This window comes from Klebsiella sp. A-Nf5 (genome assembly GCF_002810545.1).
In the GTDB taxonomy this organism is placed as follows: Bacteria; Pseudomonadota; Gammaproteobacteria; order Enterobacterales; family Enterobacteriaceae; genus Klebsiella; species Klebsiella variicola.
This window is the reverse complement of sequence record NZ_PIOG01000048.1, coordinates 1-57,365: the sequence shown is the minus strand read 5'-3', so window position 1 is coordinate 57,365 and position 57,365 is coordinate 1. Positions and strand designations below refer to the sequence as shown.

Here is a 57,365-nt window from a genome sequence, read left to right as displayed (position 1 = left end):
TGCGCGACGCCATCGCTGACGCGCGCAAAGATACCTCGCTGAAGTGCCGCCTGGGCGCGGAAAACCGCCGCAGCTCACAACGGGTTCGCGATCGCATGCGCGCCAGCTGGTAAGACGTTCGTACGTAAGTAGTAGAAGAAAACCTGCCGGAAGTCGTCCCCCGGAGCGCGGAACAAGCGCTCCGGGAAGGGACGGCTTTTAGAAAAAATAACAATCGCGCCAGTACTCTATTTTATTTACAGGTGATTTATGACTTATGTGATTATTCATGCTCTCGCGCCCATTTTCGTTATCATGCTGCTGGGTTTCTGGGCCGGAAAGGCCGGGATGGTAGATAACAAAAACGTCTCGCTGCTTAATATTTTTGTAATGGATTTTGCCTTACCCGCCACGCTGTTTAGCGCGACGGTACAAACGCCGTGGGCCGGTATCGTCGCCCAGTCGCCGTTGGTGCTGGTACTGACCGGCGCGATGTGGATCACCTATGCCGCGATCTACTTTCTCGCCACCAGCGTGTTCAAACGCACGCCGCAGGATGCCGCGGTGCTGACCCTCACCGTCGCCCTGCCGAACTATGCCGCGTTAGGTCTGCCGATCCTCGGCAGCGTGCTGGGTGAAGGCGCGTCAACCTCGCTGTCGGTGGCGGTCTCTATCGCCTGCGGTTCGGTGCTGATGACCCCGTTCTGCCTGCTGATTCTGGAACGTGAAAAAGCCCGCGCCGCGGGTGAAAACAGCGGTTCTACGCTGGCGATGCTGCCAGTGCTGATGTGGCGCTCGGTGAAAAAACCGATCGTCTGGGGCCCGCTGCTTGGGGTGGTGCTTTCCGCTATCGGCATCAAAATGCCGGAAATGCTGCTGGCCTCCATCAAACCGCTGGGCCTGGCCGCCACCGCTGCCGCGCTGTTCCTCACCGGGGTGATCCTGTCGGCACGTAAACTGCAGCTCAATGCGCTGATCGCCACCTCCACCATCGTGAAACTGCTGGTGCAGCCGTTTATTGCCTGGGGTCTGGTGATGCTGCTGGGTCTGCACGGATCCATCGCCATTACCGCGATCCTGATGATTGCCCTGGCCGCCGGCTTCTTCGGCGTGGTCTTCGGCAACCGTTTCGGCGTCCAGTCACCGGATGCTGAAGCCGTGCTGCTGTTGAGCTCGGTTCTGTGTATCCTGTCGCTACCGCTGTTTATCTCTTTGACTTCAGGACTGTAAACCATGTCATCAACGCCGCGTCCCCACGATTTAATCTGGTTAAACCACGCCAGCGCCCTGGAGGCTATTGCCGAGCCGTGGGTGGCTCAGCAGTGGCGGGCCGCGCTGCCGGTGGTGGTGAGACGCGACGTTGATGACCACTCCCGCATCCCGGTTGGGGTACGAGGCATGAAGCGCGAGCAGCGCGCCGCCGGTTGGGTACAGGCGCACAATATCGTGCGCAGCGTCACCCCGGAGATGCTTGTTGATCGTGAGGTCTTACTCCATTCGCCTTTTGTTTCGCAGCCGCCGGTCCAGGCGGCTATCGCCCTTACCTTGCACAACTGGCCCTGGCGCTGGGGCGTCACCGGCAGTACCGGCTACGCGCTGGCAACCGAAATCCCGGTACTGCATGGGGCAAGCGATCTGGATCTGCTGATCCGCGCGCCGCAGCTGCTGGACCGCGAGGCATTGCTGGAATGGCAGGCCCGCGTGGCCCAACTACCGTGCCGCGCCGATACCCAGATAGAAACACCGTATGGCGCCTTCGCCCTTAATGAGTGGCTGCGCGATGGCCGTGCGCTGCTGAAAACATCCCATGGCGCACGCTTAACCGCGACGCCGTGGCACAGGGAGGAATGATGAAAATTTTGTTTACTTTTCCCGGTCAGGGCGGCCAGCGGCCAGCCATGCTGGCGGCCATCCCCGACCGCGAAAATATCTTCGCGCAGGCGCGCGAAGTGCTGGGAGATGAAGTCGATAGCCTCGATAGCGCCGCAGCGCTAAAACACACCCGTGCGGTACAGCTCTGTCTGCTGATCGCCGGCGTGGCCTGGGCGCGCGAGCTACAGCGCCAGGGCGTTAATCCGCAAATGGTCAGCGGCTTGTCAATCGGCGCCTTTCCCGCCGCGGTGATCGCCGGCGCGCTCGATTTCGCCAGCGCGCTGCGCCTGGTGGCGCTGCGCGGTGATTTAATGGAGCAGGCGTATCCTGAAGGTTACGGACTGACGGCGATTATGGGCCTGACCCGCCCGCGGGTTGAGGCGCTGATGCAGGGCCACGAGGTTTATCTCGCCAACCTCAACGCCGAAACGCAGATCGTGATCGCCGGGCGCGATGAGGCGATGGCCGAGGTGGCGCAGCTGGCGCTGCGGGCTGGCGCCAGTAAAGCCCAGCGGCTGGCGGTCAGCGTGCCCTCGCACTGCGCACTGCTGGATAAACCCGCCGCAGCGCTGGCAAAAGCCTTTGCCGATGTCACACTGACGCGGCCTAAGTGCGCCTATTTAAGCGGCTCGACGGCGCGCGTGCTGTGGGATCCGCAGCGGATCGCCGACGATCTGGCGATGAACATGGCGCGCACCGTACACTGGCAGGAGGCGATGATCGCCGCCGATGAACGCGACGCCAGGCTGGCAATCGAGATGCCGCCCGGCGGGGTGCTCACCTGCCTGACTCGCCAGGCGGGCTGGCGCGGCGAGACCATTTCGCTGGAGCGCAGCGGCGTAGACGTCGCTCGCCATCTGGCCGAGCGGCTTAGCGATTAATACTGCGGGCGTACATCCGCCCTTCCGCCGCCAGCGCCAGCAGGTCGGCATCGCGCTCGCGGTGGTGCGAATAGACGATAGAGATCAGCTGGCGCATCTGATAGGGTTCCGCCAGCTTTAACAGCTGCACATCGTTTTCGTAAACCTTCTTCATGCGCCCCGGCAACAGTGCAAACCCGACGCCTGCCTGCACCAGGCTTATCATCGAAAAGATATCATTCACCCGGGTCACAATTTCCGGTTCAAAACCGGCCACCTGAAAGGCCTCCTGAAATCCGGCATAAGTCGCAAACCCTTCCGCCAGCGAGACAAATTTACGATCGGCGTAATCGCGCAGGTCGGCGAGCTGAGTGGTATCCAGCTGTTCCGTCGCCGGCGCGGCGAGGAAGATATCATCTTCAAACAGCGGCACTACGTCGAAAGCCGAATTATTGTATTCGCCTTCATTGGTGGCGATTAAGATAGCGTCAAGGGCATCGTCCTCCAGCATATCCAGCAGCATCTGGTTGGAGCCCATGGTCAGATCCAGCTCCAGCTCCGGGCGACGCAGCTTCATCCCCATAATGATGCGCGGAACAGTTTCCAGCGTCAGCGAATAGAGGGTACCGATGCGCAACCGTCCCTGACCGACGCCGGCGACTTTACGCGTCGCCTCAAGCCCACGGCTCATCAGACTCATCACATCCTGGCAGTATTCGAGCAGCGTCCAGGCCGCCTGCAGCGGCAGCAGGTTGCGCCCTTTGTGGACAAACAGCGGGCAGCCGACCCCCTCTTCGAGCGTATGCAGCGCGCGGTGAACGCTAACGCTGCTGAGCTTCATGGCTTCGGCGGTTCTGGCGATATTGCCCTTCGCCATAAACATCATAAAGACCGACAGTTTGCGGAAGGTGATCTCCTGGTTGATATCGTCTTTCATAGCCCTTCCACACTCCTGGTTATCGTTTTTCTGCAGTAATTCAAGGCAGTATAACAATAACCCTCACGTCCGTTTTGACCGCAACCGCTAATTATCGTCAATATCCCCCGCGTTGTCGGTTCGCTTACTCGCCAGCCGGGAAATCGACTTGTCTCTATGAGCTCAATTCATTAATCGACGCGCCGATGGAGCCACGCCAAAAGCAGGCTGGCGAGCGTAAAAGCGGCCATGATCCACGCCATCGTCCACGGCGTACCGTCGTGGAGCCATGCCAGCAACAGCGAAGAGATAATGCCGCTGCCATACTGCAGCGAGCCGATCAGCGCCGAAGCGGAACCGGCATATTCACCGGCCTCATCCAGCGCCGCGGCGGTTGAGGTGGCGGCAATCACCCCATTCATTGAGAAGAACAGGAAAATACTCACCACAATCAGCGCCACGCCGCCGATATGCAGACGCACGCCGGCTGCCAGCACGACGACGGCAATCGCCGATACCGCCAGCGCCGCCTTCAACAGCGAACCTAACGCATGGCGCTGCACAAGACGACGATTGACCACGCTCATCAGCATAACCCCAACGATATTGACCGCGAACAGCCAGCCGTAGTGCTGCGGCGCAACGCCGTAATAGCGAATATAGACATCCGGCGAACCGGTGATAAAAGCGTAAGCCGCGACGTAAAAGAAAGTCAGACTGAGGGTATAACGCATAAACGTCCGGTTTTTTACCAACGCGGCGTAATTGCGAAACGCGCTAAGCGGCGATCCTTTCTGCCGACGCTCTGGCGGCAGAGTTTCCGGCAGCCAGCACAAGGCGATAAACATCAGAGCGCCAATCACCACCAGCAGCCAGAAAATAGTGTGCCAGCTGGTGAATTTAATCATCTGCCCGCCGATCAGCGGCCCGGCAATCGGCGCAATCGCCATCACGATAGTCAGCGTCGAGAGCATCTGCGCGGCGCGGGTACGAGCAAACAGATCGCGAACCATCGCCCGCGCCAGCATCGGCCCAGTGCAGGCGCCAAGCGCCTGAAACACGCGCCAAAAGACAATCTGATCGATGGTGGTCGACAGTGCGCAGCCGGCGGAGCCGATAATAAATAGCACCATGCCGATGAACAGCGGCGTGCGACGCCCCAGCCGGTCGCTTATTGGCCCCCACACCAGCTGCGCCAGCGCAAAGCCAATCAGAAATCCGGTGATCGTCAGTTCGGCATCGCCGTGCAGTTGCGCGGCCATCATCGGCATGGCCGGCAGATAGATATCGGTGGAGAGCGAAGTAAAGGCCATCAGGCCGCTTAAAATCAAAATAAAAAGCGCCCCGCTGGTGGCGCGCTGATGCGATGAAGTCATTATGGTATCCGTTAAGGAGAGGAAAGCGGTGAAGTGCCTGGCTATTTTAGCCGTTTCGGGGTAACGGATAATCCCCGGAAATCATAACAGGGTTATGAGCATCATTCATAAATAGCGGCAGGGAAATGTGGATGTAAAAAAGGGAAGACCGTGGTCTTCCCTTTTGTTCACTGCACGAATGTGCTTTTACAGCGCCATATCGTGCTGCGGCGAGGCGTCGCGCTGCGGTTCAGCCGGTTTGGCGGTCGCGGTTGGCGCAGCCGCTGGCATCTGGATCACCGGCGGCTTAGTCAGCTGCAGCGCCGCGGCGGTGTCATCCCATACCTGCTGGGTCAGCGCCACGTTACCGTTCAGCTTCTGACCGTAGCTCGGCACGATAGCGTGAATACGGCTCTGCCACTCCGGCGAGTTAAACTGCTGCGGGAACATCTGCTTGAGTACGTTCAGGGTGATCGGCGCGGCGGTGGAAGCCCCCGGCGACGCGCCGAGCAGCGCAGAAATCGTTTTCTGCTGATCGACCACCACTTCGGTACCCAGCTTCAGAACGCCGCCCTTCTCTGCGTCTTTCTTAATGATCTGCACGCGCTGGCCGGCCTGGATCAGCTTCCAGTCTTCTTTACGCGCGTCCGGGTAGTACTCTTTCAGCGCAGCGAAACGGTCATCATCACTGAGCATCACCTGGCTGACGAGATATTTCACCAGATCGAAGTTGTCGAGACCGACGTGGGTCATCGGCAGCACGTTATCGGTGGTGGTGGTGCTGAGCAGGTCAAAGAACGAACCATTTTTCAGGAACTTGGTCGAGAAGGTGGCGAATGGCCCGAACAGCACCACGCGCTTACCGTCGAGGTAACGAGCGTCAAGGTGCGGCACCGACATCGGCGGCGCGCCGACCGAAGCCTGACCGTAGACTTTCTCCAGATGCTGCGCGGTGACCGCCGGGTTCTCGGTCATCAGGAACGAGCCGCCCACCGGGAAACCGGCATAGTTATCCGCTTCCGGAATACCGGTTTTCTGCAGCAGCTTCAGCGCGCCGCCGCCGGCGCCGATAAAGACGTATTTGGCGTCAATAGTCTGCGCTTCCCCGCTCTGCACGTTCTTGATCGTCACATGCCAGGAGTTGTCGGCATTGCGTTTGAAATCGGTCACCTCGGAGGAGGTTTGCAGGGTGAAGTGGTTATTTTTCTTCAGGCTGCCGATCAGCTGGCGGGTAATTTCGCCGTAGTTGACATCGGTACCCACCGGCGTCCAGGTGGCGGCCACTTTCTGCTGCGGATCGCGACCTTCCATCACCAGCGGCGCCCACTGTTTAATTTGCGCGTGATCGGTGGAGAATTTCATTCCCTGGAATAAGGTGGTCTGCTGCAGCGCGTTATAACGTTTTTGCAGGTAATCGACATTATCGCCCCACACGAAACTCATATGCGGTGTGGAGTTAATAAAGGAGTGCGGGTCGTGCAAAATACCGCGTTTCACCTGTGCCGACCAGAACTGACGGGAAATCATAAACTGTTCGTTAATATCCAGCGCTTTGCTGACGTCAATCGACCCGTCCGCCCGCTCCGGGGTATAGTTCAGCTCCATATTCGCTGAGTGGCCGGTACCAGCGTTATTCCAGCCATTGGAAGATTCCAGGGCCACGCCGTCCAGTTTCTCCACCATGGTCAGGTTCCAGTCCGGCTGCAGCGCCTGCAGCCAGGTGCCGAGCGAGGCGCTCATGATCCCGCCGCCAATCAGCAGGAAGTCGGTTTTTTTAGAGGTATCCGCTTCAGCATGCGTCGCCGCGCTGACGAACATTGCTAATGCGGTAAAGGAAATAATCGTTTTTTTCATTGCAGGCATAATAGAATTATCACGTAGCACACGGTAATAAGAGGCAGCATATTAACGCACTTTTACTTTATTTTAAAATATCATTTACACTCTGGCATTTTTAATCAAATAATTATTTAACTTAAAAAAGCAAAGCGAGCCATCAAAATGACACCTGGTGAAAAATAAGATCGAAAATTCAGCCTGATTGCTGAGAAAAATAAAAAAGAGAGTTTTTTTTAGTTAATAAAGTCCAGGCGCGTACGACAATCGCGCGCGCCTGGCAGAGGGGTTAATGGGCGGGAGTGGCCGTGCTGCTGCGCTGTGCTTCGCGCAGGGCGAGACGCAGATGATCGTGATGTTCCCTCAGCAGCTCGCGCGCGTGCCAGGCATCCAGCCCGCTGAGCAGCATCAGGATCGCGGTGCGGCAGTGCTGATGGCAGCTGGCCAGTGCCGCTTTTGCTTCACTGCGCGTGCAGTCGGTGGCCGCCATGACAATCGCTATCTGCCGCTCCGCCCAGTGCGAATTGTCAGCCTGCACGTCCACCCGCAGATTGCTGTACACCCGACCGTCACGGATGGCGAGCCCGGTCGTCAGCATGTTGACGATCTGCCGCTGGGCCAGTTGAGCCTTCGGATTGGCTAAGCCCGACACTGCCTCCGGCCCGGTCTGTGGGGCAATGATGATATCCGCCAGTTGCGCCGCCTCGCTGGCCGCCTGCTGAGTGACGACAGCGATAGGGGCCCCCAGCGACCAGGCGTGGCGCATCGCGCCCCACACCCATGGCGTCTTGCCGCTGACGGTCAACGCCAGCAGCATATCGTGGTTGGAAAAGTCCAGCGACTGCAGTTCAAAGGCGCCCAGGTCATAATTATTTGCTGCGGTTTCCCGCTCGGCCATCGCCGCCGTCTGCCCACCGGCAATCAGTCCCACCAGCGCGTGTTTGCCTTCCGGCGAATAGTCACTGATCGCCTCGATGGCCGTCCGGCCTGACGCCCCGGCGCCGATAATGACCAGGCGCCCTCCCCGGCCCATCGTCGCGGTGGCGACATCAATCAGCCGGGCGATGTCCGGCAGGCAGGCGCCGACCGCCTCCGATATCTGCTTATCATCCTGATGCAGCATCGCCAGCATGTCGGCCGTGGCGAGACGATCGATGTGAGTGGTATCCGGGTGACGGCGGGCCTGCATTGCAGCGGTTAGCGAACTGTTCATAACAACCTCCATTTACAACAGAAAAAGCGCATCTCGGCGTAATCAGCGGCCTGATGCATATCCTTATATTCATCATGCCTATTTAATCTCTGTCGCCACTATACGGGCATTCTTCCGCACTTTACCGCCGTCGGGGTCACAGTTTACCGTCCCAACTGCCCCGTCAGGGGGCGATTGCCGGTTATCTGAGCAATCCTGTCTTACGCCTCATCTTCACCGCCCGCCGGCATGGCCAGCCAGAAGGATTGCTGACCGGGCATGTGAAACGGTTTACGCATCGGCTAAACCGCCTCGATTTGCTTTGATTACACGGCTTTATGAAAACCGTCCTATCGGCGATAATATGCCTTCACTGAATCAATCCGGGATCGTCATGAAGGCATCAGAGCAGCAGCCTCGCGTTCGTCAACGCACCTTACCGTTAAAGCTGAGCACCGCCGTATCCTTGATGATTGGCAGCGTCATCGGCGCCGTGCTCCTGCTGGTCTATGCCCTGTGGTATATGCAGATAAGCAATGCCACCCGCGACGGTTTGAAAGAGACCGCGCTGGCGGTGGCGCGCACCATGGCTGATATGCCGCAGGTGAAGCGCGGACTGGAGGCGCCCCCGCAGCAGCAGATCATTCAGCCGCTGGCGCAGGCCATCACCCGGCGCAATGACCTGCTGTACGCTATCGTCACCGATATGCACGGTATTCGCTATTCGCATCCGGATACCTCCATCATCGGTAAGCGGTTTATCGGCCGGGATATCCTGCCCACGCTGCAGGGAAAAGAGAACGTTGCCATTAACCACGGCGTGCTGGCCCCGGCGCTGCGGGTGTTCACCCCGGTGTTCAACGACCAGCGCCAGCAAATTGGCGTGGTGGTGGTCGGCATTTCGCTGAGTAAAGTGGACGAACAGATCGCCAACAGCCGCTGGGACGTGCTGCTGACCATCCTGTTCAGCGCGCTGGTCTGCGCGCTGGGCACCTGGAGCCTGGTGCGGGGCCTGAAGCGCGTCCTGCTGGGGCTGGAGCCGCAGGAGATTTCCACCCAGTTTCAACAGCGTCAGGCCATGCTTCACGCCCTGAAGGAGGGCGTCGTTGCCGTCGATGCCCACGGCGAAGTTAATTTGATCAACCCGGCGGCGCAGGAGATCCTCTTTTCCGGGCCAGACAAAACCCTGGCCCACACGCCGCTGCTCGCCGACCTGCAGACCGTCTTGCAGAGCGGCGAGCCGATGTACGACCGCGAGCTGGGGTGCAATGGCCTGTTGCTGATCGGCAATACGGTGCCCATTCGCAGCCAGGAAGCGGTAGTCGGGGCCATCTGTACCTTCCGCGATAAGACCGAGGTGAGCCAGCTGCTGCAGCGGCTGGACGGCATGATGAGCTATGTGGATGCCCTGCGCACCACCTCCCATGAATTTATGAATAAACTGCACGTGATCCTCGGCCTGCTGAATATGAAAAGCTATGGCAAACTCGAGGAATACGTGCTGCAGACCGCCCACCGCTATCAGGCGGACATCGGCGACATTCAGCACCGCATTAAATCCCCGGTGGTGGCCGGCTTCCTGATAAGTAAAATTCAGCGCGCCACCGAGTGCGGCTTTACGCTAACGCTGGCGGAAGAGAGCCTGGTGCCGGATTGCCCGAATGAGAAGCAGGTCACGGTGCTGGTAACGGTGCTGGGCAATCTTATCGAGAACGCGCTGGACGCCATGAGCGGCCAGGCGGAGGGTGAGATCGGCCTGCTGCTGCACTACCAGGACGGCTGGCTAAGCGGTGAAGTGAGCGATGACGGACCGGGGATCCCGGAAAATAATATCGACGCTATCTTTAACAAAGGCTTCTCCACCAAAGGCGAGAATCGCGGCGTCGGGCTGTTTCTCGCCAACCAGCAGCTGCGCGAACTGGGCGGCACCCTCGCCGTCGAGTCGGAACCCGGCGTATTTACCCAATTTTTTGTTCATCTCCCCTGGGATAGTAAAAGGAAACGTGCGTGATAAATGTGTTGATTGTTGACGATGATGCGATGGTGGCCGAACTGAATCGCCTGTACGTGGCAAGAGTTCCCGGCTTTCGTTGCAGCGGGAGCGCTTCGACGCTCAGTCAGGCCCAGGAGATGATTAACGATAAGCAGCGGGAGATCGATCTGGTGCTGCTGGATGTCTACATGCAACAGGACAGCGGGCTGGATCTACTGCCGACGATCCGCGAGTCGGGGCGCGCCATCGACGTCATCATGATCACCTCGGCGGCAGACGCCGCCACGGTGCAGACTGCGATGCATTACGGGGTGGTTGACTACCTGATCAAACCTTTCCAGTTTCCGCGCTTTGAAGAGGCGCTCACCACCTGGCGGGAGAAGCGTAAACTGATGACCGGCCAGCCGTATTACGAACAGGCCGACGTCGACCGTCTGCTGCACGGCGGCGCGCCGGAGGCCAGCGACGCGCGCAAGCTGCCCAAGGGGCTAACCGCGCAAACGCTGCGTACACTCTGCCAGTGGATTGACGCCCATCCGGACGTCGAATTCTCTACCGATGAGCTGGCGGCGGCAGTGAATATCTCCCGAGTCTCGTGCCGCAAGTATCTGATTTGGCTGGCGCAGATCAATATCCTCTACACCACTATCCACTACGGCGCTACCGGGCGACCGGTCTATCGCTACCGCCTGGTCGCCGAACAGTACAGTTTGCTTAAGCAGTACAGTCAATAACCTGATAGCCGCTGTCCAGCGGCGCAAAACGCAGCCGCTGCGGCGATGAGAGAATGATGTCGCGATTTTTGGTGACGAAAATCGCGTCGATATCCTCACGCTGACGCAGTGCTGCGCAGCCCTTCTCTACGCCGAGGCCAAACAGCAGCGTAGTCCAGATATCGCCGTCTAAAGAATCCGTGGAAATCACCGTCACGCTGTCGAGTTCGTTATCCAGCGGATAACCGCTGCGCGGGTCGAGAATATGGTGCCAGCGTTTGCCGTCCTGCTCAAAGTAACGTTCATAGGTTCCGGAAGTGACCACCGACTGCCCGTTGATCGTCAGGGAGCCGATCAGCGCCTGCGCGTCGGCAAACGGTTTTTTCAGGCCAATGGTCCATTCGCCGAGGGTATGCACATTGCCGCCGAGATTGATCAGCGCCTTCTCCACCTGCTGCTGACGGAGATAATCGCGCACGCGGTCAGCGATATAGCCTTTGGCGATCGCCCCGAGATCCAACTCCATCCCCGGTTGCTGGAGAAACACGCTACAGGTTGCCTCATCAAGGACCACCTCCTGCGGGCGGGTCAGCGCCAGTCGGGCCCTGATATCAGCCGCGTCAGGCACGCTGTGCCCGTGAAAGCCAATTCGCCACAGCTTCACCAGCGGGCCGATGGCAAGGTTAAAGGCGCTGTCGCGCACCATGCTGGCAGCTTTGGCGCACTGAATCAGCTGAAAGACCGGGCGACTGACCGTGACCGGATGGCGCCCGGCGGCATGGTTGATATCCATCACCTGCGACTCGGCACGGTTAACGGTAAGCAGATCTTCGTAGCGTTTAATTAACTGAAATACGCGGGAGGCCAGCGCCTCATCGTGGGAATAAAGTTTGAGCAGGATGGGCGAGCCCATCAACACGGCGGAGTAGCTATAGACGCGGTTATCGGACATCGGGCTCTCCTTAGAAGGGATAAGAACCTATCCCAGTAGGCGTAATTGGCGCAGCCAGTTTGAACACGGACAGCGCGCAGAAACCGGAGCGTACACGTAGTACGTGAGGATTTCGAGCACTGCCCAGGTTCAACATGGCAAGCAAAATAGCCCTAATGAGATAGGCTCTAAGCCGGGCGGCAAAAGCACCAGCCCGGCATCAGCAATTACCTGTTATCCTCTGGCACGTTTCGCCGCCTGGTGGCCCGCGAGGGTACCGAAGATGATGATATCCGCGACCGCGTTACCGCCGATGCGGTTGCCGCCGTGGATCCCGCCCACCACTTCACCGGCGGCGTAGGCGCCGCGGATCGGCTGCTGGTCAACGTTCAGCACTTCGCCATCGGTATTAATGGTCACGCCCCCCATGGTGTGGTGCACCCCAGGGGCAATACGAATGGCGTGGAACGGGCCTTCGTTAATCGGCGCGCGCAGCGCGGTGGTCCGGCCAAACTGTTCATCATGCTGTTTTTCCACTGCCCCGTTGTAGCACTCGAGGGTGGCGAGGAAGGCATGGTAATCCATCCCCAGTTTCTCCGCCAGTTCCCGCGGCGAGCTGGCGCTGGTGACGAAGCCTTTGGCGATGTACTCATCGGCAGCTTTGTTTTTCGCCCGCACATGTTCGTCAAAGACAATGTACGCATAGTGTTCCGGCAGGGCGATAATCGCCGCCGAGACTTTATCGCGGGTCTCCATTTCGTTAAAGAAGCGGTTCCCCTGCTGGTTAACAAGAATAGCGCCGCCGCCGCGAATCGATTCGGAAATCAGGTACGAGGTCTGCTGTTCGACGGTAGGGTGAATCTGAATTTCGCCCATATCCACGGTGCCGGCGCCGATGCGTTCCAGCAGCGCGATACCGCTCCCGGTCGCCCCTTTGTGGTTGGTGGTCACGAAACCGTCGAGGTCCGGACGATACTTCACCACCATCGCGCTGTTGGCACTGAAGCCGCCGGTGGCCACTACGATGCTTTTGGTCTGCACTTCGATGACTTCTTTCTCGTCGTTGACCAGACGTACACCGCTCACCTCATCCCCGCGCATCAGGATCTCTTCCACCGAGGTATCCAGCAGGACGTCGATGCCGCGTTTGGTGATGTTGCGCACCAGGCCGCTAATCAGATAGCCGCCGACCGCTGACCCGTCGCGCGGACGGTGGGTACGGTCAATGCTCATCCCGCCGGTGGTGGTGATGTCGTTGAGCATAATGCCGCGGTCCGCCAGCCACTCAATGGCTTGCGGCGCATTCTCCACGAAGCGACGCAGCAGCTGCGGGTTGTTTTTGTTGTGGCCGCCCTTCAGGGTTTCCTGATAGAACAACTCTTTACTGTCCTGAATACCTTTGACCCGCTGGAAGCGAGTTTCCGCGGCGTTCATCCCGGCGGAAGCCTTGATGGTGTTGCCGCCAATGGTCGGCATTTTTTCGACGATCAGCACGCTGGCGCCTTCGTCGTGAGCCTGAATAGCTGCCGCCAGGCCGGCGCCGCCGCTGCCGACCACCACCACGTCATAACTTTTCGGCGCGGCGTCATTGCCGCCCTCTTCCGCTGCCAGCGCTTTGCTGGATTTCAGCATCGCTTTGGCGACCGCTTTTTTCACCGCTTCGCTCTGGCTGGTGGCACCGGAAATGGCGTCCACGTGCGGGGTATTGGCGGTCAGAATACGTTCGCGGATCTCTTCGAAGCTGGTGGTGAACTCGACGGTCTGCACCGGGCTCGCCGCCAGTTCGATATCGGCAATATGATCATTTTCGAGGCTGACGTTGATCACCAGTTCATTGGTGTCATCCTGAACGGTTTCAACAAACATCCCCGGCTTAAATTTGGCGTCGCCCATGCTCATGTCGCGGATCATCGCTTCCACCAGCGAGAAGCGCCACAGCGGTTCCGGAATATGCAGCGCTTCACGCTGGGTGCTGTCGATAAACAGCTCCAGCTCTTCACCGGCGGCGATACGTGCCGCCCAGTCCGGATAGGCGATGCAGGCGCGACCCACGGCGATCAGGTCATAACCATGATCGAGGCCCAGCTCGGCATCAGCAACGTTAACCACACCGCCGACGCCCATTACCGGCACCTGGGCGAGGGTTTCAGAGCGCATCGCACAGTATTTCTCGATCAGCGGTGTCGGATCGCAGGTATCGACGATAGACGGACGCAGCGTCGCGCCCACCGAGAAGTGCAGATAATCGACACCGCGGGCGGCCAGCTTTTCCAGCAGATACATGGTGTCGTCGAAGCGGATCCCCGGGACCTCCATCTCTTCCGGCGAGAAGCGATAGCCGATGATAAAGGCATCGTCAGCGTACTGGCGGGCCATTTTGTGGGTGATGTCGAGGACCGCCAGCGGGAAACGAGCGCGATTGTCGCGGCTACCGCCCCACTCGTCGTCGCGCTGGTTGGAGTTCGGCGAATAGAACTGCTGGATAAGATAGGTGTTGGCCCCATGGATTTCAACGCCGTCGAAACCGGCGAGAATGGCGCGACGGACGCCGTCGCCAAACTTGGCGATCATCCCTTCCACTTCTTCTCCGCTCAGCGCCCGCGGCATCGCGGCGCCCTCACGCGGCGCGGCAATAGCGCTTGGCGCCACCGGCTGACGCCCCCCGATCAGTTGCGGGTCGACCATGCGTCCGCCGTGATAGATCTGCAGAATCGCTTTTGAACCTTGCGCTTTGATCGCCTCGGCGATTTTCGCCAGGCCGGCAATTTTTTCATCATTATCGATGCCGATCGCGCCCGGGAAGGCCAGGCCGTAGTCATCAATAAAGCAGCACTCGACAATAATGGTACCGATGCTGCCGGCGCGAGCGCGATAGTACTCCACCAGCTCGCTGGTGACAGTCCCATCGAAATAACCGGTGCAGGTGGTCATCGGCGCCATGAGCAAACGGTTTTTCAGCTCCGTACCATTTGGTAAAGTAAATGGCTGCAGAATTCGTTCGTTACTGGTCATAAGTTACGCTCCAGATTTTAAAATATTAAAAACTCAGAATGGGGTGACGGAATCATTAATGGTTTTGGTTTTTTAATTCCTGTTGTCATGCCAATAATATAGCGTGTTTTTTAGTTACTAAATCAATTACGTTAGTTATAAAACTATTTAACCCCAACAATAACATCGCTACCTCTATTGTATTATTAAAATAATAAATAGCATTTACATAATACAAATGCACGATAACATTTTAGATACTTATGTTAACATTCAAAACGATTGCAACGACCAATAAAACCATTTACTTTCATATAGTTGTGCGAGAAATGAATAAATTAAGCATTAATTGTTCATTTTTATTTTAACATTTATCGATATTTTAGCCAAATTAACACCTCATCACATAGGGTTATACTGATAATAAAAAAATAGTGAAATCACCTGCTTTACTTGATCTCGATCAATTGCAATGGCCATTGAAAGCGCAATATATAAATAACCAACAAATTTAATTTAACGCCCAGACAAACGCGTTAAATAATCGCCCTGACGATACTCAGAAACGAAAAATAAAAACTAAAGTAACTTTTGTAATTAAATAAATCACTGAGCATGTCGCTGGCGTAAACGCTATTTTCAACAACTTGCAGATACTCATTATGAAAGAGAAAAAGACAACCATACCGCCTGCCGGTGCAGTCAACCCAACGACTGCGACTAAAAAACGTCTCCTGATGATGGCGCTGCCGATAATCGTCGCTGTGCTGTTACTGTTTGTTCCCGTCCCCGATGGCCTGCCGCCGTATGCCTGGCACTACTTCGCCATCTTCGTCGGGGTGATCGTCGGGTTAATTTTTGAACCGCTGCCTGGCGCCGTTATCGGCATCACCGGCGTGGTGGTGATCGCCCTCTGTAGCCAGTGGCTGTTGTTCAGCCCGGAACAGATGGCCGCCCCGAGCTTCAAGCTGGCCGGCGCCTCCTTTAAATGGGCGGTGAGCGGCTTCGGCAACTCCACGGTCTGGCTTATCTTCGGCGCCTTTATGTTCGCTGCCGGCTACGATAAAACCCAGTTTGGCCGCCGCCTGGCTCTCATCCTGGTGAAATATCTTGGCCGTCGCAGCCTGACGCTGGGCTACGCCATCACCTTCGCTGACCTGTTACTGGCGCCGTTTACGCCGTCTAACACCGCGCGCAGCGGCGGTACCATCTACCCGATCATTGCCAACCTGCCGCCGCTGTACGGTTCAAAACCAAACGACCCGAGCGCGCGTAAAATCGGTTCCTATCTGATGTGGGTGGCGATCACCGCCGCCTGTATCACCAGCTCGATGTTCCTGTCGGCGCTGGCACCGAACCTGCTGGCCCTGGCGCTGGTAAAAAGCATCGTCGGCATCAACATCTCGTGGGGGACCTGGTTCATCGCCTTCCTGCCGCTCGGTGTTCTGCTGATCCTGACCATGCCGCTGCTGGCGTACTGGTTCTATCCGCCGGAAGTGAAAATCAATAATGAAGTGCCGCTGTGGGCCGCGCGTGAGCTGGAAAAACTGGGCAAACTGTCGCGCAATGAAATTCTGCTGCTGGTGTTCGTCTGCTTCGCGCTGATGATGTGGATCTTCGCCGCCGACTGGATTGAACCGGCGCTGGCCGCCCTGCTGGTTATCGTGCTGATGCTGTGGACCGGCGTGCTCTCCTGGAGCGACATCACCAACAACAAAGCGGCGTGGAACACCTTTGTCTGGTTTGCCACCCTGGTGGCACTGGCCGACGGCCTCTCCTCCACCGGGTTCATCGCCTGGCTGGGTAAAGAGGGCGGCGCGCTGATGGGCGGTATCTCCCCAGGCGTGGCGACCATCGTCCTGCTGCTGGCGTTCTACCTGCTGCACTACCTGTTTGCCAGCACCACCGCACACACCACTGCCCTGCTGCCGGCCATGCTGACTATTGCGGCCACCATTCCGGGTATGAATATGGAAGTGTTCGTCCTGCTGATGGTCACCTCGCTGGGCGTGATGGGGATTATCACCCCGTACGGTACTGGCCCAAGCCCAATTTACTACGGCAGCGGCTACCTGCCGACCAAAGACTACTGGCGCCTCGGCACCATCTTTGGCGCCATCTTCCTGGCCGCCCTGCTGCTGATTGGCTATCCGTGGATGTCCATGATGTTCTGATTCATAACCGCCGGGACCACCCCGGCGGTTTTTATCTTTATGGAGTAAGTGACTATGTCGACTAAACCGTTTGTTTATCAGGATCCGTTCCCGCTGGCGCACGACGATACCGAATACTATCTGCTCAGCAAAGAGCACGTCTCTGTCGCCGAATTTGAAGGCCAGCCGGTTCTGAAAGTAGAACCGCAGGCGCTGACCCTGCTCGCCCAGCAGGCCTTCCACGACGCCGCCTTTATGCTGCGTGTCTCTCATCAGCAGCAGGTCGCGGCCATTCTGCTCGACCCGGAAGCCAGCGAAAACGACAAATACGTGGCGCTGCAGTTCCTGCGCAACTCCGAAATCGCCGCCAAAGGTATTCTGCCGACCTGTCAGGATACCGGCACCGCCATCATCATGGGTAAAAAAGGCCAGCGCGTCTGGACCGGCGGCGGTGACGAAGCCGCCCTGGCTCAGGGTGTATACAACACCTATACCGAAGATAACCTGCGTTACTCGCAGAACGCGCCGCTGGATATGTATAAAGAGGTCAACACCGGCACCAACCTGCCGGCGCAGATCGATCTCTACAGCGTCGACGGTGAAGAGTATAAGTTCCTGTGTATGGCGAAAGGCGGCGGTTCCGCCAACAAAACCTATCTCTATCAGGAAACCAAAGCGCTGATCACCCCGGCGAAGCTGAAAAACTATCTGGTTGAGAAAATGCGCACCCTCGGTACGGCCGCCTGCCCGCCATACCACATCGCGTTTGTGATCGGCGGTACCTCGGCAGAAGCGACGCTGAAGACCGTGAAGCTGGCGTCCACCCGCTACTACGACGGCCTGCCGACCGAAGGCAACGAGCACGGTCAGGCGTTCCGCGATGTGCAGCTGGAGCAGGAATTGCTGCTGGAAGCGCAGAACCTCGGCCTCGGCGCGCAGTTCGGCGGGAAATACTTCGCTCACGATATCCGGGTGATCCGTCTGCCGCGCCACGGCGCCTCCTGTCCGATCGGCATGGGCGTCTCCTGCTCCGCCGACCGCAACATCAAAGCGAAAATCAACCGCGACGGCATATGGATCGAGAAGCTGGAGAGCAATCCGGGGAAATATATCCCTGAGCATCTGCGTCAGCAGGGTGAAGGCAATGTCGTCAGCATCAACCTGAATCAGCCGATGAGCGAAATCCTGGCGCAACTGTCGGCGCACCCGGTCTCCACCCGCCTGAGCCTCAACGGCACCATCATCGTGGCCCGCGACATCGCCCACGCTAAGCTGAAGGAACTTATCGATAACGGCGAGGCGCTGCCGCAGTACGTCAAAGATCACCCGATCTACTACGCGGGCCCGGCGAAGACGCCGACCGGTTATGCCTCCGGCTCCCTCGGTCCGACAACCGCAGGCCGCATGGACTCTTATGTCGGTCTGCTGCAGTCGCACGGCGCGAGCATGGTAATGCTGGCGAAAGGCAACCGCAGCCAGCAGGTGACCGATGCCTGCCATAAACACGGCGGCTTCTACCTCGGCAGCATCGGCGGCCCGGCAGCCGTGCTTGCCCAGCAAAGCATTAAGAGCCTCGAGTGCGTGGCCTATCCGGAACTGGGGATGGAAGCCATCTGGAAGATCGAAGTGGAAGATTTCCCGGCGTTTATTCTGGTCGATGATAAAGGTAACGACTTCTTCCAGCAGATCCAGAATAAGCAGTGCGCCGGCTGTAAACAGCACGGCTAACGCTCACTTCTGACGCTGATAGCAGGCCGTCGCCGTTTGGGCGACGGCTTTTTTTATGCCCACCCCGCGCCAACTTGAATTCATTTCGCGCCAGGCTATGCTCAACTACAAGCCGTCCGTTGTTTGCTGAAAAATAACAATAATTCTCTTTCTCAGGTGCCTCTATGAACAGGATGAGCGTGGTGATCGTCTGGGCGCTGGCGCTGCTGGTGCTAAAGCCGGCGCTGGCTGCCGAACCGCGGCAGCAGCCAACCGCGCGCGAGCAGGCACGCACGGTCACCGTTTTCCACCAACCTGTCGTCATGTTGCAGGCTACTTTCGGCCAGACTACGCCCGAAGAGCGCGTCCTGCGTACCCGCAGCGCCCTGCGCGCCTTTACTGAAGACGATATTCGCCAGCCGCTGCGGGTCGTTGCGGTCAACCGCTATGGTCAGCCAGGCCGGCTGTTCCTGATGAACGGCAAACCGGTGCTGCTGCTGAGCCAGGCGGATCTCGACGAGGGCGATGATTTAACGCTCGACCAGGCGGCCCAGCGGGTGCTGGCGCGAATGGAGGCCCAGCGCACCAGCCTGCAGGAACAGTTCAACCACCGCTATCTGCTGCTCTCCGCCGGCAAAGCGCTGGCCGGGGGGCTGCTGCTGGCACTGTTTTATTATGGCGCCTTCCGCGCCTGGCGGCGGGTGCGGCGCTTTTTCCTGCTGCGGATCCTTGAAAAACGCAGCGCCATCCCGCAGCACTGGCGGCGCTATCTCGGCAATATTGAAGTTCGACTCTATGCTGTGCTGGTCATTCTCGTCGGCATGCTGGCCAGTTATCTCTGGCTGAACTGGGCTTTCAGCCTGTTTCCCTGGACACGGGTGTGGAGTGAATCGCTGGGCGACTGGTCGCTGGGCGTGATCCGCGATCTCTCCCTGTCGATTGTCGCCTCCCTGCCGGGGCTGATGATTGTGGTACTGATTTTCCTGATCACCTGGCTCATCATTCGCCTGGTGAAAGTCGCTCTCGACCAGGTCGCCGCCGGCCGCATTCAGGTGCCGGGCATCCATCCGGAAACTGTCAGCGCCACCCGCCGGTTGATCTCGGTGGTCATCTGGCTGTTTGCCCTGTCCGCCGCCTACCCGTTCCTCCCCGGCGCCAACTCCCTCGCCTTCAAAGGCATTAGCGTGTTCTTCGGCCTGATGCTGACTCTCGGGTCGACCGGGGTGATGACCCATGCGATGAGCGGCCTGGTGCTGATCTACTCCCGGGCGCTGCGCAAAGGCGACTGGATCCGCCTCGCCGACAATGAGGGACAGGTCAGCGAGATTGGCGTGCTGGCGACCAAGATCCTCACCCGTGAGAATTACATTGTCACCGTCCCGAACGCCGTGGTGGTGAGCGGGAAAATTATTAATCTCAGCGCCGAGAGCACCGACGGCGGGTTCAACCTCACCACCAGCGTCACCATCGGTTACGATACGCCATGGCGTCAGGTTCATGCGCTGCTGGAGCTGGCGGCAAGACGCACCCCCGGCGTGGATCAGCAAATCGCCCCGATAGTTCGCAAGCTGGGGTTGCTTGACTGGTACACCGCGTATGAGCTGCAGGTGCGCTTGCTCCCCGCGACGTTGTTGCCGGAGGGCCGCAACGCGTTGCATAGCAGTATTATTGATGTGTTTAACGAATTCGGCGTGCAGATTATGTCGCCGAATTTTGTGATGCAGCCCAAGGCGGCGGTGGTGGTGCCGCAGGAAGCCTGGTACGCCGCCCCAGCCGTCGCGCCGCAGGAGCCTGAGAAATAAGGGATATCGTACCGGCATGTCCGCCGGGTGGCGGCTGCGCCGCTGAGCAAAAACAGCCAGCGCAGAGCCGCGTTTGTGCCGGGCGGTGGCTAACGCCTTGCCCGGCCTACGGATCGTGCGACCTGTCACTCATTTACCCACTTGCGCGACTGAAACTGCCGGTGCTGTGCGCTCCCTGCGCCATAAGAGACATAGCGCAGAAGATCAACCGGGAGCGCAATCTGCCCGGAATTAACATAGAAGTTGTAGCCCTGCCAAACGTTGTGGCCCTGCCAAACATAGTGCGAACAGGGACATTTCCGGTAGTGCCGTTATTTCGCCGGGTGGCGGCTGCGCCTTACCCGGCCTACGGGGTCTACAGGCGATCTTCGCTTCCCAGGCCCGGCAAGCGCAGTGCCGCCGGGCAATCCGACTCGGACGACGACTCAACCCTGCGCGGCGTCGATGTCATCAAACACCTGCTGCGCCAGATGCATCGTGGCATTCGCCGCCGGCAGCCCACAGTACAGCGCAGAGTGCATGATCAACTCTTTCAGCTCATCACGGGTCACCCCATTGTTAAACGACGCCCGCAGATGCATCTTCAGCTCCGCCTCGCGATTGAGAGCGATCAGCATGGCAATAGTGATCATGCTGCGGGTATGATGATCGAGCCCCGGACGCGTCCAGGTCTCGCCCCAGGCGTAGCGGGTGATAAAGTCCTGAAACTCGTCATTCAACGGCGTCAGATGCTGCAGGGTACGGTCGACGTGGGCGTCGCCCAATACTTTGCGCCGTACCGCCATCCCGTCCTGATAGCGCTGTTTATCCTCCATGGCGTTCCCCCTGGAAAAAGCTCAGCAGCGCCGAAGTAAAGCTTTTCGGCGCCTCAATGTTTGACAGATGCGATGCCGCCAGCACCACCACCTGGGAAGCGGGGATCTGCTGCTGCAGGAAACTGGCGTCGCTGACCGTAGTGACAGGGTCACTTTCACCGGCGATAATTAACGTCGGCAACGGGATCTGCCCTACTTCGCCGCGCAGGTCGGCCGCGGCCAGCGCCTCACAGCAGGCGGCATAGCCTTCGGCGTCGGTATGGGTTAACTGGTGGCATAGCGCCTCCACCACCTCCGGCGCCTTCTGGCGAAACGCATGAGTGAACCAGCGATCCGCGGCCCCGGCGGCCACCACCGCCATTCCCTCCTGGCGTACCGCCCGCGCCCGCGACAGCCAACTGGCCTGATCGCCAATACGCGCCGCGGTGTTGGCGACAGCCAGACCATAAAAACGCTCTGGCGCAAAGCGTCCCAGCCACAGGCCGGTCAGCCCCCCCATTGAGATCCCGCAGAACCAGGCGCGGTCGATATTCAGGTGATCGAGCAGCGTAATCACATCCTCACCCAGTTGGGCGAGGGTGACTTTGCCATTTTTCGTCGTATTGCCGTGACCGTGGGTGTCATAGCGCAGCACCCGAAAATGGGCGGTTAACGCCTCGATCTGCGGCTGCCACATCGCCCGGGTGGTGCCCAACGAGTTGGAGAGGACGATAACCGGCGCGCCATCCGGCCCGTCGAGTTGATAATCAAGATTCATCACGTTGCTCCTGATAACGCGCCAGCACCTGGCGCACAAAGCGTTCGGCGCTGCCGGTCGCCGTTGCCGGGTCCAGCAGCGTGGTTAAGCGTTCACGAGAGAGATACTGACTGACCTGCGGATCGGTCGCGAGCAGATCGACCAGCGGAGAGTGACGGTCCAGCGCCTGACGGCACAGCGCCTCGATATGATGATGCGCCTCGGCTTTGCCGGTGAATTCCGCCAGCGCCAGGGTCACCGCCTCGGCCATGATCAGCCCGTGGGTGATATCGAGATCGGCGCGCATTTTCTGCGGGAAGACCTGCATATCGCGCACCAGCGCTTCGCTTTGCGCCAGCGCCCCACCCACCAGGGTAATCAGCTCCGGCAGCGTCTCCCACTCCGCCTGCCAGCCGCCCAGCGCCCGCTCGTGCTGCTGGAGTTGGCTGGCGTAGAGGGTCGCCATCAGTCCCGGCGTACGCTGGGCGGCGGTCAGGATCGCCGCGCAGGCCACCGGATTGCGCTTATGCGGCATCGTCGATGAGCCGCCGCGGCCTTCCGCCACCGGCTCGCCGACCTCAGCCACTTCGGTCTGCATCAGCAGAGAGAAGTCGTTAGCGAATTTACCCAGCGTGCCGCAGACACCGGCAAACCAGGCGCCCACCTCCAGCAGCCGATCGCGCTGGCTGTGCCACGGCGTATCCGGCAGCGACAGACCGAGGATCTGCGCCAGCGCCTGGCCAACCGCCGGCCCTTTCTCTTTTAGCGCGTCCAGAGTGCCCGCGGCGCCGCCAAACTGCAGTACCAGCAGCCGCGGACGCATCTCGCGCAGCCGCTGCTGCCAGCGCAGGAGCGCGTCGAGGGTGCCCGCCAGCTTCAGGCCAAAGGTCACCGGCAGCGCATGCTGCATCCAGGTCCGACCCGGCATGACAGTATCGCGATAACGATCCGCCTGGAGAGCCAGGGCAGCCAACAGTTGCTCAAGCAAGGTCTCAGCGGCATCCAGCGCCCCGCGCAGCTGGAGCACCAGTCCGGTGTCGATGGCGTCCTGACTGGTAGCGCCCCAGTGAACGTAGCGCGCAGCCTCAGGATCTCGCGCTTTTACCTGCGCCGTCAGCTGTTTCACCAGCGGGATCGCCAGGTTACCGGCCCCCACCGCCGCCTCGCCCAGCGCGGCAAAATCGATGGTCTCGTGGCGGCAGGCCGCGACAATCGGCCCGACCGCTTCCGGCGGCACCATCCCGCAGGCGGCCTGCGCCTGCGCCAGCGCCGCTTCAAAATCCAGCATGCCCTGCACCCGCTGCGCGTCGCTGAACCAGTCGGTCAGCGGACTGCTGCGCAGCATTGGGGTCAACAAACTCATTCTGGCTCCTTAAACACGTTCAATAATCAGGGCAATCCCCTGTCCGACGCCGATGCACATGGTGCACAGGGCGTAGCGGCCGCCGGTCCGTTTCAGCTGATAAGCCGCGGTCATCGCCAGCCGGCCGCCGGAGGCGCCGAGCGGGTGGCCCAGCGCGATCGCCCCGCCGTTAGGGTTAACGTGGGCGGCATCATCCGGTAAGCCCAAATCACGGGTCACCGCCAGCGCCTGAGCGGCGAAGGCCTCATTCAGCTCGATCACATCCATCTGGGCTAATGTCAGGCCGGTCTGCGCCAGCACCTTACGCACCGCGGGCGCCGGGCCAAAGCCCATGATCCGCGGCGCAACACCCGCCGTCGCCACGCCGACCACCCGGGCCAGCGGTTGAAGATCGTGAGCCGCCAGCGCCGTCTCGCTGGCCAGCAGCAGCGCACAGGCGCCATCGTTAACGCCGGAGGCGTTACCGGCGGTGACGCTGCCGTCGGCGCGCACCACGCCGCGCAGTTTAGCCAGCGCCTCCAGCGAGGTACTGCGCGGGTGCTCATCGCGGCTAAACAGCAGCGGCTCGCCTTTGCGCTGCGGCACCTGGACGGCAATCAGCTCATCGGCGAAACGCCCCGCCTCCTGCGCCGCGGCGGTACGCAGTTGACTGCGTAAGGCGAACGCGTCCTGATCGGCACGGGAAATGGCAAACTCATCGGCGACGTTTTCCGCCGTCTCCGGCATGGAATGCACGCCGTACAGGGCTTTCATTTGCGGGTTAATAAAGCGCCAGCCGATGGTGGTATCCTCCATCTGCATGCTGCGGCTAAAGGCGCTCTCCGCTTTCCCCATCACAAACGGCGCGCGGGACATGCTCTCCACGCCGCCAGCGATCATCAGCTGCGTCTCGCCGCTTTTAATGGCTCGCGACGCGACGCCGATCGCATCGAGGCTGGAACCGCACAGGCGGTTGATGGTGCTCCCGGGCACGCTCTCCGGCAGCCCGGCCAGCAGCAGCGCCATCCGCGCCACGTTGCGGTTATCTTCCCCGGCCTGGTTGGCGCAGCCAAAGATCACATCGTCAATGCGCGAGGGATCCAGTCCCGGGTTACGCGCCAGCAGGGCTTTTAATGGCAACGCCGCGAGGTCGTCGGCGCGCATCGTCGCCAGGGTACCACCAAAACGGCCAAAGGGTGTACGCACCGCATCACAGATAAATGCCTGATTCATCATAGGTTCCTTACGCGCTTTCCGCCAGTTGTTCAAAGGTCAGCGCCACCGGAGTGATGCGCTGCAGCTCTTCAAAAGAGAGACCGTTAAAGATTTCACGTACCACCGGGCCGCGGTCGGTGATGTCGATCACCGCCAGGTCGGTATAGATCCGGCTGACGCAGCCGACGCCGGTCAGCGGGTAGCTGCACTGCTCCACCAGCTTGCACTCGCCGTCACGGGTCAGGTGGTCCATCATCACGAAAACCTGGCGGGCGCCGATGGCCAGATCCATCGCCCCGCCAACGGCCGGGATCGCATCCGGCGCACCGGTGCTCCAGTTGGCAAGGTCGCCGCTGGCGGAAACCTGATAGGCCCCCAGCACGCAGATATCGAGATGGCCGCCGCGCATCATGGCGAAGGAGTCGCCGTGGTGGAAATAGCAGCCGCCCTGCAGGAGGGTGACATACTCTTTACCGGCATTGATCAGCTCGGGATCTTCTTCCCCGGGCTGCGGTTTCGGCCCCATCCCCAACAGGCCGTTTTCGCTGTGCAGGAACACTTCTTTGTCGGCGGGCAGGTAATTGGCAATGCGGGTCGGCAGGCCGATACCGAGGTTGACGTAAGCGCCTTCGGGAATATCGCGGGCCACGCGCTGGGCCATTTCGTCACGGGTCAGTTTTTGCATGTCGGGCTCCTCAGGCGCGTTGCGCGGCAGTCAGGTTTTCCAGCGAGAAGACACGCTGGACGAAAATGCCGGGGGTGATGATAGTTTCCGGGTCGAGGTCGCCCAGCGGCACCAGCTGCGAGACTTCAACGATGGTGGTTTTCGCCGCCGTCGCCATGATCGGGCCAAAGTTGCGCGCCGCCTTGCGATAGACCAAGTTGCCCCAGCGGTCGCCCTGATGGGCCTTAATCAGCGCGAAATCGGCTTTGATCGGATACTCCAGCACATAGTGACGACCGTCGATTTCCCGCGTCTCCTTGCCTTCCGCCAGCGGTGTGCCGTAGCCGGTGGGGGTAAACACTGCCCCCAGCCCGGCGCCAGCCGCCTGGATCCGCGCCGCGAGGTTACCCTGCGGCACCAGCTCCAGCTCCACTTTGCCGCGGCGATAGAGGTCATCGAAAATCTGGGAATCCACCTGGCGCGGGAAGGAGCAGATCATCTTGCGTACTCGCCCGGCCTTGAGCAGCGCCGCGAGACCCACTTCCCCGTTGCCGGCATTGTTATTAATGATGGTCAGGTCGCGGGCACCCTGGTCAATCAGGGCGTCAATCAGAAAGGTCGGCTGGCCGGCGGGACCAAAGCCGCCGATCATAATAGTCGCCCCGTCGTGGATCCCGGCGATGGCCTCGCTCAGCGTCGATACGCTTTTATCAATCATCAGGTCGCTCCAGTGATGTGCGGTAATCGCACTTTTATTCGTTGTTCGCACAAAATGTGACCCGCTTAACGATGTCGGTCAAGGGCGATAATCGAAATATGGTGCGATAATCGAACATCGGTTATCTTTAGCGAAAGAATGTGATCGATGGCAAATATGGGGAACAGAAATGGACAAGCATCCAGACGATTTACTGACCGGCGACGGCGATCCGTTTAAAGGCGATCCTAACTTTATGGCCTCCCTGGCTCGGGGTCTGGAGGTGATTCAGGCGTTCACACCGCAGCGGCCCCTGTTGTCTATCTCGCAGATCAGCCAGAAGACCGGCATTCCGCGCGCGGCGGTGCGCCGCTGCCTGTATACCCTGAGCAAGCTGGGGTTCGTGTATGCCGAAGACGGTAAGAATTTCCAGCTGCGACCGCGGATCCTGGCGCTGGGCCACGCCTGGCTGGCCTCGACGCCACTGGCGCGTTCGGCGCAGCCGGTGCTGCGACATCTGAGCGAAATGCTCAATGAGTCCTGCTCCATCGCCACCCTCGACGGGGACGATATTCTGTATATCGCCCGCGCCTCCAGCTCGCGGATTATGACCATCGACCTGGATATTGGCAGCCGCCTTCCGGCCTGGGCGACCTCGATGGGCCGGGTGCTGCTCAGCCATCAGCCGGAGGAGAAGCTCAACGATATGCTGGCTCGGGTGACCATGATCCGCTACACCCCGCAGACGGTGGATTCGGTGGCGAAGCTACGCACCGAACTGAAACGGATTCACCAGCAGGGGTATGCCCTCAACGATCAGGAACTGGAGATGGGCCTGCGCTCCCTCGCGGTACCGCTGTTTAACGCTCAGGGGCAGGTCCAGGCGGCGCTGAACGTCGGGGTGCATGCGGGCCAGATGTCGGCCCGCGAGATGATCGATCGCGTGCTGCCGGAGCTGCAAAAAGCCGCCCGCGAGCTGACGCTGCTTCTGCGCTAACGACTGCGCTTGGCGTGCTGCTCCCAGGTCTCCTGCTTCGCCTCGGCCGATTTACGCAGCGCGACATAGCAGGCGCCGCTACCGCCATGATGTGGAAGCGCGGTGCAGAAGGCCTGCACCTCCGGCAGCTCTTCCAGCCAGCGCGCCAGATAGCTGCGGATAATATTGGCGTGGGACTGGTCGTCGCGGCCTTTGCCGTGAACGATCAGCACATTGCGTAACCCCTCTTTCTGCGCCTGCACCATAAAAGCGAAGAGCATCTGCCGACATTGCTCCACCGGCTGGCGCAGCAGGGAGAGGCTCGCCTGCTGGCTGTATTTCCCTCGGCGCAGCTTATCCAGCACGCCGCTCTGCAGCCCTTCACGCTTAAACTCCAGCGGCGTGGCGAGCGGCACGATATCGAGATAGCCGGTGGTGAGAAAATTATCCAGTTGCAGGGTATCGACGCGCTGCGGGGCCCGGCTGTTGCGCCCGGGATGCCAGTGCACGTCATTGTTACGTTTCAGAGGCTGGACATCTTCCATGGCGTCAAGAAACAGGGATTTGTCATCAAGGTTCATGGGCTCTCCTCCAGCGGCTGTCGCCAGCTACTATAGCCGCCCCGCGCGCGCCCCTCAACGCGTTTAGCCGCGTTCGCTGGCAAAGTGAGCGCCACGGGCGATTAAGGAAACAATTGTCGGCTCTGACGGCGAAACAGCGTGATTAACGACGCCGTTAATGGCGTCTGCCGGGTGTCGCGCCGCTGGATCAGAAAATAGGCGGCCGTCGGCAAGACGTCGCGGACAGGGATCATCACCAGCTTGTCCGCCATCAGCGGATCGTTGCCGAGCTCCACCGGCAGGATGCTGAGAAAATCACTTTTCACCACCAGGCTAATGCACGACGAGAAGGTTTCGCAAACAATATCCACCTTAGGTGCCAGCCCGGCCTGATTAAGCCGGTCCTGCAGCTGTTTAAAGTAGCTGCCGCGCGGCGTCGGCATGGTCCAGTGGTGATCCATCAGCTCCCCCAGCGAGGTGGCCTGCGCCGCCGGATGTCCCGCGCGGGCGAACACCGCGAACGGTTTCTCAAACAGTTTCTCAAAGCTGAACTCATGGTCGTACGGCCCGGGGTAATAGGTATTGATGGTGAAATCCAGCTCTCCCTGGCGCAGCTCATTGATCATCGCCAATAGTTGGCCTTCCATGATCCGCACCTTTACCTGCGGATGCTGCTGATGAAAGCGGCAGATCACCGACGGCATCAGCGACCGGGCGACGCTGGCGCCGAGGCCAATATTAATTTGCCCGGCCTGCTCGCCCTGGCGCTGCAGCAGTTCGTCCTGCGCCGCCCGCAACTCTTCAAGGATCAAGCTCGCATGTTGGTAAAAGCTTTCGCCGTTTTCGGTCAGCGCCACCCCCTGACTGCGGCGTACGAACAGCTGGGCGGAAAGCCCCTCCTCCAGCTCTTTAATCGCTTTGGTCAGGGCCGGCTGCGAGACCGCCAGCGCCCGGCTGGCGCCGCGAATACTCCCTTCCCGGGCCACTTCGACGAAGGCGCGGATATGATGAAATTTAATCTGAAATGCCATGCTTTAGGTGATAACCATTGTTTATCAGACAGAAGAAAATCACATCTACTGTAATCCATCAGGCTGTGGCAGGTTAAGTGGGATACGGCCTGTAAAACGTAAGTGATAAACAAAAGCTATCACATCGTGAACACCGTCACATTTTTTACTTATGACAGGATGAGCTATGCCGCAACTTGATGAATACCTCCACCAGCTGGCGCCGGCCATGACCGAATGGCGTCGTGATTTTCACCTGCACGCGGAATCCGGCTGGCTGGAATTCCGCACCGCCAGCAAGGTGGCGGAGATCCTCGACGGGCTCGGCTATCAGCTGGCGCTGGGGCGCGACGTCATCGATGCCGATAGCCGGATGGGGCTGCCGGACGAGGAGACCCTGGCCCAGGCTTTCGAACGCGCCCGCGAACAGGGGGCGACGGAACGCTGGTTACCGGCGTTTGAAGGCGGTTTCGCCGGCGTGGTCGCCACGCTCGACACCGGGCGGCCCGGCCCAACACTGGCTTTCCGCGTCGATATGGATGCCCTTGACCTCAATGAACAGCACGACGACAGCCACCGCCCCCATCGCGACCATTTCGCTTCCTGCAACGCCGGCATGATGCACGCCTGCGGCCATGATGGCCATACCGCCATCGGGCTGGGTCTGGCGCATGTCCTGAAGCAGTATGCCGCGCAGCTCAACGGGGTAATTAAGCTGATTTTCCAGCCCGCTGAAGAGGGCACCCGCGGCGCCCGGGCGATGGTGGCCGCCGGCGTGGTGGATGACGTGGACTACTTCACGGCGATCCATATCGGAACCGGCGTGCCGGTGGGCACCGTGGTGTGCGGCGGCGACAACTTTATGGCCACCACTAAATTCGACGTGCAGTTTAGCGGCGTGGCCGCCCACGCCGGCGGCAAGCCCGAGGAGGGGCGTAACGCGCTGCTGGCCGCCGCCCAGGCCGCTCTTGGCCTGCATGCCATCCCGCCGCACAGCGCCGGCGCCTCGCGGGTCAACGTCGGGGTGATGCAGGCCGGTACCGGGCGTAACGTGGTGCCCTCTTCCGCGCTGTTAAAAGTGGAAACCCGCGGTGAAAGCGAAGCCATTAACCAGTACGTGTTCGAGCGGGCGCAGCACGTCGTCGCCGGGGCGGCGGCGATGTACGAAGCCCGCTACGAACTGCGCATGATGGGCGCAGCGACCGCCAGCGCACCGTCGCCGGCGTGGGTGGACTATCTGCGCGAACAGGCCGCCCGGGTGCCCGGCGTGCAACAGGCGGTGGATCGCATCGCCGCCCCGGCGGGCTCGGAAGACGCCACCCTGATGATGGCCCGGGTCCAGGCGCGCGGCGGCCTCGCCTCGTACATGATCTTCGGCACCGAACTGAGCGCCGGTCACCACAACGAGAGATTTGACTTCGACGAGAGCGTCATGGTGATAGCGGTAGAAACCCTGGCGCGAATCGCGCTTAACTTTCCCTGGCAGCGGGGGGTGTGATGGGATCCATTTTTGCGTTTGTGGATGAAGTGATTGAGACGCGACGCGAGGCATACTGTGCCATCGCCGATGACATCTGGGATCACCCGGAGACCCGCTTTGAGGAGTTCTGGTCCGCCCAACGCCTGGCGGACGCCCTGGAAGCGGAAGGTTTCCAGCTCACTCGCGATGCGGGTGGGATCCCTAACGCCTTTATCGCCAGCGTCGGCGAAGGCCAACCGGTCATTGCCCTGCTGGGCGAATATGACGCGCTGGCGGGTCTCAGCCAGCAGGCCCATTGCGCGGAGCCAATGTCGTTGACGCCGGGGGCAAACGGCCACGGCTGTGGGCATAATCTGCTCGGTACGGCGGCATTCGCCGCGGCGGTCGCCGCCAAAGCCTGGCTGCAGCAGCACGGCGGCGCGGGCACGCTGCGCTTCTATGGTTGTCCCGGCGAGGAAGGCGGCTCGGGAAAAACCTTTATGGTGCGCGAAGGGTTGTTTGATGATGTCGATGCGGCGCTGACCTGGCATCCGGAAGCCTGGGCCGGGATGTTCAGCACCCGCACTCTCGCCAATATCCAGGCGGCATGGCGTTTTACCGGCACCGCTGCCCACGCTGCGAATTCGCCGCACCTGGGCCGGAGCGCGCTGGATGCCGTCACCCTGATGACCACCGGCAGCAACTTCCTCAATGAACATATTATCGAGAAGGCGCGGGTCCATTATGCCATTACCGATACCGGCGGTGTCTCGCCCAACGTAGTGCAGGCTCAGGCGGAAGTGCTGTATCTGATCCGCGCGCCGGAGATGGCCGACGCGGAGCAGATCTTCGCCCGCATCGAGAAGATTGCCCAGGGGGCCGCGCTGATGACCGAGACCCAGGTCAGTTGCCGCTTTGAAAAAGCCTGCTCCAGCTATCTGCCCAACCGCACGCTTGAGGCGGCGATGTATCAGGCGGTCTGTCATTACGGTACCCCCGACTGGAGCGACGAGGAGCGCGCCTTTGCCGCGGCGATCCGCGCCACCCTCAGCGCCAACGATATTAACAACAGCCTGAACAATATTGCCGGCACCAGTGGGGAGGAAGGGAAAACGTTCGCTCGTCGCCACCGCGACACGCTGCTGATTGATGAGGTGGCGCCGTGGGCGGCCACGGATAACGTCCTCGCCGGCTCCACTGACGTCGGCGATGTCAGCTGGAAAGCGCCGGTGGCCCAGTGCTTCAGCCCGTGCTTCGCGGTGGGAACCCCGCTGCACAGCTGGCAACTGGTGAGCCAGGGCAGAACCACCATCGCCCATAAAGGGATGTTGCTGGCGGGGAAAGTGCTCGCGGCGACCGCGATCCGTTTATTCAGCGACAGCGCCCTGCTGGCGGCCAGCCAGCAAGAACTCAGGCAGGTACTGGCCGAACGCCCCTATCGCTGCCCGATCCCGGCGGAGGTGAGTCCGTCCGTTTTACGATAACCACTTAAGACAGGCTACTCCTGGCCAACGCTGACCGGCATCGCGGCACGCACCGACCATAATAACCGCCGGCAGTACGGGAGCAGGCCTGCCCAACACAACAACGACAACAGAGGAACGCCCATGAGTATGTCATCCATACCGTCGTCTTCCCCCGGCGGAAAGCGCTATGGCTGGGTAGAGAAGATCGGTAACAAAGTCCCGCACCCGTTTTTGCTGTTTATCTATCTTATCGTGGCGCTGATCGCGGCCACGGCGATACTTTCCGCCTTCAACGTCGGGGTGCAGAACCCTACGGATGGTTCACGGGTGGTGGTCAAAAATCTGCTCAGCGTGGAAGGGTTGCACTGGTTTTTGCCCAACGTCATTAAAAACTTCAGCGGTTTCGCGCCGCTGGGGGCGATCCTCGCCCTGGTGCTGGGCGCCGGCTTCGCCGAGCGGGTGGGCCTGTTACCCGCGCTGATGGTGAAGATGGCCTCTCACGTCAGCGCCCGATATGCCAGCTATATGGTGCTGTTTATCGCCTTCTTCAGCCATATCTCTTCTGACGCGGCGCTGGTAATTATGCCGCCGCTGGGCGCGCTGATGTTCCTCGCCGTCGGTCGGCATCCTGTCGCCGGCCTGTTGGCGGCGATTGCCGGTGTGGGCTGCGGCTTTACCGCCAATTTACTGATCGTCACCACCGACGTACTGCTCTCGGGGATCAGCACCGAGGCGGCAAAATCCATCGATGCCTCTTTGCACGTCAGCGTGATCGACAACTGGTACTTTATGGCGACCTCGGTGATCGTTCTGACGCTCGTCGGCGGACTGATCACCGATAAGCTGGTTGAGCCGCGACTGGGCCAGTGGCAAGGCAGTCGTGATGAAAAGCTGCAGACGCTGACGCCCGAGGAGCGTTTCGGCCTGCGCATCGCCGGCGTGGCAACGCTGGTATTCGTGGCGGTCATCGCCCTGATGGTGGTCCCCGAGAATGGTATTCTTCGCGACCCGGTTCAACATACGGTCATGCCCTCGCCGTTTATCAAAGGCATTGTGCCGCTGATTATCTTTTTCTTCTTTGTCGTGTCGCTGGCATACGGCATCGCCACCGGCAAAATTCGCCGCCAGGCCGACCTGCCGCAGCTGATGATTGAGCCGATGAAAGAGATGGCCGGGTTTATCGTGATGGTCTTCCCGCTGGCGCAGTTCGTGGCGATGTTCAACTGGAGCAACATGGGCAAGTTTATGGCCGTCGGTCTGACGGACCTGCTGGAGAGCGCAGGGATGAACGGCGTCCCGGCGTTTGTCGGACTCGCGCTGCTGTCGGCTTTTCTGTGTATGTTTATCGCCAGCGGCTCGGCCATCTGGTCGATTCTGGCGCCGATCTTCGTGCCGATGTTTATGCTGCTGGGCTTTCACCCGGCGTTTGCGCAGATCCTCTTTCGCATCGCCGATTCATCGGTGCTGCCGCTGGCGCCGGTGTCGCCGTTTGTGCCGCTGTTTCTCGGCTTCCTACAGCGCTACCGACCGGATGCCCGCCTCGGCACCTACTACTCGCTGGTGCTCCCTTACCCGCTGATTTTTCTTGCCGTCTGGCTGCTGTTGCTGGTGGGCTGGTATCTGGTGGGACTGCCGATCGGCCCGGGCATCTATCCGCGTCTTCCTTAACCCGCTTGCAGGCCAGGGACGGCCGCATAACGTTAACGCGCTCCCTTCGTTTTCACTTTGCTGGCAACATGATCCGCACTGGCGAATTTGCAGAAAAGCGCTTTGTACACCCTTTCAAACACCAGGGTCAGACCGTGGATCGCTAAGCCGCTGATGATCAATACCAGTACGCCAGTCAGTATAAATTGCATAGCTCCACCTCTGAGTGATTAACCGCGCCGCGCTGAGGCGTCGGCACCCTACCGGGCGCGTGAAGCACCGGCATCGTCAGTTAAAAAGTAGCAAAAACCATGCCCGATAACCCGCCGGGATCGATCCAAAAATAAATCATTGTGGCTTACGCAGAGCGCCAGCCCGTGATGCGGCTTTATCTTTTGGGAGTATAGTTGACTGTCGTCAGCGCGTGGTATCGTGTGCCCCTCATGTACGATGGTGGATGACAGAAACGATGTTGACCTTGCTGCAGGACAAAATGGATACCCCGCTGGGGCCGCTGTGGGTACTTTGCGACGAACAGTTTAATTTGCGCGCCGTTGAGTGGGACGAGCACCGCGATCGGATGGAAACCCTGCTCGACGTTCACTATCGCCGGGAAGGTTATCAGCGCGTCGACTGCCGCAATCCAGGCGGTCTCAGCAGTAAGCTGAACGACTATTTCGCCGGCGATCTGGCGATTATCGATACCCTGCCTACCGCCACCGCCGGCACCCCTTTCCAGCGTCAGGTCTGGCAGGCGTTACGCGATATCCCCTGTGGCCAGGTGATGCACTATGGCCAGCTAGCCGAGGCGCTCGGACGCCCCGGTGCCGCTCGCGCCGTGGGGGCCGCCAATGGCGCCAATCCGGTGAGTATCGTGGTGCCCTGCCATCGGGTCATCGGGCGTAACGGCACCCTGACCGGCTATGCCGGCGGCGTGCAGCGAAAAGAGTGGTTATTGCGCCATGAAGGGTATCTTTTACTTTGACTGAAAATGCCTTTTCTGGAATCTTCAGGTAATTTTACAATCAAACATAGCGAAATAATCTATTGTTAATCAAATAGATATTTATCCGTTTTGATTTACCCTGCTGATATTACGTGTTTCCGGGTCTGAAGACTTACCTGCTGATCAAAAAGATGTTAAAATTGACCAATATCAATTAAGGCCTGAGCAGACATATGATCCCTGAGAAGCGAATTATTCGACGCATTCAGTCTGGCGGTTGTGCTATCCATTGTCAGGATTGCAGTATCAGCCAGCTCTGCATCCCCTTTACTCTGAACGAGCATGAGCTTGATCAGCTGGATAATATTATCGAGCGGAAAAAGCCTATCCAGAAAGGTCAAACCTTGTTCAAAGCCGGTGATGAGCTGAAGTCGTTGTACGCTATTCGCTCCGGGACCATCAAAAGCTACACCATCACCGAGCAGGGTGATGAGCAGATCACCGGCTTCCATCTGGCGGGCGATCTGGTGGGTTTCGACGCCATCGGCACCGGTCTGCACCCGAGCTTTGCACAGGCGCTGGAAACCTCGATGGTTTGCGAGATCCCCTTCGAAACCCTTGACGATCTTTCCGGAAAAATGCCGAATCTGCGTCAGCAGATGATGCGCCTGATGAGCGGTGAGATTAAAGGCGACCAGGATATGATCCTGCTGCTTTCCAAAAAGAATGCCGAAGAGCGTCTGGCTGCGTTTATCTATAACCTCTCTCGTCGTTTCGCCCAGCGCGGTTTCTCACCGCGTGAGTTCCGCCTGACCATGACCCGCGGCGACATTGGCAACTATCTCGGCCTCACTGTCGAAACCATCAGCCGTCTGCTGGGACGTTTCCAGAAAAGCGGCATGCTGGCGGTGAAAGGCAAATACATCACCATTGAAAACAGCGATCTGCTGGCCCAGCTGGCCGGTCAGGCGCGTAACGTCGCTTAATCTCTGAGCACCTCCTGGTCACGATCGGCAATTTTTTAAGATTTGTTGATCTGACCAGGCTCCTCCCCTGTTTCAATTCATCCATATAGGTTATCTTTTTAGTAACTGACGGTAGCTGCAGTTGTAAGGAGACCCTGTATGGCGAAGTATCAGAGCATGCTGGTAGTAATCGATCCTAACCAGGACGACCAGCCGGCACTTAGGCGCGCGGTGTACCTGCACCAACGGATTGGTGGACGCATCAAAGCCTTTTTGCCGATCTATGATTTTTCTTATGAAATGACCACCCTGCTGTCGCCGGACGAACGCACGGCGATGCGCCAGGGCGTCATTGCCCAACGTACGGCCTGGATCCGCGAGCAGGCGAAATTCTATATTGAATCGGGTGTGCCGATTGACGTGAAAGTGGTGTGGCACAACCGCCCCTTCGAAGCCATTATTCAGGAAGTCATTAGCGAGAAACACGATTTGCTGTTGAAGATGGCCCACCAGCACGACAAACTGGAGGCGGTGATCTTCACTCCGACCGACTGGCATCTGCTGCGTAAGTGCCCGTGCCCGGTGTGGATGGTGAAAGACCAACCGTGGCCGGAAGGTGGCAAAGCGCTGGTCGCGGTCAACCTTGCCAGCGAAGAGAATTATCACAATACCCTGAACGAAAAGCTGGTTCGGGAGACGCTGTCGCTGGCGAAAGAAGTCAACCATACCGAAGTTCATCTCATCGGCGCTTATCCGGTGACCCCCATCAATATCGCGATTGAGCTACCGGATTTTGATCCCAGCGTCTACAACGACGCCATTCGCGGTCAGCACCTGCTGGCGATGAAAGCGCTGCGGCAGAAGTTTGGCATCGATGAGAAATTCACCCACGTGGAAAAAGGACTGCCTGAGGAGGTGATCCCGGATCTCGCCGAGCATCTGCAGGCGGGGATCGTGGTGCTGGGAACGGTCGGACGTACCGGCCTGTCAGCAGCGTTCCTCGGCAATACGGCGGAACAGGTGGTCGACCATCTGCGCTGCGACCTCCTGGTACTCAAACCGGAGGCCTACCAGACGCCGGTGGAACTGGACGACGACGACGACGATTAACCCTCTTCTCGTACCGCTCACCTTCCCCCGCCTCGCGGGGGATTTTTTTGCTTGCTGCCAGTCAGGCACAAAAAAAGGGCCGCTGGCGGCCCCTGTCACTGTCCAGCGAGAATGGCTTAGTGGATACCCAGACGCCAGGCCAGATCGATCTCTTCTTTCAGCTCCAGCGATGAGAGCGCCATCAGGTCAGCAAACTCCAGCTCCAGCAGTTTCAGCTTTTTCAGATACTGCGCTGGGGTCATGACGGTAGTGTCGCGGCGTAAGAATTCGATGGCCATCTGCGTTGGGGTTAACTCGGTATCCATAATATCCTCTGTCTGATGTAATAACCGGGACATTATATCACCTCTTGCCGCTTATTTTATGAACAATTCCAGGCACTGCGCCGTATATAAAAAAGCCGTCTCACAGGAGACGGCTTATAAACAAACGTTGTAAAACAAGCGTGCTACATTACAGCGCTTTCAGGATCGCATCGACGCTGGCTTTCGCATCCCCAAACAGCATATGGGTGTTCTCTTTGAAGAACAGCGGGTTCTGTACGCCGGCGTAGCCAGTGTTCATCGAACGCTTAAAGACCACCACGTTCTGCGCTTTCCAGACTTCCAGCACTGGCATACCCGCGATAGGACTCTTCGGATCGTCCTGCGCCGCCGGGTTGACAGTGTCGTTGGCGCCAATCACCAGCACGGTGTCGGTATCGCTGAAATCGTCGTTGATCTCATCCATCTCCAGCACGATGTCGTAAGGCACTTTGGCTTCCGCCAGCAGCACGTTCATATGCCCCGGCAGACGCCCGGCTACCGGGTGAATACCAAAGCGTACTTTGATACCCCGCGCCCGCAGCTTCTCGGTAATTTCTGCCACCGGATACTGCGCCTGAGCCACCGCCATACCATAGCCGGGGGTGATGATCACCGACTGGGAGTTTTTCAGCATCTCCGCCGTCTCTTCCGCGCTAATCTCGCGATGCTCGCCCACTTCTTCATCGCCGCCGCTGGAAGAACCATCGGTGCCGAAACCGCCGGCAATCACGCTGATAAAGGAGCGGTTCATCGCCTTACACATAATGTAAGAGAGGATGGCACCGGAAGAACCCACCAGCGCGCCGGTGACGATCAGCAGGTCATTGCTCAGCATAAAGCCCGCTGCCGCTGCCGCCCAACCCGAGTAGGAGTTCAGCATGGAAACCACCACCGGCATGTCCGCGCCGCCGATAGAAGCCACCAGGTGCCAGCCGAAGGCCAGCGCGATCGCGGTCATCACCAGCAGGCACAGGACCTGGGTGCCGGTGCTGTCGGCGCGAACAAAAATCACCATCAGTACGAAGGAGACCACCAGCGCCGCCAGGTTCAGCTTATGGCGATTGGGCAGCATCAGCGGCTTCGAGGAAATTTTGCCGCGCAGTTTACCAAACGCCACCACCGAACCGGTGAAGGTGACTGCACCGATGAAGATGCCGAGGAACACTTCGGTCAAATGGATATTGACCAAAATCTGCTCCATCCCGGTTTCATGCTGCAGATAGCTGTTAAAACCAACCAGCACCGCCGCCAGGCCCACGAAGCTGTGCAGGATAGCCACCAGCTCCGGCATCTCGGTCATCTCGACCTTCTTCGCCAGACGAATACCGATCGCTCCGCCGATCACCATCGCGAGGATGATCCAACCGACGTTGCCGGCGTCCGGCCCCAGAATAGTGGCGATCAGGGCGATGGCCATCCCGGCGATGCCGAAATAGTTGCCCTGCTGCGACGTTTCGTGTTTCGACAGACCCGCCAGGCTGAAAATAAACAGGATTGCGGCAACAATGTATGCAGCTGTAACTAATCCACCAGACATGTGCTACCCCTTATCCTTTGCGAAACATTTTCAGCATGCGCTGAGTCACGGTAAAACCACCGAAAATATTAATGCTGGCGATCAGTACCGCGATAAAGCTCAGGAAGCTGACCCAGCCCCCGTGGCCTATCTGCAACAACGCACCAACAACGATAATGCCCGAAATGGCGTTCGTCACCGACATCAGCGGCGTATGCAGCGCATGGGAGACGTTCCATACTACGTAGTAACCCACTACGCAGGCCAGCGCGAAGACGGTGAAATGACCAAGGAACTCTTTTGGCGCGACGTTGGCCAGCCAGCCGAAGAGGATAATCGCCAGCGCTATCAGGGCATATTTACGCCATGGGGACACCGGTTTTGCCGCTTCTTTCGGCGCTTCGACTTTTTTCGCCGCAGCCTGCGGCTGAGCGGAGACCTGAATCGGCGGCGCCGGCCAGGTGATTTCGCCTTCACGCACCACGGTCACGCCGCGCACCACCACGTCATCGAAATCGATAACAATGTTGCCATCTTTCTCTTTGCACAGCAGCTTCAGCAGGTTGACCAGGTTGGTGCCATAGAGCTGGGAGGACTGGGTCGGCAGACGGCCCGGCAGGTCGGTGTAACCGATAATTTTCACGCCGTTGGCGGTGGTGACCACTTCGCCGGGCACGGTGTACTCACAGTTGCCGCCATTTTGCGAAGCGAGGTCGACCACCACGCTGCCCGACTTCATGGAGTCGACCATCTCGCGGGTGATCAGCTTCGGCGCCGGTTTACCCGGAATTAACGCCGTGGTGACGATGATATCGACATCTTTCGCCTGGGCGGCGAAGAGCGCCATTTCGGCCTTAATAAAGGCCTCAGACATCACCTTGGCGTAGCCGTCGCCGCTGCCGGCTTCCTCTTTAAAGTCCAGCTCGAGGAACTCGGCGCCCATACTCTGCACCTGCTCCTTCACTTCCGGACGGGTATCGAAGGCGCGGACGATAGCGCCCAGGCTGTTGGCGGCGCCAATCGCAGCCAGACCGGCCACCCCGGCGCCGATGACCATCACCTTCGCGGGCGGAACTTTGCCTGCCGCCGTAATCTGCCCGGTAAAGAAACGGCCGAATTCATGAGCCGCCTCAACGATTGCGCGATAGCCGGCGATATTCGCCATTGAGCTGAGCGCATCCAGCGACTGGGCGCGAGAAATACGCGGCACCGAATCCATCGCCATCACGTTGATATTACGGGCCGCCAGTTTTTCCATCAGCTGCGGGTTTTGCGCAGGCCAGATAAAACTTATCAGCGTAGTTCCCGGATTCAGCAGCGCAATTTCGTCGTCATTTGGGGCATTGACCTTGAGGATGACGTCAGACTGCCACACCTCGTTGCCCGTGACGATCTCAGCCCCTGCCTGGGTAAAGGCTGCATCGTCAAAGCTGGCCAGTTTCCCGGCACCGCTTTCTACCGCGACGCTAAAGCCGAGTTTAAGCAATTGCTCAACGGTCTTCGGCGTGGCGGCGGCCCGGGTCTCCTGGGCTAGCCTCTCTTGTGGTACACCAATACGCATAGTTTTCCCTTCCATCGGTTTTTGATGATGGTTTACTTTTCTGACCAACAACGACAAGACGGCGAAATCTTCCTCGCCATCTTCCGTTGTCTGCAAAATGAAACAGTAACAAACTTTTTATAACCTACTGAAAATAGCGATTGTGATCTACAGCGATAAAACAGAAATTTTGATTTTATTGCTTATTGTCAGCACAGATGGTTCCGGGCAGCAATATTTACCTGAATTTCTCACTCAGGCCTGATAATCCGCTTATCCAGTGGTATAAAACGCCATTTATCGCCATTGAGATCATTGCATTAACATTACGTTAACTAATAAAAGTGGTATCGATTATCGTTTTTGCTGCTCAAGCGGCTGTTTTTTCAACATATCGAAAAATGTTATCTTTCCGTAGTATACGATTCGGGCGGCAAGCAAAAAATGACGCAGACAGTCACAACGATTAAATGCAATAATCAAACGTTTTCAGTCAACAACAACACCAGTATATGGTTTGCGCAAGGCAAAGGATTATTTTTATGAAGCTTAAAAACACCCTCCTGGCGTCTGCTCTCCTGACAACCGCCACGTTGTCTGCCCATGCAGCGACCGAGTTGACCCCGGAGCAGGCGGCTGCGCTGAAGCCCTACGATCGCGTTGTCGTCACCGGCCGGTTTAATGCCATTGGCGACGCGGTACAGGCGGTATCGCGCAAAGCCGACAAAGACGGCGCGGCCTCATTCTATGTTGTCGACACGTCGGACTACGGCAATGGCGGCAACTGGCGCGTCACGGCTGACCTCTATAAAGACAACGCACCGCAAGCGGATACGCCGAAAAATCGCATCATCAATGGCGTGGTAGAACTGCCGAAAGATCAGGCTGTTGCACTGATGCCTTACGACACCGTCACCGTTCAGGGCTTCTATCGCAGTCAGCCGGAAGTGAACGATGCCATCACCAAAGCGGCAAAAGCGAAAGGCGCCTATGCGTTCTTTATCGTGCGCCAGGTGGATGCCAACCAGGGTGGCAACCAGCGCATTACCGCTTATATCTATAAAAAAGATGCTGAGAAACGCGTACTGCAGAGCCCTGACGCCATTCCGGCGGACTCTGACGCCGGTCGCGCAGCGCTGGCCAAAGGCGGCGAAGCGGCGAAAACTGTGGAAATCCCGGGCGTCGCCACCACTGCGGCTGTAGGGTCAGGCACTGGCGTCGGTCGTTTCTTCGAGACCCAGTCGTCTAAAGGCGGGCGTTACACTGTCACGCTGCCGGACGGCACCAAAGTCGAAGAAGTGAACAAAGTGACCGCAGCGCAAATGGTGCCGTTTGATAATATCCAGTTCACCGGCAACTACGGCAACATGACCGAAATCTCCTATCAGACGGCGAAACGCGCGGCGAAGAAAGGGGCGAAGTACTATCACATTACCCGCCAGTGGCAGGAACGCGGCGGCAACATCACCATCAGCGCCGATTTGTACAAATAATCACTGCTGACTGGCTAAAAAGGCGGCGCAATGCCGCCTTTTCATTTTTTTTCATCCCCCGCCATTGCATGGCTCCCGGACACTCCGTAAAATCCCGCGCCTTAGCGCAATCCTCCATTTTTATGCGATTTCGCAAAATAAATATTCTGGAACAGCCATTTTCACCTCGGGAATGCAATGGAAAAGAAACTGGGCCTGAGCGCCCTGACCGCCCTGGTCCTTAGCTCAATGCTCGGCGCTGGCGTATTCAGTTTGCCGCAAAATATGGCTGCCGTAGCCAGCCCCTCCGCTTTGCTTATCGGCTGGGCCATCACCGGCGTCGGGATCCTGTTCCTCGCCTTCGCCATGCTGCTGTTAACCCGAATTCGCCCCGACCTCGACGGCGGGATCTTCACCTACGCCCGCGAAGGGTTCGGTGAGCTGATTGGCTTCTGTTCCGCCTGGGGATATTGGCTCTGTGCGGTGATCGCCAACGTCTCCTATCTGGTGATCGTCTTTTCGGCGCTCAGTTTCTTCACCGATACCCCTGAGCTGCGCCTGTTTGGCGATGGCAACACCTGGCAGTCTATCGCTGGCGCTTCAGTTCTGCTGTGGGTTGTCCATTTTCTGGTTCTGCGCGGCGTGCAGACGGCGGCGGGGATTAATCTGGTGGCCACCCTCGCCAAACTCCTGCCGCTGGGCGCGTTTATCGCGCTCGCCGCCCTGGCCTTCCAACTGGATACGTTTCGCCTCGATTTCCGTGGGCTGGCACTGGGTATCCCCGTTTGGGAGCAGGTTAAAAACACCATGCTGATCACCCTGTGGGTGTTTATCGGCGTGGAAGGTGCCGTCGTGGTTTCCGCCCGCGCCCGACACAAGCGCGATGTCGGTCGCGCAACGCTGCTGGCGGTCATCTCTGCCCTCGCGGTTTATCTGCTGGTCACCCTGCTGTCGCTGGGCGTGGTGCCGCGCAGTGAACTGGCCGGCATGCGTAACCCGTCGATGGCGGGACTGATGGTCAACATGATGGGCTCATGGGGAGAAATTGTGATTGCGGCGGGCCTGATCGTGTCGGTGTGTGGCGCCTACCTGAGCTGGACCATCATGGCTGCGGAAGTGCCGTTCCTGGCCGCCACGCATAAAGCCTTCCCGCGCCTGTTTGCCCGCCAGAACAGCAATAATGCCCCGTCCGCCTCGCTGTGGCTGACCAATATCAGCGTTCAGGCATCGCTGGTGCTGATCTGGTTGACCGGGTCGGACTACGGCACCCTGCTGACCATCGCCTCAGAGATGATCCTCGTCCCCTATCTGCTGGTCGGCGCCTTTCTGCTGAAAATCGCCACCCGCCCGCTGCACAAAGCGGTGGGTATCGGCGCCTGCATTTATGGCTTATGGTTATTATACGCGTCGGGACCTGTGCATTTACTGTTGTCGGTGGTACTTTACGCTCCGGGTCTTCTGGTCTTTTTGTACGCTCGACGTACGCACCAGCACGATCGTTCGCTCAAACGCCGCGAATTGGCGCTAATTGGTTTATTGCTGGTTGCCGCTGTGCCGGCAACGTGGATGCTGGTGGGGTAAGCGGTCGCCCTGCCGCAGAACGCATAGGAGATACCCATGGCTGAACAACAGCCCCGCCCGGTTCTGATCACAGGAGGAGGCCGCCGCATCGGTCTCGCGCTGGCACACCATTTACTGCTGCAACACCAGCCGGTCATCGTCAGCTATCGCACGCCCTATCCGGCGATCGATGGCCTGCGCGACGCGGGCGCCCTCTGTCTGCAGGCCGATTTCAGTAGCGATGACGGCATACTCACCTTCGCCGAAGCGGTCAAATCGCATACCAGCGGCCTGCGCGCCATCATCCACAACGCCAGCGACTGGATGGCGGAGAAGCCGGGGGTCGCGCTGAGCACAGTGATCAACCGCATGATGCAGATCCACGTCCATGCCCCCTATCTGCTCAACCACGCACTGGAGGATCTGCTGCGCGGCCACGGCCATGCCGCCAGTGATATCATCCATATTACCGATTACGTCGTGGAGCGCGGCAGCGATAAACATATCGCCTACGCCGCCAGCAAAGCCGCGCTGGACAATATGACCCGCTCCTTCGCCCGCAAGCTGGCGCCGGAGATCAAGGTCAACGCCATCGCCCCGTCGCTGATCATATTTAATGAGAGTGATGACGAAGCCTATCGGCAGCATGCGCTGGATAAATCGCTGATGAAAATTGCCCCAGGCGAAAAAGAGATTAGCGACCTTATCGACTACCTGTTTACCAGCCGCTATGTCACCGGCCGGTCATTCGCCGTCGACGGCGGCCGCCCGCTGCGCTAGTGGAAGCGGCTCCAGCCAACAATTAGCAGCCACGCGCATAGCCCCCAGCACCCCACTGCGCCTGCCAGCGCCAACGGCAGGCGCATGATCCCGGTGAAGTACCACAGCGATAACAAATAGACAAAATAGGGAACGATCGACCACATGCCGAACACGATAGTGGTGCGCAGGGCTTCAATACCGCGCTCGCTGGCGACGATATAGTGAGCGATGAGCGCAAAGGTAGGAAACAGCGGGATCAGCCCGGCGAGAGCGTAATTTTTCGTTTTTGCCAGCACGCCAATCAGCACCACCACCAGCGCACCCAGCAGCCCTTTGATTAACAGCCCCATGTCCGTATGCCTTAACAATGAATCAACAAGTTAGCGCAGCATAGCGGAAATAGCGCTGTTTATAAAAGAGTAATGGCGGGTAAAATAAGCGCGGTGTATGTTACTTCTTTTACTGATGTGCAATAGACATGAATAAAATCGTTTTTGTTGAGGATGACCCTGAGGTAGGGACGCTGATCGCCGCCTATCTCGGCAAGCATGATATGGATGTGGTGGTCGAGCCTCGCGGCGACCGCGCAGAGGACGTGATCGCGCGGGAGAAACCGGACCTCGTGCTGCTGGACATTATGCTGCCCGGCAAAGACGGGATGACGCTCTGCCGCGACCTGCGCGGGCAATGGCAAGGGCCCATTGTCCTGCTGACCTCGCTCGACAGCGATATGAACCATATCCTCTCCCTGGAGATGGGCGCCAGCGATTATATCCTGAAAACCACGCCGCCAGCGGTACTTCTCGCGCGACTGCGTCTGCATCTACGCCAGCATATCGCTCCGGCGGGCGCCGGAACCCCCTCAACACTCACGCCACATAAAACCATCTCCTTTGGTTCGCTGACCATCGACCCGGTCAACCGTCAGGTGCTGCTCGGCGGGGAAAGCGTCGCATTGTCGACGGCCGATTTCGATCTGCTGTGGGAGCTGGCCACCCATGCCGGGCAAATTATGGACCGCGACGCGCTGCTGAAAAATTTACGCGGTGTCACCTACGACGGGATGGATCGCAGCGTCGACGTGGCCATCTCCCGCCTGCGTAAAAAACTGCTCGACAACGCCACGGAGCCTTATCGGATTAAGACCGTTCGCAACAAAGGCTACCTGTTCGCCCCTCACGCCTGGGACAACTAAGCTTCTCCCGCGGCCCTGCGAGGGGCCCGTTTTATGGCGCACTCCACGGCGATAACCGCCTCAGCTTTGGCTGCTTAGGGCGACTGCGCGGGTTTCCCTCTGCGCGCCGACTGCCCGCTGCGAATTTGTCATATTGCGTAAATCAATAGATTTAGCCGTACAGTTCCCCATCACATAAGCCCTCAATATGATTGTGCTCAAGGACTTACCGTTATCAGAGTGGCATAAAGCCTGAAAACACAGGACTTTTGCATGATGAAATACGTTGTACTTTTGGCACTCTCACTCTTCACTTCACTCTCTGGCTGGGCTTTTTCCCTCGACAACGCCGATATTCGACTCCTCTGTCCACAGCGCGGGCAAATCGAGGTGATCCTCCACCGCTATGAACATACCCAGCAATCCTGGGGACAGCATCACTTTGAAACGGGAGGCGGCCACGTTCGCCAGGGACCGCTGCTGGTGATCCCGTTTGCCAACCTCGATCAGATGATTTACCACCAAACCACGGGCGAGTTTGCTTACTGGTATGCCGAAACGGAAAAGCTGGTGCGCTGTCGGCTGCTGAGTCTGACGACCACCTATCCGGTAGATATTCCCTACTTTCACGAGTAGCGATACCCCGGTCGGCTCCCCTGGAAGGCGCAGGTCAGGTGAATAAACTTTATTTGTGACACCGTCACATACACACCTCCCTGTGCGACCTTCCCGGCGAATGTCACCCCGGAGACGCTGCATACATCGGGTATAGCGGCGCCACAAAGATGGCAAGTCGCAACACGCCGGGCCCCCCAAAGATGGTCGTTTTACAATAAATTTTCATTGTTCTAGTGTGAGTTAACTCAACACTCACGCGGTACGGGAGAGACAATGGGACGGTTCTCAGGTAAGAAAATTGTGATTACAGGGGCGAGCAGTGGTATTGGTCTGGCAGGGGCAATGCGCATCATTGATGAAGGGGGCGAAGTGATGCTGACCGGACGCCATCAGCAAAAACTGGAATCGTTACGCACAGTGCTGCCCGAGCGCGCCTGGTTTCTCCAGAACGATGGCGCGGAACCTGAGGCAGCACATGCCCTCGCCGAGTCTGTAGAATCCTTTGGCATGCTGGATGGCCTGTGGCTGAACGCCGGCCAGCTCGCCTTTTCAACGGTGGAAAATACCACCGAAACGCAGTTCGATACCATCATGGCCAACAATGTTCGTTCTGCCGTCCTGCAAATCGCCGCACTTTCGCGTTTTTTGAATACCGGAGCCTCGGTGGTCATCACCGCCTCTACGGCCGCCTACGAAGGCACGCCACTGGCGGCGCTCTATGCCGCCAGCAAAGGCGCGCAGCTTGCACTGGTTCGCAGCTGGGCAACGGCCTTCTCCGCCCGTGGGATCAGAGTTAACGCGCTGGTCCCCGGGGCAATCGATACCCCTCTGCTTGACGCGATCCCCGCCCCCTTCCGCGAGCAGTATGATGCGCAGATCAGGGCTACCGTGCCGCTAAAACGCCCGGGAACGCCGGATGAAGCGGCGGCGGTTGCGCTGTTTTTATTATCGGATGATGCCGGGTATGTGACGGGTAGCCAGTATGTGGTGGATGGCGGACTGCTGCGCTTATAAGGGCTGCGTCATTATTTATGCCTGCGCGATGTTGTCAGTGAGGGTGAACCCTGCTTTGATAGCGCATTAAACAGGGCGTGAAACGCAGAAGTGATTTTTGCGGTATATTCTGCCGTGACAAACGCCCTGGACAGCGGTCTGGTTTCGTTCCTGCATCTCCGCTTTAGCGGAAAGGCACATACCACACCGCGCCATGAAGGCAAAAGATAGGTAATTAACATTCTGATTTAAGTGAGATTTAATGAAAAAGCTGTTTGTGCAGTTCTATCTTTTGCTCTTCGTCTGCTTTCTGGTCATGACCATGCTGGTCGGCCTGGTCTATAAATTTACCGCTGAACGCGCCGGACGACAGTCGCTTGACGATCTGATGAAAAGCTCGCTGTATCTGATGCGCAGCGAGCTGCGGGAAATTCCGCCGCGCGACTGGAGCAAGACGCTCAAAGAGCTGGATCTGAACCTGTCGTTCGATCTGCACATCGAGCCGATGAGCAAATTCAAGCTATCGGAAAGCTCGATGCAGCACCTGCGCGCCGGCGATATTGTCGCGCTGGATGACCAGTACACCTTCATTCAGCGTATTCCCCGCAGCCATTATGTGCTGTCGGTGGGCCCGGTGCCCTATCTCTATTTTCTGCATGAAATGCGCCTGCTGGACATTGCGCTGATGGCGTTTATCGCTATCTCGCTGGCCTTTCCGGTGTTTATCTGGATGCGTCCACACTGGCAGGACATGTTGCGCATTGAAACCGCTGCCCAGCGCTTTGGCGAGGGCCACTTCAGCGAGCGCATTCATTTTGACAGCATGTCCAGCTTTGAACGGCTCGGCGTGGCCTTTAATCAGATGGCCGATAACATTAACGCCCTCATTGCCAGTAAAAAGCAGCTGATTGACGGTATCGCCCATGAGCTCAGGACGCCGCTGGTCCGCCTGCGCTATCGTCTGGAGATGAGCGAAAACCTCACTGAGGCGGAATCGCAAGCGCTGAACCGCGATATCGGCCAGCTCGAGGCGCTGATTGAAGAACTCCTGACCTACGCCCGCCTCGACCGTCCGCAGACGGAACTCAGTCTGACCACCCCTGATTTCCCCGCCTGGATCAGCGATCATGTCGAGGATATTCAGATGGTCAACCCGCAGCGCGAGGTCGCTCTGGCGACGCTGACCCACGGCAACTATGGCGCGCTGGATATGCGGCTGATGGAGCGGGTACTGGATAATCTGGTGAATAACGCCCTGCGCTACAGCACCCAGCGGGTGGCGGTCAGCCTGACCCTGCAGGGAGCGCGTGCCTCGTTGCAGGTCGAGGATGACGGCCCGGGCATTGCCCCTGAAGAGCGCGAGCGAGTGTTTGAGCCCTTTGTCCGTCTTGACCCCAGCCGCGATCGGGCGACCGGAGGATGCGGCCTCGGCCTGGCGATTGTGCACAGTATTGCCCAGGCGATGGGCGGTGACGTGCGCTGCGAGGCCAGCCCTCTCGGCGGCGCCCGCTTCTGCTTTAGCTGGCCGGTTTATCATCAGTTGCCCGATTTTACCTCTGCCTGAATAAAACTTGCGCAGAGGCCGCGCGCTGCGTATGCTGCAAAAATCGAATAGTATGTTGTAACTAAGGTGAATCGATGGCTCGCTACGACCTTGTTGAACGTCTGAATGATACCTTTCGTCAGATCGAGCTGGAGCTGCAGACGCTCCAGCAGGCGCTAAGCAGCTGCCGGCTGCTGGCGGCCCGGGTATTTGAACTGCCGGCGGTCAGTAAGGATGCCGAGCACGATCCGCTGGCCAACATTCCGGTGGTGCAACACATCGGCAAGGCGGCGCTGACCCTCGCCCTACGCCATTACAGCCATCTGTTTATCCAGCAGCAGTCGGAAACCCGCAGCAGCAAAGCCGCCGTTCGTCTGCCGGGGGCTATCTGCCTGCAGGTCACCGCCGTGGAGCAGCAGGATCTGCTGGCGCGCATTCAGCATATTAACGCCCTGAAGGCTACCTTCGAGAAAATCGTCACCGTCGATTCTGGCCTGCCCCCCACTGCCCGTTTTGAATGGGTGCATCGCCACCTGCCGGGCTTGATCACCCTCAGCGCCTACCGCACGCTGACGCCCCTCGTCGACCCGAGCACCATCCGCTTCGGCTGGGCCAATAAACACGTGATCAAGAACCTGACCCGCGACCAGGTACTGATGATGCTGGAGAAAAGCCTGCAATCGCCGCGGGCGGTACCGCCGTGGACCCGCGAGCAGTGGCAGAGCAAGCTTGAGAGGGAGTATCAGGACATCGCCGCCCTGCCGCAGCGGGCGCGGCTGAAAATCAAACGGCCGGTGAAAGTGCAGCCGATTGCCCGCGTCTGGTACGCCAGCGAGCAGAAACAGGTGCAGTACGCCTGCCCCAGCCCGCTGATCGCGCTAATAACCGGTAGCCAGGGGGTCAGCGTCCCGGATATCGGCGAATTGCTGAACTATGACGCCGACAATGTCCAGTACCGCTACAAACCGGAGGCGCAGTCGCTGAGATTACTTATCCCGCGCCTGCACCTCTGGCTGGCTAGCGAGTAGCCAGGCTGCCGACCATCTCTTCCGGGCGCACCCAGCTGTCGAATTCGGCTTCCGTCAGGTAGCCCAGCGCCAGCGCCGAGGCTTTGAGGGTCAGCCTCTCATGGTGCGCTTTTTTAGCGATTTCCGCCGCCTTGTCGTAGCCGATATGGGTATTCAGCGCAGTGACCAGCATCAGCGACTCATTGAGCAGCTGGCTGATCCGCTCGCGATTCGGTTCAATACCCACCGCACAGTGCTCATTAAAGCTCTCCATACCGTCCGCCAGCAGACGCACCGACTGCAGGACGTTGTGAATGACCATCGGACGATAGACGTTAAGCTCAAAGTTACCCGAGGCGCCGCCGATATTTACCGCCACGTCATTGCCCATCACCTGGCAGCAGACCATGGTCAACGCTTCGCATTGAGTTGGGTTAACCTTGCCGGGCATGATTGAAGAACCCGGCTCATTCTCCGGGATGGCGATTTCGCCAATGCCGCAGCGGGGGCCGGAGGCCAGCCAGCGGACATCGTTAGCGATTTTCATCAGCGACGCCGCCAGGCCTTTCAGCGCGCCGTGGGCATGGACCAGGGCATCCACAGTAGCCAGCGCTTCGAATTTGTTCGGCGCGGTGACAAATGGCTGTCCGCTGAGCGACGCCAGCTCGGCCGCCACCCGCACGGCATACTCCGGATGGGTATTCAGCCCGGTTCCTACCGCCGTCCCGCCCAGCGCCAGCTCGGCAAGATGCGGCTGGCTGGCTTCAATGTGCTTCAGGCTATGGTCCAGCATCGCCACCCAGCCGGAGATCTCCTGGCCTAACGTGAGCGGCGTGGCGTCCTGCAGATGGGTGCGGCCGATCTTGACGATATCCCTGAAGGCCACTGCTTTTTCGTTGAGCTTCGCCCGCAGCGCCTGCAGCGACGGGATCACTTTTTCCCGCAGGGCAATCAGCGCCGCGACGTGCATGGCGGTGGGGAACACGTCATTTGAGCTCTGGCTCTTATTCACATCGTCATTGGGATGAATTTTTCGCGCCATCCCCCGTTCACCGCCCAGCAGTTCACTGGCGCGGTTGGCCAGCACCTCGTTCATATTCATATTGCTTTGGGTGCCGGAGCCGGTCTGCCAGATAGCCAGCGGAAACTCCTGCGAGTGCTTTCCGGCCAGGACTTCGTCAGCGGCAGCGACGATCGCCCCGGCTTTCTCCGCCGTCAGCAACCCGAGATCCTGGTTAACCTTCGCCGCCGCCCGCTTGGTCAGCGCCAGGGCGTATATCAGCTCCCCGGGCATTTTTTCGGTCGAGATGCGGAAATGCTCCAGCGAGCGCTGGGTCTGGGCGCCCCAGAGTTTATCGGCCGGGACGTCGATGGCGCCCATCGAGTCTTTTTCACTGCGATGCGTTGTCATTACTTTCTCCTTGGATTCAAAGTGCGTCATAGCGACAAAGCTCACCTGCTTAAAAGACTAAGTATTGGCCAGATTTATAAGTTGTTTTGGTGGTTCGTGCCGCGAAGCGACATAAAAAAGCCGCCCCGAAGGGCGGCCCAGACCGCTGACAAAATGCAATCGTCGGGATTGCCCGGCGGCGCTGCGCTTGCGCGGACCTACAGAGAACTGCATAACTGTTCGATATTGCTGTTTTCGTAGGCCGGGTAAGGCGAAAGCTGCCACCCGGCAGAAAGGCGATCACAATAACGAAAACCGGTTTGTCATCGGCCAGAGCCGCCCCGAAGGGCGGCCTGGGTTACTTCACGCAGCGGGCGCACTGCGACGTCTGGATCTGCTGGAAGAAGTCATTGCCTTTATCATCGACGAGGATAAACGCCGGGAAATCTTCCACTTCAATTTTCCAGATAGCCTCCATACCCAGCTCCGGATACGCCACGCACTCGAGGCTGCGGATGCTCTGCTGGGCCAGCACCGCCGCCGGGCCGCCGATGCTGCCGAGGTAGAAGCCGCCGTGTTTGTGGCACGCATCGGTCACCTGCTGGCTGCGGTTGCCTTTCGCCAGCATGATCTTGCTCGCGCCGTGCGACTGCAGCAGATCGACGTAAGAATCCATGCGGCCTGCGGTGGTCGGCCCCAGAGAGCCGGAGGCGTAACCGTCCGGCGTCTTAGCCGGGCCCGCGTAGTAGATCGGGTGATCTTTGACGTACTGCGGCAGTGCTTCACCGCTGTCGATCAGCTCCTTCAGCTTGGCGTGGGCGATATCGCGGGCCACGATAATAGTGCCGCTCAGCGACAGGCGGGTGGACACCGGGTACTGCGACAGCAGCGCCAGGATCTCGCTCATCGGCTGGTTAAGATTCACCTTCACCGCTTCGCCTTCGCCGGCCTGGCGCAGATGCTCAGGGATATATTTCCCCGGATTGCTCTCCAGCTTCTCGATCCAGATGCCGTCGCGGTTGATTTTGGCTTTGATGTTGCGGTCGGCGGAACAGGAGACGCCCATCCCTACCGGGCAGGAAGCCCCGTGACGCGGCAGACGGATCACCCGGATATCGTGGGCGAAGTATTTCCCGCCGAACTGCGCGCCGAGGCCGAGGTTCTGCGCTTCCAGCAGCAGCTCTTGCTCCAGTTGCACATCGCGGAACGCCTGACCATGTTCGTTACCTTCCGTCGGCAGGCCATCGTAGTATTTGGTGGAGGCCAGCTTCACGGTCTTCAGCGTCGCTTCCGCCGAAGTTCCGCCAATCACAAAGGCGATATGGTACGGCGGACAAGCGGCCGTACCGAGGGTGCGCATCTTCTCAACCAGATAGTTTTTCAGCTTCGCCGGGGTGATCAGCGCTTTGGTTTCCTGGTACAGATAGGTTTTGTTCGCCGAACCGCCGCCCTTGGCGATGCAGAGGAATTTATACTCATCGCCATCGGTAGCATAGAGATCGATCTGCGCCGGCAGGTTAGTACCGGTGTTAACCTCTTTATACATATCCAGCGGCGCGTTCTGCGAGTAGCGCAGGTTGTCCTGGATATAGGTGTTGTACACACCCTGCGCCAGCGCGGCTTCATCGCCGCCGCCGGTCCACACGCGCTGGCCTTTTTTACCCATGATGATCGCGGTGCCGGTGTCCTGGCAGGTGGGCAGAATGCCTTTGGCGGCGATATCCGAGTTGCGCAGGAACTGCAGCGCCACGTATTTGTCGTTTTCGCTGGCTTCCGGGTCGTTAAGGATATCCGCCACCTGCTGCTGATGCGCCGGGCGAAGCATAAAGGAAGCGTCGTGGAAAGCATGCTGCGCCATAAGGGTCAGCGCCTGAGGGTCGACTTTTAGCACTTCCTGGCCGGCAAATTCGGCCACGGAGACGTAATCACTGCTGAGGAGATAATACTCGGTGTCATCCTTTTTGAGGGGAAAAGGATCCTGGTAAACAAACGGTTTATTCGACATTGTACTCTCACTTACTGCTTTGGCTGATTATGTTTCAGGCAGGGACTCCATGTGCCTGTAGAAAAGCGAGTCGATCAATCTTACACAATTTTTTAACAAAAACTGAGACAGGGACGACTTTTTCTTTCAGCAGTTGCTTCTCCACGGTTTGCTGGTTTAATAGAGTAATAATTTTTACTTTGATTGATACAGGGAATGAGAATGCAAAAGCTGATCAACGCCGTACAGAACTACGCATGGGGAAGCCACACCGCTTTAACTGAACTGTATGGCATTGCCAACCCGGACAACCTGCCGATGGCAGAGCTGTGGATGGGGGCGCATCCGAAGAGCAGCTCGCAGATCCTGGCGGCCGACGGCCAGCCGCGTTCGCTGCGCGAGGTGATTGACGCGGATAAAACCGCCCTGCTCGGCGACAAGGTTGCCGCCCGCTTTGGTGAGCTGCCGTTCCTGTTTAAAGTGCTGTGCGCCGCTCAGCCACTCTCTATTCAGGTACATCCCAACAAGCAGGCCTCGGAAGAAGGTTTCGCCCGCGAGAACGCCGCCGGCATCCCGCTCTCCGCCGCCGAGCGTAACTATAAAGATCCAAACCACAAGCCGGAGCTGGTTTTTGCCCTGACGCCGTTCCTGGCGATGAATGCGTTTCGCGAGTTCAGCGAGATTGTCACCCTGCTGAAGCCGGTGGCAAGCGCGCATCCGGCGATTGGCGCCTTCCTGCAGCAGCCGGACGCGGCTCACCTGAGCCAGCTGTTTGCCAGCCTGCTCAATATGCAGGGTGAGGAAAAAGCCAAGGCGCTGCAGGTACTGCGCGACGTACTAGCCCGTGAACAGGGCGAACCGTGGCAGACTATCCGCCTGATCGCGGAATTCTATCCGGACGACAGCGGCCTCTTCTCGCCGCTGCTGCTGAACGTGGTGAAGCTGAACCCTGGCGAAGCCATGTTCCTGTTCGCCGAAACGCCGCATGCCTATCTGCAGGGGGTGGCGCTGGAGGTGATGGCCAACTCGGATAACGTACTGCGCGCCGGTCTGACGCCGAAATACATTGATATTCCTGAGCTGGTCGCTAACGTCAAGTTCGAAGCCAAACCGGCGGGTGAGCTGTTGACCCAGCCGCAGCAGCACGGCGCAGAGCTGGACTTCCCGATCCCGGTGGAAGATTTTGCCTTCTCGCTGCACGACCTCTCCGCCGAGGCCAGCGATCTGGCTCAGGCAAGCGCGGCGATTATTTTCTGCGTCGACGGCGAGGCCGTACTGCACAAAGGTGACCAGAGCCTGACGCTCAAGCCGGGCGAGTCAGCTTTCGTGGCCGCCAACGAATCACCGGTGCAGGTCAGCGGCCGCGGCCGCGTGGCGCGCGTGTTTAATAAGCTCCAGTAAGTGACTGACCTTTCAGGTCGCGCTTACTGAATGATGACAACTCAGCCAGGCGGTCTCTCCGCCTGGCTTCATTTATGGACAAATGCTATGAAAAAATCGCTGGTCGCAGCAGGCATCATCGTGGCGCTGGGCGTGGTATGGACAGGCGGCGCCTGGTACACCGGCAAACAGCTGGAAGGCAGGATCGCCGATATGGTGCAGCAGGCTAACGCGCAGCTACGCAGCAGCGCGCCGGAATCAGGGCTGGAGCTGAGCTATCAGGATTACCGGCGCGGGCTGTTCAGCAGCCATCTGCAGCTGGTGGTGAAGCCGATCGCCGGACAGGCCAACAGCTGGCTGGCCGCCGGACAGAGCGTGGTGCTTGACGAGGTGGTCGATCATGGCCCCTTCCCGCTGGCCTCATTAAAAACCTTTAATCTGGCGCCGGCGATGGCCTCGGTCCACACCACGCTGGTGAAAAATGACGCCAGCCAGGCGCTGTTCGAGATCGCCAAAGGCAACACTCCCTTTACCGTCGATACACGCATCGCCTACCGCGGCGACAGCCAGTCGGCGATCGTGCTCAATGCCCTCGACTATGCCAAAGGTGATGAGAAAGTCACCTTCAGCGGCGGTCAGTTCCAGCTCGACGCCGACCGCGACGGCAAAAACATCAGCCTGAAGGGCCAGGCCGGCAGCGGGCAGATCGATGCGCTCAACGAATATAATCAGAAGGTGCAGCTGCGCTTCGTCAATCTGACCACCGACGGCGCCACCGAGCTGGCCAGCTTCAACGAACGTATCGGCCAGCAAAAAATGACCCTCGATAAACTGGCCATCAGCGTCGAAGGCAAAGAGCTGGCGCTGGTTGACGGGATGGCGCTGGACGGCGGCTCGACGCTGACTCAGGACGGTAAAGGCGTGAACAGCCAGGTGAACTACACCGTCAACAGCCTCAAGCTGCAGGGGCAGGATATGGGCAGCGGCAAACTGACGCTGAAAGTGGATAATGTCGACGGTCAGGCGTGGCACCAGTTCAGTCAGCAGTACAGCGCACAGTCTCAGGCGCTGCTGGCAAAACCGGAGCTGGCGCAAAACCCGGAACTGTACCAGCAGGCGTTAACCGAAGCCCTGTTCAATGCGCTGCCGATCCTGCTTAAAGGCAATCCGTCGGTGACCCTCTCTCCGCTGAGCTGGCGCAATGCCAAAGGGGAAAGTACCCTGAATCTGTCGGTTCTGCTGAAGGATCCGGCCCAGGTGACCACCCCACCGCAGACCCTGGCGGACAGCCTGGATCGCGTGGTGCAGTCGCTTGACGGCAAGGTGGTGATCCCGGTGGATATGGCGACGGAGTTAATGACTAAGATCGCCGGTCTGGAAGGTTACCAGCCAGCCGATGCGGCCAAGCTCGCCGATCAGCAGGTCAAAGGCCTGGCGGCGATGGGCCAGATGTTCCGCATCACCACCATGGAAGATAACGCCATCAGCAGCAGCCTGCAGTACGCTAACGGCCAGGTGACGCTGAACGGGCAGAAAATGCCGCTGGAGGATTTTGCCGCGATGTTTGGTCTGGAAGCGCCTGCTCAACCGGACGCGGCGCCGCAGGAAGGCCAGCCGCAACAGGATGACGCCGCTCCGCAGCAAGATGACGCCGCTCCTCAGCAGGACGACGCCGCCCCGCAGCCGTAACTTATCGGCTCAGGAGACGGCCATCGCGCGCCGTCTCCCTCATTTCCGTGTCACCAGCCGCGGCGGCATAATCTGGTTGCGCGCCTCGCCGGTGCCTTCCTCAAGCCGTCGCAGCATCGACTCTGCCAAGGTTTTCCCCATCTCGCGCGCCGGGGTCGTTACCCAGGTGAGCGGCAGGTCATCCAGCGCCGCCTCCGGCACGTCGGCGAACGCCGCCAGCGCCACCCGCTGTTCGAAATAGCTCTCGACACCGTCTTCTCCGCTCTGCCTTCCGGCCCGCAGTAAACCAAACCACGCGCCAGTGGCCACCACGTTGTTGTAGCACAGCACCGCAGTGATGGTCGGATTCTGGCGCAACAGCCCCGCCATCGCCTCCGCCGCCTGCTTCTGGCTCGACTCGCACTCCAGCACCCATTCGCTGTGAAACGGCAGACCGTATTTCAGCAAGGTGGCGCAATAGCCGCCGACCCGCTCGGCGCGCGTCAGCGAAGAACTCTGCCCGCCAAGCCAGGCGATCCGCTGATGGCCGCGGCGGATAAGATGCTCGGTCACCAACTGCGCCGCCTGCATGTTGTCCGGGCGGATCAGGTCGACATCGTCAAGGTAGCTGGCGCGGGAAGCAAACACCAGCGGCACGCCAGCCTGCGCGGCCCGCTCGCGCAGTTCGCTCCCGCGATCGATCGACCCGGCGATGATCACCCCGTCGACCCCCTGCGCCGCGAGGGTATCAAACCGCTGGTCTATCTTCTCGCCGCTGCGCCCGCCCTGGGTGAGGAACACCATTTTCCCCTGCCTTTCCAGGGCGTCGGTGAGGCCGGCGGTTAATTCGGCGTAAAACGGCTTTGACAGATCGCTAACGATAAGGCCAATCACCCCGCTCTGCCCGCCACGCAGCGAGGCGGCCTGGCGGTTGCGCACAAATCCCAGCTGTTCGATGGCCTGATTAACCCGCTCGCCAGTGGCGCTGGAGATGCGCCCTTTACCGCTCAGCACCAGCGAGACGGTGCTCACGGAGACCCCGGCGGCCTGCGCCACATCATTGATGGTGATCTTTTTTGCGATAGCCATAACGCGCTGGCTGACTCCCTTGCCTGTCGATAAAACGTTTTATCATTGTGCGATCTTTATAAACCTTATTATCGCTTGATTATGTGATTTTTATCGCACTAAAAAGTGATAAAACGTTTTATCTTGCCGTGGCGTTAGTTCTTCCCGACCACTTGAGAATCAGGAACCGTGTTATGACGGCGAAAACAGCACCAAAAATCACTTTATGGGAGTTTTTCCAGCAGCTCGGAAAAACCTTTATGCTGCCCGTAGCGTTGCTCTCGTTTTGTGGGATCATGCTGGGGATTGGCAGTTCGTTAAGCAGTCACGATGTTTTGACGCTGTTGCCGTGGCTGGATATGCCGCTGCTGCAGGCCATCTTTATCTGGATGAGCAAAGTCGGCTCCTTTGCTTTCAGCTTCCTGCCGGTCATGTTCTGTATCGCCATCCCACTGGGGCTGGCGCGGGAGAACAAAGGCGTCGCCGCCTTCGCCGGCTTTGTCGGCTACGCGGTCATGAACCTGGCGGTCAACTTCTGGCTGACGGCGAAAGGCATTCTGCCCACCACCGACGCCGCGATCCTGAAGGCCAACAATATCCAGAACATCATCGGTATTCCGTCGATCGATACCGGGATCCTCGGCGCGGTTATCGCCGGGATTATCGTCTGGCTGCTGCATGAACGCTTCCATAACATTCGCCTGCCGGACGCCCTGGCCTTCTTCGGCGGCACCCGCTTCGTGCCGATCATCACCACCGTGGTGCTGGGTCTGGTCGGGCTGGCAATCCCGCTGGTGTGGCCAGTCTTCGCCATGGGGATCAACGCCCTCGGGAAGATGATCAACAGCGCCGGGGATTTTGGCCCGATGATCTTCGGCACCGGCGAGCGACTGCTGCTCCCGTTTGGCCTGCACCACATTCTGGTGGCGCTGATCCGCTTCACTGAAGCCGGCGGTACCCTCGACGTCTGCGGCCACAGCGTCAGCGGCGCGCTGACCATCTTCCAGGCGCAACTGAGCTGCCCGACCACCCACGGCTTCTCCGAAAGCGCCACCCGGTTCCTGTCGCAGGGTAAAATGCCGGCTTTCCTCGGCGGCCTGCCGGGAGCCGCGCTGGCGATGTACCACTGCGCCCGTCCGGAAAACCGGCATAAAATTAAAGGCCTGCTGATCTCCGGGGTCATCGCCTGCGTGGTCGGCGGCACCACCGAGCCGCTGGAGTTCCTGTTCCTGTTCGTCGCGCCGGTGCTGTATGTCATCCACGCGCTGCTGACCGGTCTCGGCTTTACCATCATGGCGGTGCTCGGGGTCACCATCGGCAACACCGACGGCAATATCATCGACTTCGTGGTGTTTGGCATCCTGCATGGCCTGGCGACCAAGTGGTATCTGGTGCCGGTGGTGGCGGCTATCTGGTTCGCGGTCTACTATGCCATCTTCCGCTTCGCCATTACCCGCTTCAATCTGAAAACGCCGGG

Annotated in this window: 49 protein-coding genes (1 of these 49 running past the window's edge); 27 read left to right on the top strand and 22 right to left on the bottom strand. The window is 59.0% G+C overall.

All coding sequences use genetic code 11. The features are described 5' to 3' along the window. The 4 genes from mdcE to mdcH form a co-directional block, all read left to right on the top strand. A protein-coding gene (gene mdcE, locus CWM53_RS05945; protein WP_100729868.1) for a biotin-independent malonate decarboxylase subunit gamma crosses the window boundary here: on the top strand, positions 1 to 113 show its end. 688 nt of this gene lie to the left of the window's left edge; 113 of the gene's 801 nt are visible here — the last part of the coding sequence; its start codon lies off the left edge, out of view; it ends in the stop codon at positions 111 to 113. Positions 114 to 249: 136 nt separating this feature from the next. Beyond that, positions 250 to 1,209 carry an AEC family transporter gene (locus tag CWM53_RS05940; protein WP_012541868.1) on the top strand — a complete coding sequence of 320 codons (960 nt, stop codon included), beginning with the start codon at positions 250 to 252 and terminating at the stop codon, positions 1,207 to 1,209. Between the two features lie 3 nt (positions 1,210 to 1,212). Beyond that, positions 1,213 to 1,830: a malonate decarboxylase holo-ACP synthase gene (locus tag CWM53_RS05935; protein ID WP_100750730.1), complete on the top strand. Its 618-nt coding sequence runs from the start codon at positions 1,213 to 1,215 to the stop codon at positions 1,828 to 1,830. After that, positions 1,830 to 2,732, top strand: a complete 903-nt coding sequence (gene mdcH, locus CWM53_RS05930) for a malonate decarboxylase subunit epsilon (RefSeq protein WP_100729867.1) — start codon at positions 1,830 to 1,832, stop codon at positions 2,730 to 2,732. Before CWM53_RS05935 ends, mdcH begins: the two co-directional genes overlap by 1 nt. Here the strand turns inward: mdcH and CWM53_RS05925 are convergent. The 4 genes from CWM53_RS05925 to CWM53_RS05910 form a co-directional block, all read right to left on the bottom strand. Then, on the bottom strand, positions 2,722 to 3,648 hold the full coding sequence (locus tag CWM53_RS05925) for a LysR substrate-binding domain-containing protein (protein WP_063105627.1): 927 nt from the start codon (positions 3,646 to 3,648) through the stop codon (positions 2,722 to 2,724). The two genes, mdcH and CWM53_RS05925, sit on opposite strands and share 11 nt — an antisense overlap. A 170-nt stretch (positions 3,649 to 3,818) precedes the next feature. Next, positions 3,819 to 5,003 carry a multidrug effflux MFS transporter gene (locus CWM53_RS05920; RefSeq protein ID WP_032732935.1) on the bottom strand — a complete coding sequence of 395 codons (1,185 nt, stop codon included), beginning with the start codon at positions 5,001 to 5,003 and terminating at the stop codon, positions 3,819 to 3,821. Between the two features lie 186 nt (positions 5,004 to 5,189). Continuing rightward, on the bottom strand, positions 5,190 to 6,800 hold the full coding sequence (mqo, locus tag CWM53_RS05915) for a malate dehydrogenase (quinone) (protein ID WP_232556436.1): 1,611 nt from the start codon (positions 6,798 to 6,800) through the stop codon (positions 5,190 to 5,192). A 307-nt stretch (positions 6,801 to 7,107) separates the two neighbouring features. Next, positions 7,108 to 8,031: an N-acetylmuramic acid 6-phosphate etherase gene (locus CWM53_RS05910; RefSeq protein WP_100729866.1), complete on the bottom strand. Its 924-nt coding sequence runs from the start codon at positions 8,029 to 8,031 to the stop codon at positions 7,108 to 7,110. Between the two features lie 373 nt (positions 8,032 to 8,404). Between CWM53_RS05910 and CWM53_RS05905 the strand changes: the two genes are divergently transcribed. Both CWM53_RS05905 and dcuR read left to right on the top strand, forming a co-directional pair. Then, positions 8,405 to 10,021 carry a sensor histidine kinase gene (locus CWM53_RS05905; RefSeq protein WP_061154717.1) on the top strand — a complete coding sequence of 539 codons (1,617 nt, stop codon included), beginning with the start codon at positions 8,405 to 8,407 and terminating at the stop codon, positions 10,019 to 10,021. After that, entirely contained in the window at positions 10,018 to 10,737 is a 720-nt protein-coding gene (dcuR, locus tag CWM53_RS05900) for a two-component system response regulator DcuR (protein ID WP_008805043.1), read from the top strand. Before CWM53_RS05905 ends, dcuR begins: the two co-directional genes overlap by 4 nt. Here the strand turns inward: dcuR and CWM53_RS05895 are convergent. Together CWM53_RS05895 and CWM53_RS05885 are read right to left on the bottom strand one after the other, a co-directional pair. Beyond that, positions 10,718 to 11,668: an FAD:protein FMN transferase gene (locus CWM53_RS05895; RefSeq protein ID WP_100631923.1), complete on the bottom strand. Its 951-nt coding sequence runs from the start codon at positions 11,666 to 11,668 to the stop codon at positions 10,718 to 10,720. The two genes, dcuR and CWM53_RS05895, sit on opposite strands and share 20 nt — an antisense overlap. Before the next feature lie 213 nt (positions 11,669 to 11,881). After that, positions 11,882 to 14,659 carry a flavocytochrome c gene (locus CWM53_RS05885; protein ID WP_074385962.1) on the bottom strand — a complete coding sequence of 926 codons (2,778 nt, stop codon included), beginning with the start codon at positions 14,657 to 14,659 and terminating at the stop codon, positions 11,882 to 11,884. 641 nt (positions 14,660 to 15,300) lie between these two features. On the opposite strand from CWM53_RS05885, the gene CWM53_RS05875 reads away from it, so the two are divergent. The 3 genes from CWM53_RS05875 (at position 15,301) to CWM53_RS05865 (ending at position 20,300) form a co-directional block, all read left to right on the top strand. Then, complete coding sequence (locus CWM53_RS05875; RefSeq protein ID WP_012968326.1) at positions 15,301 to 16,812, top strand: anion permease; 1,512 nt, start codon at positions 15,301 to 15,303, stop codon at positions 16,810 to 16,812. Positions 16,813 to 16,866: 54 nt separating this feature from the next. Next, on the top strand, positions 16,867 to 18,519 hold the full coding sequence (gene fumA / locus CWM53_RS05870; RefSeq protein WP_074385964.1) for a class I fumarate hydratase FumA: 1,653 nt from the start codon (positions 16,867 to 16,869) through the stop codon (positions 18,517 to 18,519). A gap of 164 nt (positions 18,520 to 18,683) precedes the next feature. Next, a complete protein-coding gene (locus CWM53_RS05865) occupies positions 18,684 to 20,300 on the top strand; it encodes a mechanosensitive ion channel family protein (RefSeq protein WP_165784131.1) in 1,617 nt (538 codons plus the stop codon). A 425-nt stretch (positions 20,301 to 20,725) separates the two neighbouring features. On the opposite strand, the gene pcaC is transcribed toward CWM53_RS05865, so the two are convergent. From pcaC to CWM53_RS05830, 6 genes are read right to left on the bottom strand one after another with little or no spacing between them, the layout of a single operon-like run. Continuing rightward, a complete protein-coding gene (gene pcaC / locus CWM53_RS05855) occupies positions 20,726 to 21,115 on the bottom strand; it encodes a 4-carboxymuconolactone decarboxylase (protein WP_012968329.1) in 390 nt (129 codons plus the stop codon). Further along, entirely contained in the window at positions 21,105 to 21,872 is a 768-nt protein-coding gene (gene pcaD / locus CWM53_RS05850; protein ID WP_100675644.1) for a 3-oxoadipate enol-lactonase, read from the bottom strand. Before pcaD ends, pcaC begins: the two co-directional genes overlap by 11 nt. Beyond that, a complete protein-coding gene (locus CWM53_RS05845; RefSeq protein ID WP_100729865.1) occupies positions 21,862 to 23,214 on the bottom strand; it encodes a 3-carboxy-cis,cis-muconate cycloisomerase in 1,353 nt (450 codons plus the stop codon). The genes pcaD and CWM53_RS05845 overlap by 11 nt, the downstream gene beginning before the upstream one ends. Before the next feature lie 9 nt (positions 23,215 to 23,223). Beyond that, a complete protein-coding gene (gene pcaF / locus CWM53_RS05840) occupies positions 23,224 to 24,426 on the bottom strand; it encodes a 3-oxoadipyl-CoA thiolase (protein WP_074385967.1) in 1,203 nt (400 codons plus the stop codon). Between the two features lie 10 nt (positions 24,427 to 24,436). After that, positions 24,437 to 25,093 carry a 3-oxoacid CoA-transferase subunit B gene (locus CWM53_RS05835; RefSeq protein WP_061154726.1) on the bottom strand — a complete coding sequence of 219 codons (657 nt, stop codon included), beginning with the start codon at positions 25,091 to 25,093 and terminating at the stop codon, positions 24,437 to 24,439. A gap of 10 nt (positions 25,094 to 25,103) precedes the next feature. After that, positions 25,104 to 25,790, bottom strand: coding sequence for a 3-oxoacid CoA-transferase subunit A (locus CWM53_RS05830; RefSeq protein WP_032754259.1), 687 nt, complete (start codon positions 25,788 to 25,790; stop codon positions 25,104 to 25,106). 169 nt (positions 25,791 to 25,959) lie between these two features. Here CWM53_RS05830 and CWM53_RS05825 point away from each other — a divergent pair, with 169 nt between their 5' ends. Continuing rightward, the gene (locus tag CWM53_RS05825) at positions 25,960 to 26,766 is read left to right on the top strand and encodes an IclR family transcriptional regulator C-terminal domain-containing protein (protein ID WP_061154728.1); all 807 of its coding nucleotides are present in this window, start codon (positions 25,960 to 25,962) and stop codon (positions 26,764 to 26,766) included. On the opposite strand, the gene smrA is transcribed toward CWM53_RS05825, so the two are convergent. Further along, on the bottom strand, positions 26,763 to 27,326 hold the full coding sequence (gene smrA / locus CWM53_RS05820) for a DNA endonuclease SmrA (protein ID WP_100630827.1): 564 nt from the start codon (positions 27,324 to 27,326) through the stop codon (positions 26,763 to 26,765). The two genes, CWM53_RS05825 and smrA, sit on opposite strands and share 4 nt — an antisense overlap. 101 nt (positions 27,327 to 27,427) lie before the next feature. Continuing rightward, positions 27,428 to 28,336, bottom strand: coding sequence for a LysR family transcriptional regulator (locus CWM53_RS05815; RefSeq protein WP_061154730.1), 909 nt, complete (start codon positions 28,334 to 28,336; stop codon positions 27,428 to 27,430). Positions 28,337 to 28,502: 166 nt separating this feature from the next. On the opposite strand from CWM53_RS05815, the gene CWM53_RS05810 reads away from it, so the two are divergent. The 3 genes from CWM53_RS05810 (at position 28,503) to abgT (ending at position 32,908) form a co-directional block, all read left to right on the top strand. After that, positions 28,503 to 29,813, top strand: a complete 1,311-nt coding sequence (locus CWM53_RS05810; protein WP_100675646.1) for a M20 family metallo-hydrolase — start codon at positions 28,503 to 28,505, stop codon at positions 29,811 to 29,813. Next, positions 29,813 to 31,258 (top strand): M20 family metallopeptidase, encoded by a 1,446-nt coding sequence (locus tag CWM53_RS05805; RefSeq protein WP_074385971.1) that lies wholly within the window; start codon positions 29,813 to 29,815, stop codon positions 31,256 to 31,258. The genes CWM53_RS05810 and CWM53_RS05805 overlap by 1 nt, the downstream gene beginning before the upstream one ends. 123 nt (positions 31,259 to 31,381) lie before the next feature. Then, positions 31,382 to 32,908 (top strand): p-aminobenzoyl-glutamate transporter, encoded by a 1,527-nt coding sequence (abgT, locus tag CWM53_RS05800; protein WP_074385972.1) that lies wholly within the window; start codon positions 31,382 to 31,384, stop codon positions 32,906 to 32,908. Between the two features lie 32 nt (positions 32,909 to 32,940). Here the strand turns inward: abgT and CWM53_RS05795 are convergent, their stop codons facing one another. Further along, positions 32,941 to 33,099, bottom strand: a complete 159-nt coding sequence (locus CWM53_RS05795) for a phosphatidate cytidylyltransferase (RefSeq protein WP_100729864.1) — start codon at positions 33,097 to 33,099, stop codon at positions 32,941 to 32,943. Positions 33,100 to 33,356: 257 nt separating this feature from the next. Between CWM53_RS05795 and ogt the strand changes: the two genes are divergently transcribed. From ogt to uspE, 3 genes are all read left to right on the top strand, one after another. After that, complete coding sequence (ogt, locus tag CWM53_RS05790) at positions 33,357 to 33,872, top strand: methylated-DNA--[protein]-cysteine S-methyltransferase (RefSeq protein WP_023297535.1); 516 nt, start codon at positions 33,357 to 33,359, stop codon at positions 33,870 to 33,872. A 194-nt stretch (positions 33,873 to 34,066) separates the two neighbouring features. Beyond that, positions 34,067 to 34,819 carry a fumarate/nitrate reduction transcriptional regulator Fnr gene (fnr, locus tag CWM53_RS05785; RefSeq protein WP_002903394.1) on the top strand — a complete coding sequence of 251 codons (753 nt, stop codon included), beginning with the start codon at positions 34,067 to 34,069 and terminating at the stop codon, positions 34,817 to 34,819. A gap of 138 nt (positions 34,820 to 34,957) precedes the next feature. Then, positions 34,958 to 35,908: a universal stress protein UspE gene (uspE, locus tag CWM53_RS05780; protein ID WP_061154735.1), complete on the top strand. Its 951-nt coding sequence runs from the start codon at positions 34,958 to 34,960 to the stop codon at positions 35,906 to 35,908. Between the two features lie 116 nt (positions 35,909 to 36,024). On the opposite strand, the gene CWM53_RS05775 is transcribed toward uspE, so the two are convergent. The 3 genes from CWM53_RS05775 to pntA form a co-directional block, all read right to left on the bottom strand. Continuing rightward, the gene (locus tag CWM53_RS05775) at positions 36,025 to 36,213 is read right to left on the bottom strand and encodes a YdiH family protein (protein WP_004887037.1); all 189 of its coding nucleotides are present in this window, start codon (positions 36,211 to 36,213) and stop codon (positions 36,025 to 36,027) included. A 148-nt stretch (positions 36,214 to 36,361) separates the two neighbouring features. Next, complete coding sequence (gene pntB, locus CWM53_RS05770) at positions 36,362 to 37,750, bottom strand: Re/Si-specific NAD(P)(+) transhydrogenase subunit beta (RefSeq protein ID WP_012541888.1); 1,389 nt, start codon at positions 37,748 to 37,750, stop codon at positions 36,362 to 36,364. A gap of 10 nt (positions 37,751 to 37,760) precedes the next feature. After that, the gene (gene pntA / locus CWM53_RS05765; RefSeq protein ID WP_023340072.1) at positions 37,761 to 39,290 is read right to left on the bottom strand and encodes a Re/Si-specific NAD(P)(+) transhydrogenase subunit alpha; all 1,530 of its coding nucleotides are present in this window, start codon (positions 39,288 to 39,290) and stop codon (positions 37,761 to 37,763) included. Positions 39,291 to 39,811: 521 nt separating this feature from the next. Between pntA and ydgH the strand changes: the two genes are divergently transcribed. The 3 genes from ydgH to folM all read left to right on the top strand — a co-directional run bounded on the left by ydgH (position 39,812) and on the right by folM (position 43,081). Beyond that, positions 39,812 to 40,762 carry a DUF1471 family protein YdgH gene (gene ydgH, locus CWM53_RS05755; protein ID WP_061154737.1) on the top strand — a complete coding sequence of 317 codons (951 nt, stop codon included), beginning with the start codon at positions 39,812 to 39,814 and terminating at the stop codon, positions 40,760 to 40,762. Between the two features lie 177 nt (positions 40,763 to 40,939). Then, entirely contained in the window at positions 40,940 to 42,322 is a 1,383-nt protein-coding gene (locus CWM53_RS05745; RefSeq protein ID WP_061154738.1) for an amino acid permease, read from the top strand. A gap of 36 nt (positions 42,323 to 42,358) precedes the next feature. Then, the gene (gene folM, locus CWM53_RS05740; RefSeq protein ID WP_100729863.1) at positions 42,359 to 43,081 is read left to right on the top strand and encodes a dihydromonapterin reductase; all 723 of its coding nucleotides are present in this window, start codon (positions 42,359 to 42,361) and stop codon (positions 43,079 to 43,081) included. On the opposite strand, the gene CWM53_RS05735 is transcribed toward folM, so the two are convergent. After that, on the bottom strand, positions 43,078 to 43,413 hold the full coding sequence (locus CWM53_RS05735) for a GlpM family protein (protein ID WP_061154740.1): 336 nt from the start codon (positions 43,411 to 43,413) through the stop codon (positions 43,078 to 43,080). The genes folM and CWM53_RS05735 overlap by 4 nt on opposite strands. A 128-nt stretch (positions 43,414 to 43,541) precedes the next feature. On the opposite strand from CWM53_RS05735, the gene rstA reads away from it, so the two are divergent. The 5 genes from rstA (at position 43,542) to tus (ending at position 48,419) form a co-directional block, all read left to right on the top strand. Continuing rightward, a complete protein-coding gene (gene rstA / locus CWM53_RS05730) occupies positions 43,542 to 44,258 on the top strand; it encodes a two-component system response regulator RstA (protein WP_100675649.1) in 717 nt (238 codons plus the stop codon). Between the two features lie 252 nt (positions 44,259 to 44,510). Then, the gene (locus CWM53_RS05725; RefSeq protein ID WP_074385975.1) at positions 44,511 to 44,873 is read left to right on the top strand and encodes a hypothetical protein; all 363 of its coding nucleotides are present in this window, start codon (positions 44,511 to 44,513) and stop codon (positions 44,871 to 44,873) included. Between the two features lie 255 nt (positions 44,874 to 45,128). Beyond that, positions 45,129 to 45,869 carry an SDR family oxidoreductase gene (locus CWM53_RS05720; RefSeq protein WP_100630833.1) on the top strand — a complete coding sequence of 247 codons (741 nt, stop codon included), beginning with the start codon at positions 45,129 to 45,131 and terminating at the stop codon, positions 45,867 to 45,869. A 241-nt stretch (positions 45,870 to 46,110) separates the two neighbouring features. Continuing rightward, positions 46,111 to 47,412, top strand: coding sequence for a two-component system sensor histidine kinase RstB (gene rstB, locus CWM53_RS05715; RefSeq protein ID WP_074385977.1), 1,302 nt, complete (start codon positions 46,111 to 46,113; stop codon positions 47,410 to 47,412). Positions 47,413 to 47,486: 74 nt separating this feature from the next. Further along, the gene (tus, locus tag CWM53_RS05710; RefSeq protein ID WP_100729862.1) at positions 47,487 to 48,419 is read left to right on the top strand and encodes a DNA replication terminus site-binding protein; all 933 of its coding nucleotides are present in this window, start codon (positions 47,487 to 47,489) and stop codon (positions 48,417 to 48,419) included. On the opposite strand, the gene fumC is transcribed toward tus, so the two are convergent. Beyond that, positions 48,409 to 49,809: a class II fumarate hydratase gene (gene fumC, locus CWM53_RS05705; protein ID WP_100729861.1), complete on the bottom strand. Its 1,401-nt coding sequence runs from the start codon at positions 49,807 to 49,809 to the stop codon at positions 48,409 to 48,411. The genes tus and fumC overlap by 11 nt on opposite strands. 337 nt (positions 49,810 to 50,146) lie before the next feature. After that, a complete protein-coding gene (gene fumA / locus CWM53_RS05700) occupies positions 50,147 to 51,793 on the bottom strand; it encodes a class I fumarate hydratase FumA (protein ID WP_074385980.1) in 1,647 nt (548 codons plus the stop codon). 201 nt (positions 51,794 to 51,994) lie between these two features. Here fumA (CWM53_RS05700) and manA point away from each other — a divergent pair, with 201 nt between their 5' ends. Beyond that, positions 51,995 to 53,173: a mannose-6-phosphate isomerase gene (gene manA, locus CWM53_RS05695; RefSeq protein ID WP_074385981.1), complete on the top strand. Its 1,179-nt coding sequence runs from the start codon at positions 51,995 to 51,997 to the stop codon at positions 53,171 to 53,173. An 87-nt stretch (positions 53,174 to 53,260) separates the two neighbouring features. Next, on the top strand, positions 53,261 to 54,841 hold the full coding sequence (locus CWM53_RS05690) for a YdgA family protein (RefSeq protein WP_074385982.1): 1,581 nt from the start codon (positions 53,261 to 53,263) through the stop codon (positions 54,839 to 54,841). Between the two features lie 39 nt (positions 54,842 to 54,880). Here the strand turns inward: CWM53_RS05690 and CWM53_RS05685 are convergent, their stop codons facing one another. Then, on the bottom strand, positions 54,881 to 55,909 hold the full coding sequence (locus tag CWM53_RS05685) for a Mal regulon transcriptional regulator MalI (RefSeq protein ID WP_008805079.1): 1,029 nt from the start codon (positions 55,907 to 55,909) through the stop codon (positions 54,881 to 54,883). Positions 55,910 to 56,082: 173 nt separating this feature from the next. Here CWM53_RS05685 and malX point away from each other — a divergent pair. After that, a partial coding sequence (malX, locus tag CWM53_RS05680; RefSeq protein WP_100750729.1) for a maltose/glucose-specific PTS transporter subunit IIBC occupies positions 56,083 to 57,365 on the top strand: 1,283 nt, incomplete at its 3' end.

What these genes read in the sequence shown, in the direction of transcription:
- CWM53_RS05910 (WP_100729866.1), bottom strand. Translation starts at nt 8,031, where the DNA reads ATGAACAGTTCGCTAACCGCTGCAATGCAGGCCCGCCGTCACCCGGAT.
- CWM53_RS05795 (WP_100729864.1), bottom strand. Translation starts at nt 33,099, where the DNA reads ATGCAATTTATACTGACTGGCGTACTGGTATTGATCATCAGCGGCTTA.
- folM (WP_100729863.1), top strand. Translation starts at nt 42,359, where the DNA reads ATGGCTGAACAACAGCCCCGCCCGGTTCTGATCACAGGAGGAGGCCGC.
- tus (WP_100729862.1), top strand. Translation starts at nt 47,487, where the DNA reads ATGGCTCGCTACGACCTTGTTGAACGTCTGAATGATACCTTTCGTCAG.
- CWM53_RS05745 (WP_061154738.1), top strand. Translation starts at nt 40,940, where the DNA reads ATGGAAAAGAAACTGGGCCTGAGCGCCCTGACCGCCCTGGTCCTTAGC.
- pcaD (WP_100675644.1), bottom strand. Translation starts at nt 21,872, where the DNA reads ATGAATCTTGATTATCAACTCGACGGGCCGGATGGCGCGCCGGTTATC.
- uspE (WP_061154735.1), top strand. Translation starts at nt 34,958, where the DNA reads ATGGCGAAGTATCAGAGCATGCTGGTAGTAATCGATCCTAACCAGGAC.
- rstB (WP_074385977.1), top strand. Translation starts at nt 46,111, where the DNA reads ATGAAAAAGCTGTTTGTGCAGTTCTATCTTTTGCTCTTCGTCTGCTTT.
- pcaC (WP_012968329.1), bottom strand. Translation starts at nt 21,115, where the DNA reads ATGGAGGATAAACAGCGCTATCAGGACGGGATGGCGGTACGGCGCAAA.
- ogt (WP_023297535.1), top strand. Translation starts at nt 33,357, where the DNA reads ATGTTGACCTTGCTGCAGGACAAAATGGATACCCCGCTGGGGCCGCTG.
- smrA (WP_100630827.1), bottom strand. Translation starts at nt 27,326, where the DNA reads ATGAACCTTGATGACAAATCCCTGTTTCTTGACGCCATGGAAGATGTC.
- fumA (WP_074385964.1), top strand. Translation starts at nt 16,867, where the DNA reads ATGTCGACTAAACCGTTTGTTTATCAGGATCCGTTCCCGCTGGCGCAC.
- fumC (WP_100729861.1), bottom strand. Translation starts at nt 49,809, where the DNA reads ATGACAACGCATCGCAGTGAAAAAGACTCGATGGGCGCCATCGACGTC.
- fnr (WP_002903394.1), top strand. Translation starts at nt 34,067, where the DNA reads ATGATCCCTGAGAAGCGAATTATTCGACGCATTCAGTCTGGCGGTTGT.
- CWM53_RS05825 (WP_061154728.1), top strand. Translation starts at nt 25,960, where the DNA reads ATGGACAAGCATCCAGACGATTTACTGACCGGCGACGGCGATCCGTTT.
- ydgH (WP_061154737.1), top strand. Translation starts at nt 39,812, where the DNA reads ATGAAGCTTAAAAACACCCTCCTGGCGTCTGCTCTCCTGACAACCGCC.
- CWM53_RS05895 (WP_100631923.1), bottom strand. Translation starts at nt 11,668, where the DNA reads ATGTCCGATAACCGCGTCTATAGCTACTCCGCCGTGTTGATGGGCTCG.
- pntB (WP_012541888.1), bottom strand. Translation starts at nt 37,750, where the DNA reads ATGTCTGGTGGATTAGTTACAGCTGCATACATTGTTGCCGCAATCCTG.
- CWM53_RS05685 (WP_008805079.1), bottom strand. Translation starts at nt 55,909, where the DNA reads ATGGCTATCGCAAAAAAGATCACCATCAATGATGTGGCGCAGGCCGCC.
- CWM53_RS05735 (WP_061154740.1), bottom strand. Translation starts at nt 43,413, where the DNA reads ATGGGGCTGTTAATCAAAGGGCTGCTGGGTGCGCTGGTGGTGGTGCTG.
- mqo (WP_232556436.1), bottom strand. Translation starts at nt 6,800, where the DNA reads ATGTTCGTCAGCGCGGCGACGCATGCTGAAGCGGATACCTCTAAAAAA.
- CWM53_RS05805 (WP_074385971.1), top strand. Translation starts at nt 29,813, where the DNA reads ATGGGATCCATTTTTGCGTTTGTGGATGAAGTGATTGAGACGCGACGC.
- CWM53_RS05690 (WP_074385982.1), top strand. Translation starts at nt 53,261, where the DNA reads ATGAAAAAATCGCTGGTCGCAGCAGGCATCATCGTGGCGCTGGGCGTG.
- CWM53_RS05835 (WP_061154726.1), bottom strand. Translation starts at nt 25,093, where the DNA reads ATGCAAAAACTGACCCGTGACGAAATGGCCCAGCGCGTGGCCCGCGAT.
- abgT (WP_074385972.1), top strand. Translation starts at nt 31,382, where the DNA reads ATGAGTATGTCATCCATACCGTCGTCTTCCCCCGGCGGAAAGCGCTAT.
- CWM53_RS05845 (WP_100729865.1), bottom strand. Translation starts at nt 23,214, where the DNA reads ATGAGTTTGTTGACCCCAATGCTGCGCAGCAGTCCGCTGACCGACTGG.
- CWM53_RS05775 (WP_004887037.1), bottom strand. Translation starts at nt 36,213, where the DNA reads ATGGATACCGAGTTAACCCCAACGCAGATGGCCATCGAATTCTTACGC.
- fumA (WP_074385980.1), bottom strand. Translation starts at nt 51,793, where the DNA reads ATGTCGAATAAACCGTTTGTTTACCAGGATCCTTTTCCCCTCAAAAAG.
- rstA (WP_100675649.1), top strand. Translation starts at nt 43,542, where the DNA reads ATGAATAAAATCGTTTTTGTTGAGGATGACCCTGAGGTAGGGACGCTG.
- CWM53_RS05815 (WP_061154730.1), bottom strand. Translation starts at nt 28,336, where the DNA reads ATGGCATTTCAGATTAAATTTCATCATATCCGCGCCTTCGTCGAAGTG.
- CWM53_RS05865 (WP_165784131.1), top strand. Translation starts at nt 18,684, where the DNA reads ATGAACAGGATGAGCGTGGTGATCGTCTGGGCGCTGGCGCTGCTGGTG.
- CWM53_RS05725 (WP_074385975.1), top strand. Translation starts at nt 44,511, where the DNA reads ATGATGAAATACGTTGTACTTTTGGCACTCTCACTCTTCACTTCACTC.
- CWM53_RS05810 (WP_100675646.1), top strand. Translation starts at nt 28,503, where the DNA reads ATGCCGCAACTTGATGAATACCTCCACCAGCTGGCGCCGGCCATGACC.
- pntA (WP_023340072.1), bottom strand. Translation starts at nt 39,290, where the DNA reads ATGCGTATTGGTGTACCACAAGAGAGGCTAGCCCAGGAGACCCGGGCC.
- CWM53_RS05720 (WP_100630833.1), top strand. Translation starts at nt 45,129, where the DNA reads ATGGGACGGTTCTCAGGTAAGAAAATTGTGATTACAGGGGCGAGCAGT.
- CWM53_RS05935 (WP_100750730.1), top strand. Translation starts at nt 1,213, where the DNA reads ATGTCATCAACGCCGCGTCCCCACGATTTAATCTGGTTAAACCACGCC.
- CWM53_RS05885 (WP_074385962.1), bottom strand. Translation starts at nt 14,659, where the DNA reads ATGACCAGTAACGAACGAATTCTGCAGCCATTTACTTTACCAAATGGT.
- CWM53_RS05830 (WP_032754259.1), bottom strand. Translation starts at nt 25,790, where the DNA reads ATGATTGATAAAAGCGTATCGACGCTGAGCGAGGCCATCGCCGGGATC.
- pcaF (WP_074385967.1), bottom strand. Translation starts at nt 24,426, where the DNA reads ATGAATCAGGCATTTATCTGTGATGCGGTGCGTACACCCTTTGGCCGT.
- CWM53_RS05875 (WP_012968326.1), top strand. Translation starts at nt 15,301, where the DNA reads ATGAAAGAGAAAAAGACAACCATACCGCCTGCCGGTGCAGTCAACCCA.
- CWM53_RS05925 (WP_063105627.1), bottom strand. Translation starts at nt 3,648, where the DNA reads ATGAAAGACGATATCAACCAGGAGATCACCTTCCGCAAACTGTCGGTC.
- CWM53_RS05905 (WP_061154717.1), top strand. Translation starts at nt 8,405, where the DNA reads ATGAAGGCATCAGAGCAGCAGCCTCGCGTTCGTCAACGCACCTTACCG.
- mdcH (WP_100729867.1), top strand. Translation starts at nt 1,830, where the DNA reads ATGAAAATTTTGTTTACTTTTCCCGGTCAGGGCGGCCAGCGGCCAGCC.
- CWM53_RS05920 (WP_032732935.1), bottom strand. Translation starts at nt 5,003, where the DNA reads ATGACTTCATCGCATCAGCGCGCCACCAGCGGGGCGCTTTTTATTTTG.
- CWM53_RS05940 (WP_012541868.1), top strand. Translation starts at nt 250, where the DNA reads ATGACTTATGTGATTATTCATGCTCTCGCGCCCATTTTCGTTATCATG.
- manA (WP_074385981.1), top strand. Translation starts at nt 51,995, where the DNA reads ATGCAAAAGCTGATCAACGCCGTACAGAACTACGCATGGGGAAGCCAC.